The sequence below is a fragment of the Amycolatopsis silviterrae genome (genome assembly GCF_042684085.1).
GTDB classification, from domain to species: Bacteria; Actinomycetota; Actinomycetes; order Mycobacteriales; family Pseudonocardiaceae; genus Amycolatopsis; species Amycolatopsis silviterrae.
The window spans coordinates 671136-726796 of record NZ_JBHUKS010000004.1 but is presented as its reverse complement, the minus strand read 5'-3'; the positions used below and the strand labels follow the sequence as shown (position 1 = coordinate 726796).

General features: G+C 68.9%; 53 protein-coding genes (2 of these 53 cut by a window edge). 23 read left to right on the top strand and 30 right to left on the bottom strand.

Features of this window, described 5'->3' with window-relative positions:
• The 4 genes from ACFSVL_RS07175 to ACFSVL_RS07160 form a co-directional block, all read right to left on the bottom strand.
• On the bottom strand, window positions 1-876 hold the 5' portion of the coding sequence (locus tag ACFSVL_RS07175) for a hypothetical protein (protein WP_378301585.1). 357 nt of this gene lie to the left of the window's left edge; only the first 876 of its 1233 coding nucleotides appear in the window; its start codon is at window positions 874-876; its stop codon lies beyond the left edge, outside the window.
• 1 nt (window position 877) lies between these two features.
• Window positions 878-1477, bottom strand: coding sequence for a DUF3558 domain-containing protein (locus ACFSVL_RS07170; RefSeq protein WP_378301583.1), 600 nt, complete (start codon window positions 1475-1477; stop codon window positions 878-880).
• Window positions 1477-1884 carry a hypothetical protein gene (locus tag ACFSVL_RS07165; protein ID WP_378301581.1) on the bottom strand — a complete coding sequence of 136 codons (408 nt, stop codon included), beginning with the start codon at window positions 1882-1884 and terminating at the stop codon, window positions 1477-1479. Before ACFSVL_RS07165 ends, ACFSVL_RS07170 begins: the two co-directional genes overlap by 1 nt.
• 163 nt (window positions 1885-2047) lie before the next feature.
• Window positions 2048-2953: a LysR family transcriptional regulator gene (locus ACFSVL_RS07160; protein ID WP_378301579.1), complete on the bottom strand. Its 906-nt coding sequence runs from the start codon at window positions 2951-2953 to the stop codon at window positions 2048-2050.
• 90 nt (window positions 2954-3043) lie between these two features.
• Between ACFSVL_RS07160 and ACFSVL_RS07155 the strand changes: the two genes are divergently transcribed.
• Window positions 3044-3784 carry a glucose 1-dehydrogenase gene (locus tag ACFSVL_RS07155; protein ID WP_378301577.1) on the top strand — a complete coding sequence of 247 codons (741 nt, stop codon included), beginning with the start codon at window positions 3044-3046 and terminating at the stop codon, window positions 3782-3784.
• Here the strand turns inward: ACFSVL_RS07155 and ACFSVL_RS07150 are convergent.
• Window positions 3775-4374 (bottom strand): TetR/AcrR family transcriptional regulator, encoded by a 600-nt coding sequence (locus ACFSVL_RS07150; protein WP_378301575.1) that lies wholly within the window; start codon window positions 4372-4374, stop codon window positions 3775-3777. The genes ACFSVL_RS07155 and ACFSVL_RS07150 overlap by 10 nt on opposite strands.
• 79 nt (window positions 4375-4453) lie before the next feature.
• On the opposite strand from ACFSVL_RS07150, the gene ACFSVL_RS07145 reads away from it, so the two are divergent.
• On the top strand, window positions 4454-5194 hold the full coding sequence (locus ACFSVL_RS07145) for an alpha/beta fold hydrolase (protein ID WP_378301573.1): 741 nt from the start codon (window positions 4454-4456) through the stop codon (window positions 5192-5194).
• 12 nt (window positions 5195-5206) lie between these two features.
• Here ACFSVL_RS07145 and ACFSVL_RS07140 read toward each other — a convergent pair whose 3' ends face one another.
• Window positions 5207-5974 (bottom strand): methyltransferase, encoded by a 768-nt coding sequence (locus ACFSVL_RS07140; protein WP_378301571.1) that lies wholly within the window; start codon window positions 5972-5974, stop codon window positions 5207-5209.
• A gap of 117 nt (window positions 5975-6091) precedes the next feature.
• On the opposite strand from ACFSVL_RS07140, the gene ACFSVL_RS07135 reads away from it, so the two are divergent.
• The 7 genes from ACFSVL_RS07135 to ACFSVL_RS07105 are packed head-to-tail and all read left to right on the top strand — an operon-like array spanning window position 6092 to window position 13626.
• Window positions 6092-6463 (top strand): YciI family protein, encoded by a 372-nt coding sequence (locus tag ACFSVL_RS07135; RefSeq protein ID WP_378301569.1) that lies wholly within the window; start codon window positions 6092-6094, stop codon window positions 6461-6463.
• Entirely contained in the window at window positions 6460-7677 is a 1218-nt protein-coding gene (locus ACFSVL_RS07130) for an RNA polymerase sigma factor (protein WP_378301567.1), read from the top strand. The genes ACFSVL_RS07135 and ACFSVL_RS07130 overlap by 4 nt, the downstream gene beginning before the upstream one ends.
• Before the next feature lie 53 nt (window positions 7678-7730).
• Window positions 7731-9374 carry a fatty acyl-AMP ligase gene (locus ACFSVL_RS07125; protein WP_378301565.1) on the top strand — a complete coding sequence of 548 codons (1644 nt, stop codon included), beginning with the start codon at window positions 7731-7733 and terminating at the stop codon, window positions 9372-9374.
• Window positions 9367-9624: an acyl carrier protein gene (locus tag ACFSVL_RS07120; RefSeq protein WP_378301563.1), complete on the top strand. Its 258-nt coding sequence runs from the start codon at window positions 9367-9369 to the stop codon at window positions 9622-9624. The genes ACFSVL_RS07125 and ACFSVL_RS07120 overlap by 8 nt, the downstream gene beginning before the upstream one ends.
• 1 nt (window position 9625) lies before the next feature.
• Window positions 9626-9958: a hypothetical protein gene (locus ACFSVL_RS07115; protein ID WP_378301561.1), complete on the top strand. Its 333-nt coding sequence runs from the start codon at window positions 9626-9628 to the stop codon at window positions 9956-9958.
• Window positions 9958-13212, top strand: coding sequence for a hypothetical protein (locus ACFSVL_RS07110; RefSeq protein WP_378301559.1), 3255 nt, complete (start codon window positions 9958-9960; stop codon window positions 13210-13212). Before ACFSVL_RS07115 ends, ACFSVL_RS07110 begins: the two co-directional genes overlap by 1 nt.
• A 9-nt stretch (window positions 13213-13221) precedes the next feature.
• Window positions 13222-13626, top strand: coding sequence for a hypothetical protein (locus tag ACFSVL_RS07105; RefSeq protein WP_378301557.1), 405 nt, complete (start codon window positions 13222-13224; stop codon window positions 13624-13626).
• Window positions 13627-13960: 334 nt separating this feature from the next.
• Here the strand turns inward: ACFSVL_RS07105 and ACFSVL_RS07100 are convergent, their stop codons facing one another.
• Complete coding sequence (locus ACFSVL_RS07100; RefSeq protein WP_378301556.1) at window positions 13961-14950, bottom strand: NADP-dependent oxidoreductase; 990 nt, start codon at window positions 14948-14950, stop codon at window positions 13961-13963.
• Between the two features lie 126 nt (window positions 14951-15076).
• Between ACFSVL_RS07100 and ACFSVL_RS07095 the strand changes: the two genes are divergently transcribed.
• From ACFSVL_RS07095 to ACFSVL_RS07070, 6 genes are all read left to right on the top strand, one after another.
• On the top strand, window positions 15077-15964 hold the full coding sequence (locus ACFSVL_RS07095) for a LysR family transcriptional regulator (RefSeq protein ID WP_378301554.1): 888 nt from the start codon (window positions 15077-15079) through the stop codon (window positions 15962-15964).
• Between the two features lie 241 nt (window positions 15965-16205).
• Window positions 16206-17807 (top strand): carboxylesterase/lipase family protein, encoded by a 1602-nt coding sequence (locus ACFSVL_RS07090; protein WP_378301552.1) that lies wholly within the window; start codon window positions 16206-16208, stop codon window positions 17805-17807.
• A gap of 188 nt (window positions 17808-17995) precedes the next feature.
• Window positions 17996-19306 (top strand): GGDEF domain-containing protein, encoded by a 1311-nt coding sequence (locus ACFSVL_RS07085; protein ID WP_378301551.1) that lies wholly within the window; start codon window positions 17996-17998, stop codon window positions 19304-19306.
• Window positions 19307-19376: 70 nt separating this feature from the next.
• Window positions 19377-20309 (top strand): patatin-like phospholipase family protein, encoded by a 933-nt coding sequence (locus ACFSVL_RS07080; RefSeq protein ID WP_378301549.1) that lies wholly within the window; start codon window positions 19377-19379, stop codon window positions 20307-20309.
• The gene (locus tag ACFSVL_RS07075; protein WP_378301547.1) at window positions 20306-21145 is read left to right on the top strand and encodes an SDR family oxidoreductase; all 840 of its coding nucleotides are present in this window, start codon (window positions 20306-20308) and stop codon (window positions 21143-21145) included. The genes ACFSVL_RS07080 and ACFSVL_RS07075 overlap by 4 nt, the downstream gene beginning before the upstream one ends.
• Before the next feature lie 77 nt (window positions 21146-21222).
• Window positions 21223-21690, top strand: a complete 468-nt coding sequence (locus ACFSVL_RS07070; protein ID WP_378301545.1) for a hypothetical protein — start codon at window positions 21223-21225, stop codon at window positions 21688-21690.
• Here ACFSVL_RS07070 and ACFSVL_RS07065 read toward each other — a convergent pair.
• Window positions 21687-22352, bottom strand: a complete 666-nt coding sequence (locus ACFSVL_RS07065; RefSeq protein WP_378301543.1) for a response regulator — start codon at window positions 22350-22352, stop codon at window positions 21687-21689. The genes ACFSVL_RS07070 and ACFSVL_RS07065 overlap by 4 nt on opposite strands.
• Entirely contained in the window at window positions 22349-23524 is a 1176-nt protein-coding gene (locus ACFSVL_RS07060; protein WP_378301541.1) for a sensor histidine kinase, read from the bottom strand. Before ACFSVL_RS07060 ends, ACFSVL_RS07065 begins: the two co-directional genes overlap by 4 nt.
• A gap of 195 nt (window positions 23525-23719) precedes the next feature.
• On the opposite strand from ACFSVL_RS07060, the gene ACFSVL_RS07055 reads away from it, so the two are divergent.
• Complete coding sequence (locus tag ACFSVL_RS07055) at window positions 23720-24883, top strand: alpha/beta hydrolase (protein ID WP_378301539.1); 1164 nt, start codon at window positions 23720-23722, stop codon at window positions 24881-24883.
• Window position 24884: 1 nt separating this feature from the next.
• Here the strand turns inward: ACFSVL_RS07055 and ACFSVL_RS07050 are convergent, their stop codons facing one another.
• The 9 genes from ACFSVL_RS07050 to ACFSVL_RS07010 form a co-directional block, all read right to left on the bottom strand.
• A complete protein-coding gene (locus ACFSVL_RS07050) occupies window positions 24885-25589 on the bottom strand; it encodes a hypothetical protein (RefSeq protein WP_378301537.1) in 705 nt (234 codons plus the stop codon).
• Between the two features lie 364 nt (window positions 25590-25953).
• Window positions 25954-26829, bottom strand: coding sequence for an iron transporter (locus ACFSVL_RS07045; protein ID WP_378301535.1), 876 nt, complete (start codon window positions 26827-26829; stop codon window positions 25954-25956).
• A 53-nt stretch (window positions 26830-26882) separates the two neighbouring features.
• On the bottom strand, window positions 26883-27326 hold the full coding sequence (locus ACFSVL_RS07040) for a DoxX family protein (protein WP_378301534.1): 444 nt from the start codon (window positions 27324-27326) through the stop codon (window positions 26883-26885).
• A gap of 245 nt (window positions 27327-27571) precedes the next feature.
• On the bottom strand, window positions 27572-28564 hold the full coding sequence (locus tag ACFSVL_RS07035; protein ID WP_378301532.1) for a methyltransferase: 993 nt from the start codon (window positions 28562-28564) through the stop codon (window positions 27572-27574).
• A gap of 2 nt (window positions 28565-28566) precedes the next feature.
• Window positions 28567-29763 (bottom strand): cytochrome P450, encoded by a 1197-nt coding sequence (locus tag ACFSVL_RS07030; protein ID WP_378301530.1) that lies wholly within the window; start codon window positions 29761-29763, stop codon window positions 28567-28569.
• Window positions 29764-29784: 21 nt separating this feature from the next.
• Window positions 29785-30810: a polyprenyl synthetase family protein gene (locus tag ACFSVL_RS07025; protein WP_378301528.1), complete on the bottom strand. Its 1026-nt coding sequence runs from the start codon at window positions 30808-30810 to the stop codon at window positions 29785-29787.
• The gene (locus tag ACFSVL_RS07020) at window positions 30807-32768 is read right to left on the bottom strand and encodes a KedN5 family methylcobalamin-dependent radical SAM C-methyltransferase (protein ID WP_378301526.1); all 1962 of its coding nucleotides are present in this window, start codon (window positions 32766-32768) and stop codon (window positions 30807-30809) included. The genes ACFSVL_RS07025 and ACFSVL_RS07020 overlap by 4 nt, the downstream gene beginning before the upstream one ends.
• Window positions 32769-32804: 36 nt before the next feature.
• Window positions 32805-33569: a methyltransferase gene (locus tag ACFSVL_RS07015; protein ID WP_378301524.1), complete on the bottom strand. Its 765-nt coding sequence runs from the start codon at window positions 33567-33569 to the stop codon at window positions 32805-32807.
• 99 nt (window positions 33570-33668) lie between these two features.
• Complete coding sequence (locus ACFSVL_RS07010; RefSeq protein ID WP_378301522.1) at window positions 33669-34820, bottom strand: FAD-dependent monooxygenase; 1152 nt, start codon at window positions 34818-34820, stop codon at window positions 33669-33671.
• Window positions 34821-34871: 51 nt separating this feature from the next.
• Here ACFSVL_RS07010 and ACFSVL_RS07005 point away from each other — a divergent pair, with 51 nt between their 5' ends.
• Complete coding sequence (locus ACFSVL_RS07005) at window positions 34872-35837, top strand: UbiA family prenyltransferase (protein WP_378301520.1); 966 nt, start codon at window positions 34872-34874, stop codon at window positions 35835-35837.
• Window positions 35838-36039: 202 nt separating this feature from the next.
• Here ACFSVL_RS07005 and ACFSVL_RS07000 read toward each other — a convergent pair whose 3' ends face one another.
• The 10 genes from ACFSVL_RS07000 to ACFSVL_RS06955 form a co-directional block, all read right to left on the bottom strand.
• The gene (locus ACFSVL_RS07000) at window positions 36040-36867 is read right to left on the bottom strand and encodes a phytanoyl-CoA dioxygenase family protein (protein ID WP_378301519.1); all 828 of its coding nucleotides are present in this window, start codon (window positions 36865-36867) and stop codon (window positions 36040-36042) included.
• 48 nt (window positions 36868-36915) lie between these two features.
• The gene (locus ACFSVL_RS06995; protein WP_378301517.1) at window positions 36916-38121 is read right to left on the bottom strand and encodes a cytochrome P450; all 1206 of its coding nucleotides are present in this window, start codon (window positions 38119-38121) and stop codon (window positions 36916-36918) included.
• Window positions 38118-39284 (bottom strand): macrolide family glycosyltransferase, encoded by a 1167-nt coding sequence (locus ACFSVL_RS06990; protein WP_378301515.1) that lies wholly within the window; start codon window positions 39282-39284, stop codon window positions 38118-38120. The genes ACFSVL_RS06995 and ACFSVL_RS06990 overlap by 4 nt, the downstream gene beginning before the upstream one ends.
• Window positions 39284-40507, bottom strand: a complete 1224-nt coding sequence (locus ACFSVL_RS06985; RefSeq protein WP_378301513.1) for a cytochrome P450 — start codon at window positions 40505-40507, stop codon at window positions 39284-39286. The genes ACFSVL_RS06990 and ACFSVL_RS06985 overlap by 1 nt, the downstream gene beginning before the upstream one ends.
• A 5-nt stretch (window positions 40508-40512) precedes the next feature.
• The gene (locus ACFSVL_RS06980; protein WP_378301511.1) at window positions 40513-41691 is read right to left on the bottom strand and encodes a cytochrome P450; all 1179 of its coding nucleotides are present in this window, start codon (window positions 41689-41691) and stop codon (window positions 40513-40515) included.
• Complete coding sequence (locus tag ACFSVL_RS06975) at window positions 41688-42983, bottom strand: cytochrome P450 (protein WP_378301510.1); 1296 nt, start codon at window positions 42981-42983, stop codon at window positions 41688-41690. The genes ACFSVL_RS06980 and ACFSVL_RS06975 overlap by 4 nt, the downstream gene beginning before the upstream one ends.
• The gene (locus ACFSVL_RS06970; protein WP_378301508.1) at window positions 42980-44662 is read right to left on the bottom strand and encodes a prenyltransferase/squalene oxidase repeat-containing protein; all 1683 of its coding nucleotides are present in this window, start codon (window positions 44660-44662) and stop codon (window positions 42980-42982) included. The genes ACFSVL_RS06975 and ACFSVL_RS06970 overlap by 4 nt, the downstream gene beginning before the upstream one ends.
• Before the next feature lie 31 nt (window positions 44663-44693).
• A complete protein-coding gene (locus ACFSVL_RS06965; protein ID WP_378301506.1) occupies window positions 44694-45707 on the bottom strand; it encodes a class I SAM-dependent methyltransferase in 1014 nt (337 codons plus the stop codon).
• 76 nt (window positions 45708-45783) lie between these two features.
• Window positions 45784-46794, bottom strand: coding sequence for an NAD-dependent epimerase/dehydratase family protein (locus ACFSVL_RS06960; RefSeq protein ID WP_378301504.1), 1011 nt, complete (start codon window positions 46792-46794; stop codon window positions 45784-45786).
• Between the two features lie 11 nt (window positions 46795-46805).
• Complete coding sequence (locus ACFSVL_RS06955) at window positions 46806-47819, bottom strand: streptomycin biosynthesis protein (protein WP_378301502.1); 1014 nt, start codon at window positions 47817-47819, stop codon at window positions 46806-46808.
• Window positions 47820-48322: 503 nt separating this feature from the next.
• On the opposite strand from ACFSVL_RS06955, the gene ACFSVL_RS06950 reads away from it, so the two are divergent.
• Window positions 48323-49519, top strand: a complete 1197-nt coding sequence (locus ACFSVL_RS06950) for a cytochrome P450 (RefSeq protein WP_378302010.1) — start codon at window positions 48323-48325, stop codon at window positions 49517-49519.
• Between the two features lie 104 nt (window positions 49520-49623).
• Here the strand turns inward: ACFSVL_RS06950 and ACFSVL_RS06945 are convergent, their stop codons facing one another.
• Window positions 49624-50133 (bottom strand): EF-hand domain-containing protein, encoded by a 510-nt coding sequence (locus ACFSVL_RS06945; protein WP_378301501.1) that lies wholly within the window; start codon window positions 50131-50133, stop codon window positions 49624-49626.
• Window positions 50134-50365: 232 nt separating this feature from the next.
• Window positions 50366-51232 (bottom strand): helix-turn-helix domain-containing protein, encoded by an 867-nt coding sequence (locus ACFSVL_RS06940; protein ID WP_378301499.1) that lies wholly within the window; start codon window positions 51230-51232, stop codon window positions 50366-50368.
• A gap of 78 nt (window positions 51233-51310) precedes the next feature.
• On the opposite strand from ACFSVL_RS06940, the gene ACFSVL_RS06935 reads away from it, so the two are divergent.
• The 5 genes from ACFSVL_RS06935 to ACFSVL_RS06915 form a co-directional block, all read left to right on the top strand.
• Window positions 51311-52090: an alpha/beta fold hydrolase gene (locus ACFSVL_RS06935; RefSeq protein WP_378301497.1), complete on the top strand. Its 780-nt coding sequence runs from the start codon at window positions 51311-51313 to the stop codon at window positions 52088-52090.
• A gap of 17 nt (window positions 52091-52107) precedes the next feature.
• Entirely contained in the window at window positions 52108-53367 is a 1260-nt protein-coding gene (locus tag ACFSVL_RS06930; protein WP_378301495.1) for an FAD-dependent monooxygenase, read from the top strand.
• Between the two features lie 153 nt (window positions 53368-53520).
• Window positions 53521-54375, top strand: a complete 855-nt coding sequence (locus ACFSVL_RS06925) for a hypothetical protein (RefSeq protein WP_378301493.1) — start codon at window positions 53521-53523, stop codon at window positions 54373-54375.
• A 170-nt stretch (window positions 54376-54545) separates the two neighbouring features.
• Entirely contained in the window at window positions 54546-54851 is a 306-nt protein-coding gene (locus ACFSVL_RS06920) for a hypothetical protein (protein WP_378301491.1), read from the top strand.
• Between the two features lie 699 nt (window positions 54852-55550).
• Window positions 55551-55661 carry the 5' end (the start) of a LamG-like jellyroll fold domain-containing protein gene (locus ACFSVL_RS06915; protein WP_378301490.1) on the top strand. It continues 4101 nt past the right edge of the window, so the window shows 111 of its 4212 coding nt (coding positions 1-111); it begins with the start codon at window positions 55551-55553; its stop codon lies off the right edge, out of view.

The following is a 55661-nucleotide window of genomic DNA, read 5'->3' as shown; positions in this document are numbered from 1 at the left end:
CGAGATGCCGGATGCGCCAGGTCCGGCGATCGGGGTGATGCCGAAATCGTTCCCTGGGCCCGGTATTGCGGGAGCTTTCGTCCCACCGCGCCACGGGTTGTCCACAGTGGACCCAGAGGTCGGCGGTGGGGAGTATCCGGAGGCGCTCGTGTGGTCGTTCCCTGGCGCGGAGTGTCCCGGCCCGCTTGAGACGGGGGAGGTGAGCGGGGGAGAGCCGTGGTACGCAGTGCCCGAGCCGGACGTCGGGCCGGTTCCGGTCGGTGAGTGAAGGGAAGCCTCGGGGCTGGATTTCGTCGCGGTGGCGGGATGTTGCTGCTGGATGGTCAGGTCGCCGCCGTCGTAGACGCCGATTTTGCCGTAGTCGGCCTTCAGCTGCTGGGTGTTGCCCTGGCTTTCCGAGGTGAATTTCTCGTACGTCTCAAGGTTTTTCTGCTGTGCGCTGCCGTGCTCGGCGAGCTTGGAGAGGACGTCGACGTTCATCAGGCCCGCCGTGGGTGCCAGGTCGCCGGTGGGCGCGGGTGGGATCGACGTGATCTGGTTCCGCAGATTCTCGTGCAGGGCGATGCCGGTGGAGTGGGTGTTTTCGTTGGCGGAGAAGGCTTGATGCGCGTCGACCATCGAGGCGCGGACCTTGCGCAGCCGCTCGGCGACGAGATCTGCTCCTTCGCCGGTCCAGGACGATTCCAGCTTCGTCAACGTCCCGGACAGGTCCTGGCTCAGCGTTTCCTGCTCGGCGGCCAGTTCCCGCGCCGCGGCCGTTCCTTCGTGCCATCCGCTGGGGTCCGAGGCCTGTACCGCCTTGACGATGTCCTCGATCGGCACCGTCAGCTCTTGGTGCTGGTCGAGGTACTGCTTGATCGGCTCCCAGAATTTCATGTCACCGCCCGGCCTTCTGCTTCAGAGTGGTGACGACGTCATTGGCGACGTCGGCCGCGAGCGGGCACGGATCGGCCTTGTTCGCCTTGCTGTCGCGCGGTGCGACGTGCGCGAGGAAAGAGAGCCGGTCGGTGACGCCGACGTTGACGTCGCAGCTGCTCGAGAACGGGCCGGGGCTCGAACTGTAGGCGACCGCGGGGAAGCCTTGGATGGGCGGCAGCGCATCGAAGCGTTTCATGCGCGGCCGGACGTTGGCATAGGCGTTGCTGAGGCCGTCATTGTCGTTGCCGTAGAACGACACTCCGATGAATCCTCCGGACTCGGAGTTGGTCCACGTGCAACCGGGGACGGCGTCGTTGTCCGGTTTTCCGGGGATCTCGGAACCGAGTTGCTCTTTGATCTGTTCGGGGGTGAGAGCTTGGCACGGAGACAGGGAGAACACGTCGTCCGGGAGCGGGTTTTCGACCTTCGGCGCGCCGCCGTAGGGCAGGGTCCGGCCGGACGGCGAGGTGGTCGGCGTCGCGGTGCCGTCCGTGGGCGTGGAGCAGCCGGCCGCGAGGACAGCGAGGCCGAGCACCGCGATGATCGTGCGCAGATTCATCAGATTTTTCCTTGAGACCCGACTTCGGGATTCGTGCTCCGCATGGCCTTGGCCTGGTCCTGATCAGCCTGGCCGATCGCGCTCAGGGCCTTCTCGATCCGGTCGATCAATTCGGTGACGTAGGAAAGCTGCAGATCGATGTGCCCGCCTCCGTAGGAGAACGCGCCGAGCTTTCCGCTCCCGTCGCCGACCATGGCCACGTGCATCGCCATCGTCGACGGGTCTGTTGACGGAGGCTTCATTCCGCACAGCTTGGCCACCTTGTACTGCATCGCGTGCAACCTGTCCCGATACCCCTTCAGGTCGTGAAGGACCTGCTTCGCGAGGTCGACATCCAGGGAGAACCCGTCGCGCCGGGGCGCGGATTCCCACGGGTGAAAGATCGAGAACTCGACGTCCTCCCACACGCGAAGCCCTCCCCATGTTCGGTGTCGGCAAATGCAGACAGCTAACAAAGTAGCTGATCACTCACTGCCTGTGTGACGTTCTCCGAAATGCGGAAGTCGACTAGACATTAATGCTCTAGACGCAATTTCTATGGCAATCCGCGAACGGTGCGGAATGCCCAGTTCAGGAAGCCGACAAATGCCGTACCGCGGCTCGGTGGACGTCCGGGAGCAGGGGGTTCTCGTCGGCGCCTCGGCTGGCTACCACGATTTGGCACGGGTCGATTCCCTCGATCGCCACCGTGGCCAGGTCTGGGCGGGCGCGGATGCGGCAGTCGCTCAGCGGCAGTACCGCGACGGCCTGGCCTTCCGCGACCAGTTCCAGTTTGTCCTCGTAGCTGTCCGCGAGGGGAGGGGCGAGCGGTGCGGGGACACCGTTCGGGCGGGGTTCCAGGCGCCAGAACTCGCGCCAGGTCGTTGTGGGGCCGGTGCAGGGGACTACGGGTTCCTCGGCCAGGTCGGCTACGCCTACGGAATCCTTGGCGGACAAGGGGTGCTCGGTCGAGACCACCAGGACTCGTGGTTCGTCGCGGAGGACGGTGACGCGCAGGTCGTCCGCCGGGAAGGGGAACGGGAGGCGGGAGACCAGGGCGTCTACGCGGTGTTCGGGCAGCGCTGTCGTGTCGTTCCAGCGCAGGTGGCGGGTGCGGATCTCGGCGTCTGGGTGTTGGCGGCGCAGGTCGCGAATTACGGGGGTCACGATGAAGTCGTCGGTGTAACCCAGGGTGACGGTCTGCGGGGCCGCGGCGGCTTTCGCGGAGCGGCGGGCTACGTGGGCGGTGGCCAGTAGCTGCTGGGCGTGCGGGAGGAAGGCCTCGCCGGCCTCGGTGAGCTGGGTGCCGTGCCGGGTGCGTTTCAGCAGGTGGACGCCCAGTTGGTCCTCTAGGCGCTGGAGTTGCCTGCCCAAGGACGGCTGCGCGACGTGCAGTGCGGCGGCGGCTCGGCCGAGGTTGCGGTGTTCGGCGACGGCCAGGAAGTACCGCACCAGGCGCAGGTCGAAATCTGCGCTGGGGTCGAGCGGGCTGGTCACGAAATCCAGGCTACGCGTCCTGCGGTTCGGGCATCACGACCTGCGAAACGGGTCTTGGACGTCGGCGGGGAACGGTTCTTGACTGGAGTCATGAAGTACGAAGGCAAGCGGGTTGTAGTTATTGGCGGGACCAGTGGGTTTGGGTTCACGGTCGCGGAGCAGTTGGTGAATGAAGGCGCGCGGGTGATTGTCACCGGGCGTAAGCAGGAGCAGCTGGACAAGGCTGCGGTTGAGCTGGGCGAACGTGCCATCGCGGTACGTGGCGACGTTGCGTCGTTGGCGGATATCGACGCGCTGGCCGAGCGGGCGGAGAAAGAGTTAAAAACAGTGGACGCGCTGTTCGTGAATGCGGGGATCGCGAAGATGGCACCGGCGGCCGAGGTGAGTGAAGAGGATTACGACGAGTTGTTCGCGGTCAATGCCAAGGGGCCGTATTTCGCGGTCCAGAAGCTCGCGCCGCTGCTGAGCGAGGGCGGGGCGGTGGTGTTCACGACGTCGGTGGCGAACGTCCGCGGGCTGCCGATGATGAGCGGGTACGCCGCGACGAAGGCGGCGCTGCGTTCGATGACTCGCAGTTTCGCGACCGAGCTGCTGCCGCGGAGGATTCGGGTCAACGCGGTCAGTCCGGGGCCGATCGACACCGGGATCCTTGACCGTTCGCTGCCGCCGGAGGTCGCGGAGCCGACGAAAGCCCAGATGGCGGCGGAGAATCCGATGTCCCGCTTCGGGCTTCCGGAGGAGGTCGCGGCGGCGATGTTGTTCCTTGCCTTCGACGCCACCTACACCACTGGCGCGGAGTTGGCGGTCGACGGCGGCGCGTCTCAGCTCTGAAGCATCCGTCGCCATCCGTCGGCGGTGCAGTGGCACAGCTCGGCCGGGTTCACCGCGGCCGGGTCGAGCAGACACTGCAAGGCGATGCCACGAAGCTGTCCGGCGATGGCGACGGCGGTCTGCTCCGGATCGAGATCGGGACGGATGGTGCCGTCGGCGATGCCCGCGGAGATCTCTTCCCGCAGGTCAGCGCGGAAGGCGTGGTCGCGTTCGCGGAAGATCGGGGCCAGCTCCGGCGCGGTCATCGATTCCGCCCACAGCACCAGGAAAGCCCGGCTCAGCACGTCGGGTTCGCTGAGCTGTGCGAGGTAGCCGTCGATCAGCCGCAGCAGCCGGTCCAGGCCGGGCGGCAGCGTGTCCAGGCCGGGGACGAAGCCGGTCTGCGTGGTGCGGGCGAGTTGTTCCAGCAGCGCTTGTTTGCCGCCGAAATGGTGGGTGACCAGGCCGCGGCTGTACCCGGCACGCTCGCCGACGCGCGCCAGCGTCACGGCGCGCACGCCCTCCTCGACGACCAGCTCGGCCGCGGCTTCGAGCAGCGCGGCCGCGGCTTGGTCGCGACGTTCCTGCTGAGTGCGGCGCGGCGTGGTCACGGGAGCAGACTCTACAACATACTTGCCAGCTGACAAACAAGTATGGGTAGAGTGACGGTGACCAGAGGGAGGAAGTCCGATGACCGCAGTTTTCGTCCACGGCAACCCGGAGACTCCGGCGGTGTGGGAGCGCCTGCTCGCCGAGCTGGGCGACCGGCGCACCGTGTGCCTGTCCCCGCCCGGATTCGGCTCGCCGCTGCCCGCCGGGTTCGGCGCGACCGCCGTCGAGTACCGCGACTGGCTGATCGGCGAATTGGAGAAGTTCCCCGAGCCGGTCGACCTGGTCGGCCACGACTGGGGCGGCGCGCACGTGCTCAACGCCGTCATGGCCCGTCCGGAGCTGGTGCGCAGCTGGGCCAGCGACACGGCGGGGGCGTTCCATCCGGATTACGTCTGGCACGACCTCGCGCAGGGGTGGCAGAAGCCGGGCGTCGGCGAGGAATCCGTCGCGGCGATGTTCGGCGCGCCGGTGGAGGTGCGGGCTGAGCGGCTGGTCGGCGGCGGGATGCACGAGTCGGTGGCGGCCAAGGTCGCGGCGGGGATGAACGACGACATGGCCCGCGCGGTGCTGCCGCTCTACCGGTCCGCGGCGCAGCCGGTGATCGCGGAGTTCGGCCGGGATCTCGAACGCGCGGCGGAGCGTCCGGGGCTCGTGATCCTGGCGACTGAGGATCACTACGTCGGGACTGACGAGCAGCGGCGCGACTCGGCCGCGCGGGCCGGAGCGAAGCTCGCGGTGCTCGAGGGGCTCGGGCACTGGTGGATGACACAGGATCCGGTCCAGGGCGCGCGAATCCTCACGGAGTTCTGGGGATCCTGACCGCGGAACGGCTCAGGCACGCGCGACGAGGTGGAACACCCGGCTCAGCCGCCGGTACGGATCGCGTCGCGCGGCCTCCAGTTCCACCTCCGCGATCTCGGCGAGCTCGTTCTCGTCGGCGGCCAGGTCCATCCAGTCGGCGAACAGCCAAACCCCGTACCAGGCAAGGGGTTCCGCCCCTTGGCCGACGAGCAGCTGCGACAGGTCCGCCACGGTGTCCGCGCGCGTGTCCACGCCGAGGACGCCCCGCTCCCGGTGCGCGTCGAAGGCGACCAGTGCGTCGCTCCACCGTCCTTCCAGTGCGGGGAGGACGGCCAGCGTCTCGGCGTTGAGTGCCATCACCGACACGATCCCGCCCGGTGCCGCGCAAGCGCACAGGGCGTCGATCATCGGCACGGGATCGTCCACGTACATCAGCACGCCGTGGCACAGCACCGCGTCGAACTTCTGCCCGGCGACTGCCACGACGGCGTCCTCGCCGCGGCCGCGCACCAGCCGGACTCGCTCGCGCACCTCGGCTGGTTCGGCGGCGAGACGCTCCTCGGCCTTCGCGAGCATCGCCTTGGACGAATCCAGCAGGACGATGTCGTAACCCATACGTGCCAGCGGGAACGACTGATGTCCGGCCCCGCCGCCGACGTCGAGCACCGTGGCCGGCGGCGGGGGAAGGTGCGTCATGAGCTGCTGGTGCAGGACGTACGTGCGGACGCGGCCCTTGACGGACGCGTACGCGCCTTCCACGAAGGGACTCGCCAGCGCGGCCCAGGCGTCGGTCTCCATGCCGGTAATCTTCCGCCACGGCAGCTAGTGACGCGCGTCACATAAAGTCCATGTCCAGAATCCGCCCGCGCCTCCGACCACTCCCCGAAAGACCCCGAAACCACGAGGAGCAAGACGATGAAGTTCCTGATCAGCCTGCACATCAACCAGTCCGTCCTCGACGCGTTGACCGACGAGGAGAAGGAGGCGCTCGGCAACGGCGTCACCGCGTTCATGGAGTCGACGCGCAAGTCCGGCGAGCTGATCGCCGCACAGGCGCTGGCCGATCCGTCGCAGGCCGCGGTGGTGTCGGTCCGCAACGGGCAGCCGGTGGTGACCGACGGACCGTTCCTCGAGTCCAAGGAGTTCCTTGGCGGCTACTACCTGCTCGACGTCGAGAGCAAGGAGCGCGCGATCGAGCTGGCCGCGCAGGTCCCGGACGCCGCGATCGAGGGGCTCGGGGTCGAGGTGCGCCAGATCATGTTCTCGGAAGGACAATTGGACGCGTGACCGCTCCCGCTGTCGAGGACCTGCTGCGCGAACTCGTGCCGCAGGTCCTTGGCGTGCTGGTGCGCCGGTACGGCCAGTTCGAGGGGTGCGAGGACGCGGTGCAGGAGGCGGTACTCGCCGCTTCCCAGCAGTGGCCGGCAGAAGGCGTGCCGAACAATCCGCGCGGCTGGCTGGCGACGGTCGCGTCCCGGCGCTACGTCGACCAGCTGCGCAGCGATCAGGCGCGCCGCGAGCGGGAGCTGGCGAACGTCGTCGAGACCACGCCCGAGGTGCCGGACACCGACGACACGCTGCTCCTGCTGTTCCTGTGCTGTCATCCGGCGCTGACGCCGGCGTCGCAGACCGCGTTGACCCTGCGTGCGGTCGGCGGTCTGACCACGGCCGAGATCGCCGCCGCGTTTCTGGTGCCGGAGGGCACGATGGCTGCCCGGATCAGCCGCGCCAAACAGCGGATCAAGGCGGCGGGCAGTTCGTTCCCCGGTGCGGAAGGGCCGGAGCGGCTGGGGGTCGTGCTGCAGGTGCTGTACCTGATTTTCAACGAGGGCTACACCGCGTCCTCTGGCCGCGACCTGCACCGCGCCGACCTGGCGTACGAGGCGATCCGGCTGGCCAGGATGGTGCACGCGCAGCTGCCGGACGACAGCGAGGTGACCGGTCTGCTCGCGTTGATGCTGCTGACGCATGCCCGTCGTGCCGCTCGTACGACGTCGTCTGGCGATCTGGTGCCGCTGGCGGACCAGGACCGCACGACGTGGGATCGCGCCATGCTCGACGAAGGCACTGAACTGGCGAAAGCGTCCCTTGGCGGTTCGACGCTCGGCCCGTATCAGCTGCAGGCGGCCATCGCCGCGACGCACGCCGACGCGGAGACGGCGGAGGAGACGAACTGGCGGCAGGTGCACGCGCTTTACCTGATCCTGGAACGGATCGCGCCTAATCCGGTCGTGACGCTGAACCGCGCGATCGCGCTCGCCGAGACCGAAGGGCCGCGGGCCGGGCTCGCCCTGTTGTCTACATTGGACAGTGAGGAGCGGATGGCGCGGCACCACCGGCTGCTGTCGGTGCGGGCGCATTTGCTGGAGAAAGCCGGGGATCTGCCTGGCGCGTACGAGAACTACCGGCTGGCGGCCAAGGCGACGGCGAGTATCGCGGAAAAACGCTATCTGGAATCCCGGGCCGCAGCTGTCCGTGAGGGGAACCCTGAGGGAATCTGATTCCCTCAGGGTTCCCCTCACGGACTTCTGTCCGACCGGGTAGGTTTCGCTGGGTGTCCCGGACGTCCGCGAGCGTGCCTGACGAGGTCCTGCACGACTCGATCGTGGACCGGTTGTTCGCCCGCGCTGCCGACGAACGCCCGCTGTTCACCCACCAAGACCACACCCGCGGCGTCGAGCACACGCTGACGTGGGCCGAGTTCGCCGGAGGAGTCCGGGTGGTGGCCGGGGAATTGCGCCGGGTCGCGGAACCGGGCGAGCGCGTCGCGATCCTCGCCGGGCAGGAACTCGCTTATCCGCTGGCGTTTTTCGGCGCTCTCGCCGCCGGGATGGTCGCCGTTCCGCTGATGCTGGCCGGCAACCGCGCGCAGGCCGACCGGCTCGCCGGGGTCCTCGCCGACTCCGGCGCGCGAGTCTGGGCGACGTCGTCGGCGGTCGCGGCGAAGGTGCGCGAGTTCAGCGATCCCGGCGAACTCGTGGTGGTCGACGAGCTGTCCGGACCGGGTGTCGACCCGGTTCGGGTGGACCCGGAAAGCCCCGCCTACCTGCAGTACACGTCGGGTTCGACGCGCGAGCCGGCGGGCGCGGTGATCCCGCACCGGGCGATCGTCGCGGCCTGCTGGCAGGCGAGCCGTGCGTACGCCTCGGACGAGCGGACGACCTGTGCCGGCTGGATCCCGTTCTTCCACGACATGGGCCTGATCCAGCTGCTGTGCCTGCCCGTTTACGTCGGCGGCCGGTCGGTGTTCATGTCGCCGGCGGAGTTCGTGCACCGGCCGCAGCGGTGGCTGCGCCAGCTGTCGGACTATCCGGCCGTCTTCACCGCCGCCCCGAATTTCGCCTACGACCTGGCCGCCGACGTCGGCGCCGAGGACGATCTCGATCTCTCGGACGTCCGGGTCGCGCTCAACGGCGCCGAGCCTGTCCGGCCGCGCACGGTCGAGCGTTTCCACGAGGTCTTCGGCCCGCGCGGGTTCCGCGCGGAGGCGCACCGGCCGTCGTACGGGCTGGCTGAAGCCACTGTGTACGTCGCGAGCGCCGGAGAAGAAGGCCCGCGCGGCGCGGTGCTCGACCGGGAAGCGCTGGCGCAGGGCCGCGCCGTCGAAACCCCGGACGGCCAGCCGGTCATGTCGGTGGGACGGCCGGTCGGGCAGCTCGTCCGGATCGTCCACGACGGACACGAGCAGCCCGAGGACGAGGTCGGCGAGATCTGGGTGCACGGGCCGAACGTCGCGTCCGGCTACTGGGGCCGCGGCGACGCCGACTCGTTCGGCGGCGTCCTCGACGGGCTCGACGGCTGGCTGCGCACCGGCGACCTCGGCGTGTACCACCGCGGCGACCTCTACGTGACCGGCAGGCTCAAGGACCTCATCGTCGTCGACGGCCGCAACTTCCACCCGCAGGACCTCGAAGCCGCGGCGGGCGAGGCGCATCCGGCGATCCGGCGGGACCGGGTCGCCGCGTTCGGCGTCGCCGACGAGCAGGGCGAGGGCGCGATGGTGGTCGCGGAATGGGCGCGCGGGGCGGAAGCCGAGGTCAAAGACGTGACGCGGGCCGTGCTGCGAGCGGTGTCGAGGGCGCACGATCTTACCCTTCGCGCGGTACACCTGGTCCCTTCTGGCGGACTTCCGCGCACTTCCAGCGGAAAGGTCGCCCGGTCCGCCGCCAAAGCGCGTTACGGTGGCGTCCGTGGGTGATCACTGCGCCGAGGTCACGAAGGTCGTCAGCGACACCTTCCGGCTCGACCCGGCCCTCGTCGTGCCCGACGCTCCGCTGGAGGAGCTCGGCATCGACTCGAAGGGCCGGATCAAGCTCCTCGCGGCGCTGGAGATCTACTACGACGTGTCGATCGATCTGGACCAGCTCGATCGGTTCACCGACGTGGAATCCGTGGCGGACGTGCTGGCGGAGGCCCTGGCAACAAGCCGAGCTGAGGAGAAGCACTGAAATGAGCGGTGGGGGCGGGTACACCGCGACAACCGAAGCGTTGTCGAAGGCGTCGACCAAAATCGGTGACCTGGCGGAGAAACTGCTGGACGACAATCCGGACCTCGAGCAGTCCGAGCTGACCAAGGAGAAGTTCGGCCGGGTGCACCAGGCGCACGCCGACAAGTACCTCGAGGGCACCAAACAGCTGTGGGGAGCGGTCTCCGGCTACAGCAAGGCTCTCGAATCGTTCGGCACGAACATCAAGACCGCCGGGTCGGCCTACGGCCAGAACGAGGACAACCAGGCCGGGGCCATTAACCAGACCGGCAGCGGCGTGGACGGGATCCTCTGATGGCGGACGAAAACAAGCCCAAGACGTGGCCGGACGTCAAGAAGCTGCTCGACAACTCGGCGGTGCCGCCGGAGCTGAAGGACGGACTGCTCCGCGCGTGGGTGAACGAGCACCCGCATCCCGAGGGCGACGAGGGCAAGGACGTCGCGAAGTACATCAAGTCGTACGGGCGCACGTTCATTCCCATCCCGGACAATCCGTTCGCGATGCCGGGCGGTGCCCCGCCGCTCGACAAGGTCTACGAAGAGGCCCGGCAGAAGGGCCAGCAGAACAGCTACAACCAGGACGAGAAGAAAAAAGAAGTCGACAAGGGCAAGGGCGAACTCGACAAGAAGGCTCCGCCCGCCCCCGGCGAGGGCAAGGACGCCGGAGCCACCGGCACGAAGACGTCCGATGAACTCTTCGACCCCGCGGCGGCCGCGCTGCGGGTGTTCGAGACCTTCGGCGGGCTGCTCGAGAAGCTCCCCGACGACTGCAAGGGGAACACGCGCAAGCTCGACCTCGACAAGGACATCCGGGGACCCTTCGACGAGCAGCGCGGGATCAGCTTCGAGGGCTTCATCAACGACGCCATGCACTTCAAGCATGGTTCGGAAACCGTGAAGTCGACGCTGACCGAGACCGGGAAGGAACTGGGCACCCTGTTCCAGACCTGGACCGGGGCGGGAGCCGACGCGGCGTCGGACAAGTACAACGACAGCATCCAGAAGAAGGCCGCGAAGCTGGGGGACGACCTCAGCCACGCCAGCGAAGCGACGCTGGCCGCTACGAAGACGCTGTTCGACCTGTGCAAGGGGAAGGCCGACCAGGTCATCGCCCTGTACCGCGACCAGGTCGGCAAGGCCGACTACACGATGGCGCAGAAGGTCATCGCGGTCGCCAACGGCGAGCACGGCAGCGTCGACGACCTGGCCCAGATCGCCGGCTGGATGGACTACAACTTCGGCACCAACCTGGTCGACACCCTCAACGACCAGGGCTGCTGCAACGACGACGAGATCCAGAGCCACGGCAAGGACCTCGCCAAGCAGTGGATCATGAACCAGTTCAACCCCGACATGTGGGACACCATCTACAAGGGGTTCGAGAAGGCCTGCAAGGACGCCAAGGACCTGGTCGACAAGGCCTACGACGCCCTTGACAAGGAGATGGGCAAGCTCAAGAACAAGTTCGAGGGCGCCAAAGACGGCGGAGCCGGTGGGGCCGGCGGAGCCGGTGGCGGTCCGGGCGGGCCTGGTGGGCCTGGTGGCGGTGGTCCTGGCGGGGGTGGCCAGGGCGGCGGTCAGGGTGGCGGTCAAGGTGGCGGCCAGGGTGGCGGCGGCTACGGCGGTGGCACCGGTGGCGGTACTGGCGGTGGCACCGGCGGCGGTACTGGTGGGGGCACCGGGGGCGGGTCCGGTTCGGACAAGCCGCAGGGCGACCATCCCGGTGGCACTGGCGGCGGCATCGGTGGCGGTACTGGCGGCGGGTCTGGTTCGGGCGGCGGGAAGGTTCCCGACCTCGACGTTCCGTCCGGTTCGCCGGGCGGCGACAGCCTCGGCGGGGGCTCGGGCGGCGGTCCCGGCGGCGGTACTGGCGGCGGCGGGCCGGTGGACGGTCCGCCGATCAAGACCGATTCCGGCGGCGGGTCCGGTTCCGGCTCGGGCGGTTCAGGTCCGGGCGGGTCTGGCTCCGGTGGCGGAGGGGACAACGGCCAGTCCGAGGAAGAGGCCAAGCAGAAGGCCGAGCAGGAAGCCAAGCAAAAGGCTCAGGAAGAGGCCAAGCAAAAGGCGCAGGCCGCGATGGACGCGCTGAAGAAGGACTCGCAGGGCAGCCACGGCGGGGGCAGCCTCGGCGGTCCGGGCGAGCCCGGCGGCGGGGACAAAGGCCCTGGTGACAAGGGTCCCGACGGCAAGGGGCCGGACGACAAGGGCCCGGGCGACAAGGCTCCTGGCGACAAGGGCGGCGGCGGTTCCGGCGGCGGTGGGCCGGTGGACGGCCCGCCGATCAAGACCGACCCCGGCGGCGAAGACGGCAAGCCGGGCGACGGCAAGCCGGGTGACGACGACGGCAAGGGCCATGACGGCAAGCCCGGCGACGATGGCAAGGGCCACGACGGGAAGCCGGGCGACGACGACGGCAAGGGGCACGACGGCAAGCCCGGCGACGAGGACGGCAAGGGCCACGACGGCAAGCCGGGCGACGACGACCGGGATGTCCTGAAGGTCAAGCAGGGCGACAAGACCTTCGAAATGTCCGAGCCGGACCACGACGGCAAGATGGACATCAAGATCGGCGAGGGTGCCGGGCACGTCAAGGACTTCAAGATCGACTGGTCCGCCGACGACAAATCCGCGGCTGCGCACGGCGGCGAGGACGGGCACGGCAACCAGGTCCACCACCCCGGCGCGGACGGCAAGATCCACCTCCGCGACGGCGACACGAAGATCACCGCCGAGCGTCCGGACGGGCCGAACGGGCCGACTGTCGTCACGGTCGACGACGGCAAGGGCAACCCGACGACCTACACGCTCGGCGAGGAAGACAAGCCGCAGGACAGCACCGGCAAGCACCACGCGGGTGACGGTCCTGGCCAGCACGACGACGGTCCCAGCAAGCCCGCTGGTGATCACAAGGGACCCGACGGCCCCGGGCACGGCGGTGCCTCGCCCGGCAGCAGCCACCCCTCGCCGACGCATCCGATCGAGGGCGGACCCGGCCCGGAGATGTCGCACACCGGCGATCCGTTCGGCGGGCATCCCGCGGGTGCTCCGGGACATCCGATCGAAGGTGGCCCCGGTCCGGAGATCTCGCATTCCGGCGGTCCAGCGGGCGGTGGTCCGGGGGTGCCGCATCCGGGCGAACCGGCCCAGCCGCTGCACCACGGCGTTCCGGCCGGTGGCCCGGGTCCGGAGATCTCGCACAGCGGTGGTCCGGGCATCCCCGCTGGTGCCCCGAGCGCTCCGCTGCACGGCGGGCCCGTGGTCGGGGTCGACCACACGCCGATCGCCGGCACCAACACCGGCGGGTTCTCGCAGCCGGCGGGCGATCACCCAGGCGGCCCCGGCCAGCCAGGCCAGCAGGGGTCCGGCGGGATGCCCGGCATGGGCGCGATGGGCGGCGGCCACGGCGGTGGCGGCGGCGGTGGCGAGACCGAGCGGCGTGCGGCGTACCGGGTCGAGGGCGCGGTCTTCGACAACCTCGGCGAGCCGGCCAGCCGGATCACTGGTTCACTCGACGATGACGACGACGCGCCGATCATCCGGACCAGGTAGGAGCGACGCATGAGCGAAACCGCCGCGATGAAGGCCGAACTGGACGCGCTCGTCCGGGAGCAGGCCGACCGCAGGGCGCTGCGCGAGCAGAAGGCCGAAGAGGTCAAGGCGCAGTCCCAGGAGTACATGACCAAGCAGGTGCAGGCGGCCGAACGGTACGTCCAGCACCGGCGGGAGCTGGGCAAGCGCAAGACCAAGTCCGGGTGGAGCACGGACCGGCCGAGCACCGAACCGCCCTCGGCGTTCGATTCCGACGAGTTCGGCAACGAGCCGGGTTCGGCGTCGCCGTTCGCGGTGACGCCGGAGCAGCGTCCGCCGCGAGCCGAGGCTCCGCGCCGGCCGAGCCGTCGTCCGCGTCCGGTGGAAGACGACGAGGACGACGACGCCTTCCTCAACAACCGTTGGCGCGATTGAGGTGCTGACCTAGGGAGGGGGCCGCGTGCCCCCTCCCGGCGGTCAGATCCAATGCCAAGGACTTAAGGCGGCGTTATGGCGGCAGCCGAGGCGTGTTCGCCCAGGCCGAAGCCACTGGCGGACCGTTGGCATGCGCCGGGGCCGACGCGGACAGCGGGAGCCGAGCGTGTCGGCCGTGAGGGGGCCCCTGAGGGAATCAGATTCCCTCAGGGGCCCCTCACGGACTTAAAGAAACGGGCATTCTGGCATTGATCAGGCATTTCGCTGACTTGATCGTCCTTTGTGGACAGTCAGTAGGCTGAGGCCACCCGGCTTAGGTCCCCGGCATTGCGGGTCAGATCCGGACCAGCATCTTCCCGACGTTCTCCCCGCGCAGCATTCCGATGAACGCGTCCACCACCTGCGAGAACCCGTCGGCGACGGTCTCGTTCACGAGCACCTGGCCGCTGCGGACGCGCGGGATCAGGAATTCCTCGAACTCCTCGCGCGCGTCGAGGTGATTGCGCACCAGAAACCCTTCGATCCGAAGGCTTTTCCCGACCACGTCGAACAGATTGTGCGGCGCGCTCGGCGGCGTGCGCAGGCTGTTGTACTGCGCGACCGAACCGCACCAGGCGACTCGGCCGTGGTCGCGCAGGACGTCGATCGCCGCGGCCAGATGGTCGCCGCCGACGTTGTCGAAGTACACGTCGATGCCGTCCGGCGCGGCTTTCGCGAGCAGGTCGGCGACTGGGCCGTCGTGGTAGTCGAAGGCGGCGTCGAAACCGAGGTCGCGGGTCAGGTGTTCGACCTTCGCCGCGGATCCGGCGCTGCCGACGATCCGCCCCGCGCCCAGCAGCCGGGCGATCTGCCCGGCCGCGCTGCCCACCGCACCGGCAGCCGCGGAGATGAACACGTCGTCGCCGGGGCTGATCCGCGCGATCCGGGTCAGGCCGACGTACGCGGTGAGCCCGGTTCCGCCGAGAATGCCGAGGTAGGCGCTCAGCGGAACGCCGTCCGCCGGGGTGATCGCGCGGGCGTCGGCGGTGGTGAGGACGGCGTGGGTGGCCCAGCCGTGCCGGTGAAACACCGTCGTGCCGACCGGCAGCGTCGGCTCTTTCGACTCGACGACCTCGCCGATTGTGCGGCCCTCCAGACCCGCGCCCAGCTCCCAGCCGCCCCACTCCATCAGCTCGCGCATATACGGATCGACTGACAGGTAACGGTTTTCGACCAGCACCTGGCCGTCGGCGAGGTCCGGCAGCGGCTGGGTGACGAACTCGAAATCGGCGGCGCTCGGCGCGCCCTCGGGGCGGCGGACCTGGCGGACGGCGGTCAGTGACACGGGATCTCCTTAGCGAAGGGCTCTGACCTGCAACGTAGGCGTGCGGAAGGCGCTTGGGCAGCCGTCGGGATCGATGGACGTGGCGGATCCATGAATCTCGCTCATGGATCCGGTTAGGCTGGCCGGATGGATGCTGTCGACCTCACCCCGGGCGAGCTGCGCCTGCTGCTCGCGGTGGAGCGCACCGGCAGCTTCACCGCCGCTGCCGCCGAGCTGAGCCTGACCCAGTCCGCGGTCTCGCACGCGGTCCGGACCTGCGAACGCAAGGTCGGCGCCGTCCTGTTCGACCGCGGCCGGACCGGCGCCCGCCCCACCGCGGCCGGTGCCCGCGCGCTCGTGCACGCCCGGCTGATTCTGCGTCAGCTCGACGTTCTCCGCGCCGAAGCCCGGGGCGCGGCCGCCGGAACCCTCACCGGCCCGCTGCGGATCGCCGCTTTCCGCAGTGCCGCCGCACAACTCCTGCCGCCGGCGCTGGAACGCTTGACCGCCAAGCATTCCGGTCTGCGTCCGCAGGTCCTGATCGTCCAGGAACTGGGCCGCGGCACCGCGGGCGAGGTGGCCGACGGCCGCGCGGACGTCGCCATCGCCACCCTCGGCGAGGACGAAACGCCGCCGTCCGGCCTGGTCGCCGGGGAACTGCTGCGCGAGCCGTACTTCCTCGTCAACCCGGCCAGCCGCCCCGACCCGCGCGGTCTGCCGCTGCTCGACTGGCCGGAGAACTGCTCGTCCTACACCCGATCCTGGTGGGCCAGACAGGACTGGCTGCCGTCGGCGAAAATCGACGTCGCCGACGACGGGGTGGTCCTTTCCATGGTGGCGCAAGGGATCGGCATGGCGATCCTGCCGAAGCTCAGCCTCGCCGCCGCTCCGCCGGGCGTCGACGTCACGCCGATCGCCGACCCGCCCACCCGGCGGATCGGGTATGTCGCCACCTATGCCGGGGCGCAGTCCCTCGCGGTGCGCGAGCTGGTGCGGGAACTGCGGGAAGTGGCGGCCCGGGAAACCGTGCATTAGCGCTACGGCCTTGATCCCGGACAAAGACCATCGTGCCCGGGAATTTGCCAGTTCCCGCGCGCCCGAACGGAGGTTGTGCCGCCGCGCGCGGCGGTCAGACTGGAGGCTCGCGGGATGAGGTCCCGCGGCGATGACCCTGACCTGGTCGTCGGTCGAGCCCATGCCGGTAAACCGCCTGTTCGGTGCGTGGATGCTGCTCGTCGTTCGTCCTCCCCGGGCAGGCGGGACCGAAGGAGGACGGATGAGATTCGCCGGAAAGGCACCCGCCGCGCTGGCGGCCGTCGTGGCGGTGGTGCTGTCGTTGCCCGCGTCGGCGTCGCTGGCCACCGGTCTGCGTGCGCCAGCCTGTTCGCCAGACACTACCGTGACCACCGACGACGGCCCGGTGTGCGGGATCGCGGGCGCGGAAGTCAAGTCGTGGCAAGGAATTCGCTACGCTGCACCGCCAGTCGGCGAGCTGCGCTGGGAAGCGCCGCGGCGGCCACAGCCCTGGACTGAACCGTTCGCCGCGACCGAGGAGGGCAACCAGTGTCCGCAGCCGGCTGGCACCGGTCCTGGTTCGGACAACGAGGATTGCCTCAACCTGACCGTGCGCGTTCCGGCGAAAGCGGGTCTTGGTCCGCTTCCGGTGATGGTGCAGATCCACGGCGGCGGGTTCCTGTTCTGGAAGCCGCAGGACGCGAGCCGTCTCGTGACCGGCGGGAACGTCATCAGCGTGGAAGTCAATTACCGGCTCGGGATTTTCGGTTTCCTGGCCCATGAATCGTTCGGGGAGCACGCTGGCGACTACGGCCTCCAAGACCAGCAGGCCGCCCTCCGCTGGGTGCAACGCAACATCGCCAAGTTCGGCGGCGATCCGCACAATGTCACGATTTATGGTGATTCCGCGGGTGGTTCGAGCGTCTGCGCGCACACCGCTTCGCCAGACTCGGCCGGGCTGTTCCAGCGCGGGATCAGTCAAAGCGGGGAGTACAACTCGCTGCTCGGCATCGACACGGTGTGGCAAACGCAGGACTGCAAAGCACAGCTGCCCACTGAGAAAGAAGCGCAGCTCGCCGGTGCACGATTCGCCACCGCCCTCCGGTGCAGCACTGCCGCGTGCCTGCGTCGCCTGCCGGCGCGGGACGTGCTCAACCAGGCGGGACGCGGGATGGGGCCGGACAGCGGCACCATCGCGCCGATCGTCAACGGAACGACCCTGCCGATGTCGCCCGCCGAGGCCTTCGCCACAGGGCACGTCAATCGCGTGACGCTGATGCACGGCGTCGACCGCGACGAAACCCAGCTTCCCTCCGCCACGACCGCTGCCGACTACGACAATTTGGTGAAGCAGCAGTACGGCAAGCACGCGCGCGAGGTCCGTGCGACATACCCGATGAACCGTTTCCCCAAGCCCGCCCCATTCCTGGCCTTCCGCACCATCGTCGCCGACTCCAACTCGGTCTGTCCCGCGCTGCTCAACGACGAGCGGTTGTCCCGGCATATTCCAGTTTTCGCCTACCAGGTCGACGACACCGATGTCCCGGCGCAATTCTTCGTCGACCCCACTAAGCCGAACGGCGCCTATCACATCGCCGAATGGCTGTTGCTGTTCCCGAACGGCGTCCAGCTCACGCCCAATCAGCAGGTGCTCTCCGACCAGCTCGTGACCCAGTGGACGGGTTTCGCCCGCACCGGAAATCCGACCGTGGACGGCGCGCCGCGCTGGGATCCGTACACAAAGGACGATCCGGTGGTGATGGTGCTCAACGCCGCCGGGGACAGCCAGATCTCCACGGAAATCCCGCGTCAGCACCACTGTGCGGAACTCTGGGACCCGTTGACCCCGTTCAACCGGCACTGATCGCGAACGGGTGCGCTGGATTGTCCAGCGCACCCCGTTTTCCGGTGCGGAATTCGAGAACCTCCCGCCCTGGCCCGGATTTTTCCGAACTCTGCTGACAGTGCGCACGCCGGCGGCTACTGTTGATGGTCCGTCGGGGGACACGCTGGTCAGGCAGGGTGGGCGGGCATGGGGGCATCGAATCGAGCATGGCTGACACCGATATCGCAGACAGAACCACGCGTTCTTTCCGTACCGCGATATCGCCGGCGCAGTGGAAACAGTGGAATCTGTGGACCCAGCGCCCCGGCCTGATCGCCTACTGCCTCCTGATCGAGACCGCCGCCGTGGTCACGACCGCGATCGCCGCCGGTACCGCGCACGTCGGCGGCTGGGATCTCCTGGTCTTCGGCATCCTGGGCGGATTCGGCCTGCTGCAAGCCGAACTGGGCCGCGAGGTCGAACGGCTCCGGCTCATGGCTGGCACCCCGCACATCAACCTGACGTCGGTGTGGAGCTTCGCCGGGGTGCTCGTGCTGCCCTCGGTCCTGGTCACCGGACTCGTCGCGATCCTCTACTTGTATTTGGCCCTGCGCCGCCCTTATCGCCTCCGTCGCGGCGCGCCGTTCCGCGTGGTGTTCAACGCGGCGCTGGTGGTCGTGACCTGCCAGGCGACGGCGGCCGTCCTCTCCCAGACTGCGGCCCCGCGCCTCGACGCGGCCCTGCACTCCGGGTGGGCTGGGTCCGGCAGTCTCGCCCTCGCGACCGTCACCTACTTCGTCATCGCCGCCCTGATCACGATCCCCGGCCTCAGTGCGCCGGACCGGTCACTCCGCACTTTGTTCGGCGGATGGGGCGACAACCTGCTCGAGGTCGCGACGCTCTGCCTCGGCATCCTGACCGCGCTCGCCGTGACCACCATGGTCGAGCTGGCCCTGTGCGTCCTTCCGCCGTTGCTGGTCATCCACCGCGCGGTGCTGGTGAAGCAGCTGGAAATCGCCGCTACCACCGACGAGAAGACCGGCCTGTTCAACACCACCGGCTGGCACGCCCTCGCCACCCGCGAACTCGACCGGGCAGAGCGAACCGCCGACGCCAGCTTCGGCGTGCTGATGGTGGATCTCGACCGCTTCAAGCGGATCAACGACCAGCACGGGCACCTCAGCGGCGACGCGGTCTTGCGCGCCGTCGCCACCGCGATCACCGGTGCCGTACGCGATTACGGCTCGGTCGGCCGTTTCGGCGGCGAAGAGTTCGTGGTGCTGGTGCCCGACGCTCGCCCGGCAGAGGTCCGCGTCGCCGCTGAACGCGTCCGCGTAGCCGTCGCTCGGCTCGCCGTGGAGGTGCCCGCCGCCAGCGGCCGGAAGACGATCGACGGGCTCTCCGCGTCGATCGGCATCGCGACCTATCCAGACTCCGGCTCCGGCATCGACAGCCTGGTCCACGCGGCCGACCAGGCCCTCTATCGCGCGAAGAACACCGGCCGCAACAAGGTCGTCAGCATCGCCGACCTCGGCTGACCGGCCTTGCCCCGGCACCTGAAATGACATACCGTTCCGACACTGACACGCGATTCCGTAGAGGTGGTCGATGACCAAACGCGCACTGGTGCTCGGGTGTGGCGGCACGCTCGGCTTCGCCTGGACGACGGCGGCCCTCGCCGCGGTCGAGGCCGAGCTGGGCTGGGACGCTCGCGAGGCCGACGTCCTGGTCGGCACGTCGGCGGGCGCGGAGATGGCCGCGTTTCTCGGCTCCGGCATCGGAGTCGGCGAGGTCATGGCCGCGCTGCTCGGCGAGCCTGCCGACGAGCGCGTCGCGCACCACCTCGCCCAGCACCCGGGCATGCTGCCGCCGTGGCCCGCGCCCGCATTGCCAGGTCTCGGCTTGACCGTCGCCGCGTTGCGCGGCCGGGCCGACCTGCTGGCCGGACTGGCCGGGGTGCTGCCGAGAGGGCGCGGCGACGCCGGCTGGCTGCGCGATCTCGGTACCGCGCTGGCCAACGCCGACGGCTGGGTGGACCATCCGCGGACCTGGCTTGTCGGGGCCGATATCCGCACTGGGGAGCGGGTCGCGTTCGGGAATTCGCACCGGACTCAGCTCGGTACCGCGATCGCCGCATCCTGGGCCATTCCCGGGTGGTTCCCGCCGGTCGCCATCGGCGGGCGCAGGTACGTCGATGGCGGCACTGTCTCGCCGACGTCGGCTGACCTTGTCCTCCCAGCTGGCGTCGAGGAGGTCGTGCTCATTCCGCCGATGTCCACCTCGGGCGGCGCGCGCGGCCGCGGTTTCGCCCGGATCGAGCGGCTGGCCCGGCACGCGATGACGCGGCGCGTCGACGCCGAGGTCAAGCAGCTTCGCGCCGCCGGCATCCGGGTGCTCCGGATCGAGCCTGGGCAGGCCGAACTGGACGTCATGGGTCCCAACTTCATGGACCTGCGCCGCCGTCCGGACGTGCTTCGCGCCTGCCGGACCCTGACCCCGGCGCGGGTGCGCGCCGCCATCGAGCAAGGAGCGACCTCATGAGCTACCCCAGGATCGACCTCGCCGGCGCGTCCGTCGCGATCACCGGCGGGGGTGCCGGAATCGGCCGCGCCGTCGCCGAATTGTTCGCGCGCAAGGGAGCGCGGGTCGCGATCGGCGACCTCAACCTGCCAGCCGCTGAGGAGACCGCCGAGATGATCGGCGGCACCGCACACCACCTCGATGTCGCCGACCGCGATTCGTTCACCGCCTTCGTCGCGGCGGCCGAGAAAGCGCACGGACCGTTGCAGGTGCTGGTGAACAACGCCGGTCTCATGCCGAACGGCGGCTTCCTCGAACTCGCCGACGCTACTGACCGGCTGCAGATCGACGTCAATCTCGGCGGGGTCCTCAACGGGATGAAGGAGGTGCTGCCCGGCATGGTCGAACGCGGTTCCGGCCACGTCGTCAACGTCGCTTCGCTCGCGGGCAAGTTCCCCGTCAAAGGTCTCGCCGTCTACAACGCCACCAAGTTCGCCGTCGTCGGCCTGACCGCCGCGACGCGCCTGGAGTTCGCGGACGCGGGGATCAGCATCAGCGCCGTGCTCCCGTCGGCCGTCGACACCGCGCTCGCCTCGGGACTGGACATGCGGCCGATCCCGAAGGTGCAGCCGGAAGACGTCGCCAAGGCGGTCGTCGATTCGGTGCGCACCCGCCGCGCCGAGATCGCCGTCCCCGGCTACGTCGGCCTGCTCGCCACCGCCGCGGGCATCACTCCGGAACCGGTCCTCAAGCGCATCCGCCGTCTGGTCCGTGACGACCGCGCGCTGCACGCGGACCGTCCGGAACGCTCGGCGTACCGGACGAATCTCGAGGCACAGGAAACCCGGCGGGCCTGACCTCAGGGGATTCCCGGATCGCGATCTGGGTGGTCTGCCCGGATGTTCCGCGGCGCGAACGGGACCAGGCTGGTCTCATGTCTCAAGCACCGGCGACCGCGTGGACTCGGCCGCTGCAAATCGCCACTGTGGTCTGTTCGCTGGTCTTCACGGCCGGCACGATTCTGCAGAACTTTCTCATCATCGACCTGGAGATGCTTGACCGCGCGCTGCGGCTGGCGGGTGCCGACCCGGCCGGGGCGCCGGGGTTTCTGACCGGGCTTCGCGTGGTCGGGTGCGTCTACCTCGCCGGCAACGCGGTCGGCCTGCTCGCGTTGCGGGGAAAGGCGTGGACGTTCTGGGTTGTCTTGGCGGTGAACGTCACCCAGGCCGCTGGCGTCGTGGTGATCCCGCCGGCGGTGTTCGATGCCTCGGCTTCCCTTTACGGGCCGGCCGGGCTCCTGCCGTCGCTGATCACCGATGGCGGCGCGGCCCTGCTCAGCCTGGTCTTGCTCGGCACTCTCGTCGTCTTCCGGAGGCCATGGGCGATGGCGAAGCGGGGCTAGCTCGACCCCGGCGTGGCGAGCCCGGTTTCGTAGGCGAAAACCGCGGCTTGGGTGCGGTCGCGCAGCCCCAGTTTGCGGAGGATGCGGCCGACGTGGGTCTTGACGGTTTCTTCGGCGACGACGAGCACGGCGGCGATCTCGGTGTTCGACAGTCCTTGCGCGATGTGGGCGAGGACTTCGGTTTCCCGGCTGGTCAGTGCGTCGATCCGGACCTCGGCCGGTGGCTGGCGCGCGGGGCTGAGCCGGGCGAATTCGGTGATGAGCCGTTTGGTGATCTCCGGGGACAGCAGCGCTTCGCCGTGGGCGACGACGCGGACGGCTTCGGCGAGCTGCGTGCCGGACGCGTCCTTGAGCAGGAAGCCGCTGGCTCCCGCGCGAAGTGCCTCGTAGACGTATTCGTCGAGGTCGAAGGTGGTCAGCACGAGGATTTTGCTGGCCGAGCCGCTTCGCGTGATGCGCCGGGTGGCTTCGATGCCGTTGAGGACGGGCATCCGGATGTCCATCACGATCACGTCCGGCGCGAGGTCCTGGTCGGCGGCGACCGCGGCCGCACCGTCTTCGACCGTGCCGATGACCTCGATGCCGGGCTGGGCACCGAGCAGGACGGAAAAGGCTTCCCGGATCATGGCCTGGTCGTCGGCGATGAGTACGCGGATCGTCATGACGGGGTGTCCTTTGTGGAGTCTGGAAGGGGCAGGGCCGCGGCGACCTCGTAGCCGCCCTCGGGAGTCGGCCCGGTGGCGAGATCGCCACCCAGCATGGCGGTGCGTTCGCGCATGCCGATCAGGCCGTGTCCGGTGCCCGGCGAGCTGGGTGCCGATGAGGTGGCGGGGCCGTTGCTGATCCGCAGTCGCAACAGCGTTTCTTGGTAGGTGACGGCCACCGTGGTCTCGGCGCCCGGGGCGTGCCGGAGTGCGTTGCTCAGCGCTTCCTGCACGATGCGGTACGCCGACAGCTCCACTCCGGCGGGCACCGGCCGGGGCGTGCCGTCGATGCGCGCGACGACCGGAAGCCCGGCGGCGCGGACGTTTTCGGCCAGCGTTTCGAGCTGGTCCAGCGACGGTTGCGGTGCGGTCGCCGGTTCCGTGCCGGACCGCAGCACGCCGACCAGCCGCCGGAGTTCGGCCAGCCCGTCGACTGCGCTGGCGCGGATCGCGGCGAATTCGGCGACGAGTTCCGGAGGCGGGTCTTGGACGCGGTACGGCGCGGCCTCGGCCTTGACCGAGATGACCGACATGTGGTGCGCCACCACGTCGTGCAGCTCGCGAGCGATCCGGGTCCGCTCCTCCAGGACCGTCCGCTCGGCTCGTTCGTGCGCCGTGGCCGCCATCTGAGCGGTGAGCCGGTCCCGGCTTTCGCGGCGCATCCGAGCCAGCGATCCGGCCAGCAGCGCGACCCCGAAGAACACGACTGTGCTCACCACGAGTCGCCAGGACCCGGCGAGGCACCCGGTCGCCACCAGCATGCTGACGCCGGTGGCCACCACCGCTGGCACCGGCCGGATTCGCAAGGTGAGCAGGAAAAGCGCTTCCGCGTGTACCAGCCAAGCCCATAGCTCGTTGTCGGCGGTGGGCGGATGGCCGAGTGCGATGCCGAGGACGAATCCCAGCGACAGCCACCACGCCGGAACCGGCCAGCGCAGCGCCACGAGGAGCATCGCCGCGTGGCTGATGGCGAGGACCTTGGCGGCGAGGTCGGCACCGGTGAGCGAGAGGGCCACCGCGCTGAGCAGGACAAGGACGTGCGGAAGCCAGCGCAGGCCGCGCGGCCACGACAGCGGCGGCAGCGGGCGTGGCTGCATGGTGAGGAGGTCTTTCGTTACCGCGCGTAGCACCACCTGAAGCTAACAGGCGGGGCCCGGGCCGGCGTCCCGCTGAGGTCGTGGCTTGTCCGTAGCTCCGCAGGGGGATCTGCCCCTGGAGAGCCACCCGGAAATCTGGTTCCGCACGGTGACGACAAGCGGGGCCGGGCGGAGCGAAAGTGGGAGCTGTCCGACGAGCCCCCCGTTCATCCGCAGGAGAACCCGCCCATGTCCACATTGCTCAAGAAGACGGGGCTGGCCAGTCTCGCCGTGGTCGCTTCCGTACTGGCCTTCCTCACCGGCGCGATCATGCTCGGCGCCTACTTCCCGGCCATTCCGAAGATCGGGGTGCTCGGCCCGGTACTCGGCGGTCAATTCCCCGTGCACCTTGCGCTGCTGGCGTTTCTCGGCCTTGCACTGTCCATTGTGGCCTGGCACGGAGGCCTCCGGCGCTGGGGTGCGACGACGACTGCGATCACCGCGCTGGCCACCGTCGCGGCGTTGGTCATCACCGGCGTTCAATTCACCGCGGCGCGCAAGGCGAATGCTGATGTCTCCTTTGGACAGATCTTCAGCGAACTAGGTTATCCCGACGTCACGCCAGACCGGACCGAGACTTACGCGACCCGCGACGGCGAGCCGTTGCAAGCGGACGTGTACCTCCCCAAGGGACAGGCCAACGCGCCTTCGGTAATCCTCGCGCATGCTGGCGGTTTCCACGTCTTCGACAAGAGCGACCTCCGCGGTACCGGCCGTTGGCTCGCTGAGCACGGGGTGGCCGTCTTCGCCGTCGACTATCGCCTCGCCCGGCCGGATCGGCCGACCTGGGAACAGGCTCCGCAAGACCTGGTCGCCGCCCTGCGCTGGGTCGAAACCCACGCTGGCCACTACGGCCTCGACCCGGCGCGGATCTCGATGGGCGGTATGTCGGCGGGCGGCACGTTGGCGATGAACACGGCCTACCGGCTGCGGAACGGCACCCTCCACGCGACCGACGGCCCGACCCCGAAGCCCCCGGCGTCCGTGGTCGGCTTCTACCCGGGCACCGACGTGACCGACATGTGGCAACGCGACGTCGGCGGCAGCCGCGAGGCCGCGGAACTGTTCACCGGCGGCACCCCGCAGCAGTTCCCGGAGCGCTACCGCGAGGTGTCGCCGACCGCGCAAGTCCGTGCGGGTCTGCAACGGACCTTGCTCGTCGTGGGCGACCGGGACCGCAGTGCTACGCCGCAGAGCGTGACCGCGCTCGCCGACAGCCTGCGCGCACACGGAGTCGATACGACGATGGAGGAACTTCCTTTCGCGGAACACGCTTTCGACGACGCCTACGGCAGCCTCACTTCGCAGACCAGCCGCCAAATCCTGCTCGAGTTCCTTACCGGCGGCCGGTGAATCAAGTCTCGCTGTTGAGGAAGCCGATCACCATGGCACCCCACCAGCCGACCTGCGAGATCAGCGCGGTGGCCGCTCCCCAAGCCAGTATCCGGGGCGGGAGGTCGGCGGGAAGGTGCTGGCGCATCCGGTCGGCGAGCAGGCTCGCTTGCGCGCCGTTGACGGTGAGCACCGCGACCAGGCCGAGTTTGAGCTGGGTGAGCGGGGACGTCAGGTCCGGGCGCAGCAGGGTGCCGCTGACGATCAGCCCGGCCAGTCCGATCCAGATCGGCAGGTGCAGGCGGGCGGTGCTGGTCACGACCTCGGCGAGCGTGCAGCGGCGGATCGCCCACAGCAGGCCGTGGTAGTCGGCGACCAGCACCGCGCCGAAGCCGAGGACGAGAAAAGCCAGGTGCGCGAACAGCGCCGCGGTGCGCAGCGCGGGAGGTGCCTGCACGTGTGCGGAACTCCAGACGCAGGCGGCGAGGAACGCGCTCGCGGCGAGACTGGCCGCCGCGACGGTCCACCACGAGTCGCGCGCGGTGAGCCAAAGGGCCACCAGGAAAAGCGCGATGACGAACAGCGCGATCCCGGCGAGCACGGGATGGGACGGAGCCCGGTCTGGTGCCGCGATGAGCGCCAGCGCCGCGATCGTGAGGAAGGCGGCGGAGGCGATCGCGCCGCCGGTCAGGATCCGGGCTGGCGACGCTGGGGCTTGGTCAGCCATGGTGATGTCCCTTGCCGTGGCCCCGGTTGCCCCGGTGGTGGACGCGCTTGTGTTTCTTGTGCGAGGGGGACGCCGCCGAACTGGTGCTGGGCGGCGGCGTCCCCTTGACGACGTGTGGCAAACCGCGGTCCACTGATACGGGGATGGGCGGCTTTCCCGTTTCGCTTGGCGCGGCCGGTGGCGGGACAGTTCGGGTCTTGGTCTCCGTGGCCACCGGCTGACGCGCCGCAGCGGGTCCGTCGTCGAGGAGCCCGAGAACCGCGCCCACGGCCAGTGCCCCGGACAGTGCGGTGGCCGAGGTGGCACCCGCCCAAGCCAATGTTCGCTTGCGATCCACTGCGGCTCCTTCGCGGTCGTCGGGAACTCAGCCTTCCGGCTTCAGCTCGACGTGCTCGAAGGTGGCCTGTGCGCCCTCGGCGAGCGTAGGCGGCTCGTTTTCCTCGCCGTGGCGCAGGAAAGTCGGCGAGTCCAGTTTGGCGCGCAGGGTGTAGGTACCGGCCTGCGGGATGGAGAAGTTGTTGGCGTAGTGGAAGAACTCCGAGTAGTAGAAGTTCAGCTTCTTGCTGTCCGCCACTTTCCCGGTGCTGTCGACGACCTCGACGGAAATCGGCACGTCCGGGACGATCCGTCCGGTGGCGGCCTCGATCGGGATGATTTCGATGTGGTGCGTTTCGCCATTGGCTGGCTTGCGGAAGTGCTGATGCCCGCCGTCGGCGGCGTACCAGGGTTCGGCGGCTTCGACGATGTAGGCGATCCGCCACGGGCCGACCTTGGTCTGGCCGCCCGCGTCCTTGATTTCCTGTTCCAGCACGGTGTATTGCGAGGCGACGCCCTGCGGGACGGCGGGTGCCACGGCGGCGGCTCCGGCGGCGGTGACGGTGAAGTCGCCCCGGATGCCGTCGCCCTTCATCCCGGGTTTGCAGGCGGTGGTGTACTTGCCGGGTTCGGTGACCTGCGCGGTCATCGAGCGGCTGGTGCCGGGGGCGATGTTCTCCACCTCGCTGATGATCCGGCCGTCGGCGCCGTAGAGGTAGAACTCGGTGACCTGGTCGCCTTTGTTGGCGATCTCGAAGGCGATCGGCCCCGCCGCCGCGGTGGTGCTCGCCAGGGTGCAGGCGGCGTCGGTGGCCTCGACGTGCACGGAGCCCGCCTGCGACTGGGCCGGCGCGCCGCCGCACGCAGCGAGCAACAGGCCCGCGCTCCCGATTCCGAGCAGGCTGAAGACAGGCTTGCGGTGCATGGGTTCTCCGATCGACGGTGATCTGGTTAGGACAGTCCTTAGTGGAATATCGGCTATCCGGCCGCGGGGACCGGCGCGCTTCCGGGGCGGCGGACGACGGAACCGAGCGCGAGGGCACCAGGGCCGGTGAAGGCGAGCAGCAGGAACGTCCAGCAGAACAGCGCCGAGGATTCGCCGTGGTTCTGCAGCGGGAGGAGCCCGTCGGGCTGGTGGACGACGAAGTAGGCGTAGGCCATCGAACCGGAGGCCAGGATCGCCGCGACGCGGGTGAATACCCCGGCCATGACCAGCAGCCCGCAGACGAGCTGGATCACCGCCGCGTACCAGGACGGCCAGGCTCCGGTCGCGACAGTGCCGCCGTGGGTGCCGACCGCGCCGCCGAAGATTCCGAAGAGGGAAGCCGCGCCGTGGGAGGCGAAAAGCAGGCCGATGACGATGCGGAACACGCCGATCGCGACCGGGGAGGCCTTGTCGAAGGTCGAACTGCGCAGGGGCATGTCTGCTCCTCAGGGAGGGGAGTTAGGCAAGGCTCGCCTACCGTAAGGAGGGGATGCGGCATCGTCTAGAGGCTGTGATGTGGGTCAAGGCGGACAAGCCGGGCACTGGATCTTGGTCCGCCCGGAGTCGACGGCCGATTCGGATGTGCTGGCCTGCGGGAACTTCCGGCCACGGAAGTCCGGAGTGGAGGGTGAAAGTTTTCTGGCGCGGGCCACGGAAAAGCGCGGCCCGGGCAAGCGGAAGGTTAACCTTTGGCCACGCGAAGGATGCTCGTGCCGGTTCCGGTCCGGTGCTCGCTGATCTCCGCCAACCGCAGGCCTGCCGCGGCGGCGAGGTCGCCGAACTCCCGCTCGGTCCGGATCGCGCCACCGCAGGCGAGCGTGCACAGGTCGCTCATCTGCGCCACCGGGCCGGGCGTGCCGTTTTCCGCCAGGACCAGGTCGATGACGAACAAAACACTGTCCGGACGCATCGCCTGGCCGCACGCCTGGAGGATGCGGACGACATCGTTGTCGCCCCAGTCGCAGAGCACGTTCTTGAGCACGTAGGCGTCATATCCGGGCGGCAATGGATCGGTGCGGAAGTCTCCGGCGGTCAGCGCGCATCGGTCGGCGACCCCGGCGGCTTCCAGCACTGCCGGGGTGAGGGCTGCCTGCTGATCGAAGAGCACGCCGCGAAGCCCGGGGTTCGCGGCGAGCAGCCCGGCCATGAGCGTGCCGGTGCCTCCGCCAAGGTCGACGAGGTCGCGGACGCCCGACAGATCGAGGTCCTCGACCAGCTCCGGCACGTCCTGCCGCGCCACCCCCGCACAGGATTCGTAGAACTCGGCCTGCGCGGCGGGGTCTTCGGCAAGCCAGTCGTAACCCGACACTGCGGGTTGCCCGGTGCGCACGGTGTGCGCGAGGCTTCCGCAAGCGCTCCACGTGGGTTCCCCGGTCAGGTACACCGCCAGCTGCTTCACCGAACCCGGCACGTCCGCGCGAAGCAGATGCCCGTCCGGGGTGAGTTCGTAGGTGCCGTCGTCGTTCAGGGCGAGTAGGCCCAGGAAAGCGGCACCACGGAGCAGGCGGCGCAGCGACGGCTCATGGCAGTCGGTCAGCTTCGCCAGTTCTTGCGGCGAGGCGGGGCCCTCGGCGAGCCGATCGGCCAGGTCGAGGGTTGCCATGGTGCGCACGATCTGCGTCGGGATGAAACCGAACACCAGGTCCATCACCCGGGCCGGGTTCTGCTCCGCCATCGTCACCACTCCACCGGCAACTCGCGCAGCCCGCCGACGATCGGATTGTCGTTGGGCCGCAACTGATCCACCGGCACCGCGAGGCGCAACGCCGGGAACCTCGCGAAGAGCGAGCCGAACACCGCCCGCAGTTCGCCGCGCGCCAGATTCCGGCCGACGCAAAGGTGCCTGCCGTGTCCGAAAGCCAGGTGCTGATTGGGATTCCGGGCGATGTCGAATCGCTCCGGCCAGGGGAACGCACGCGGATCGTGGTTGGCCCCGACGAAATTGATCACCACGGCGTCGCCGGTTTTGATGGTCACGCCGCCGATTTCGATGTCCGAGTCCGCGTAGTGCGCCAAGGTGTCCCCGCCGGTCATCCGGCGGCGGAGGATTTCCTCGACCGCGGACGCGAGCAACGCGGGATCCTGCCGGAGCGCTTCGACTTGGTCCGGATTGGCGAGCAGGTGCAGGACTCCCCACTGGATGACGTCGCCAGTGGTCGAGTTCCCGGCGAACAGCAGGCCGCCCGCGGTCGTGCTCGCCTCGGCCATCGTGAGTGCACCGGACTCGCAGGCGGCAGCGAGGTCGGACAGCACGTCCTCCGCCGGTTCGGCTCGCTTGCGCGCCAGCAGGTCGCCCATCCCGGCGAAGAGGTTTTCCATCGCGGCACGAGAAGTCTGCGCGTCCGTCGCGTCGGCGCTTTGCCGTGACCACTTCAGGAAGCGCTCGTGGTCGGCTCGCGGGACGCCGAGCAATTCGAAGATGACCAACGCCGGCAGCGGTCCGGCCAGCGACTCGATCAGGTCTGCCGGCGGGCCGTGTCCGGCCATCGCCGCGAGCAGCCGGTCCACCTGCCCTTCGATCCACGGCTGCAGCGCGGCCATGCGCTTGGCGGAGAACGCTTTGGACAGCAGCGCGTGCATCGCGGCCTCATTGTCCAATTCGGACTGACTGTCTTCGTACTCCCAGCCGGAGCCGTCGACCAGCGCGGAGTACGTGAGCTTCGGGGCGTTCTCCGGATCAGGATGGGACCGGGTCAGCCGGGCGTCGGTGAAAAGCTGCTTCGCCTCGTCGAATCCGGTGACCATCCACGCCTCGTCGCCGACCATGGTCCGGAACCGCGACACCGGGCACCGGTCCTGCATCTCGCGCACGGCCGGGGCGAGGGCGAGCAGGTCCGGCCGGGGGAACGGACCGGTCGGCAGGGGCTGGTTCATGGGGTCTCCCATGGGGATGAGTCACCGGTCCCGTTCGACGGCCGCCCGCGCGTAGCCGCACAGCCGGGCGCGGCTGGCGGTGACCGGCAGCCCGCTCGCCATGGCGATGGCGTTCTCCGAGTACTTCCTGGCCAGGCGGCCCGCGGTGGTCAGCGCGCCGGTGCGGTCCATGATGCTCACGAGCAGGTCCCGGCGGACGGCCGGATCCCCGTCGCTGACCAGGATGTCCGTGATCGCCGCGCGGTCGACGGGGGTCGCGGCCTGGTAGGCGAGGATCACCGGAAGCGTCAGCCTGCTGTTGCGGATGTCGCTGGTGTCGGGCTTGCCCATCACGTCGGTCTCCCGTGTGTAGGACATCAGGTCGTCGTGGATCTGGAAGGCGCAACCGAGGTTTTCCGCGTAGCCGCCCAGCGTCCGCACCATTCGCTCGTCCCCTCCGGCCAGCAGCGCACCGCATTCGCACGCGCTCTTGAACAGCGTGGCGGTCTTCAGCCGCACCACGGTCAGGTAAGCGTCGAGGTCGAAGTCCATCCGCTCGCCCAGCTCCGCCTCAAGGCTCTGGCCTCGGCACAGGTCGATGCCGCACCGGGACACCACCTCGAGCGCCGCCACGATCCGGTCCGCCCGCGCTCCGGTGCGGCGGCATTCGGCCAGCGCGGAGAACAGGTCGAAGATCAGCGCGTCCCCGGCGAGGATCGCGTTGTCCGCCCCGAATTTGTGCTGCACCGACGGCTTTCCCCGGCGCAGGTCGTCCTTGTCGATGATGTCGTCGTGCACCAGGCTCGCCACGTGCCCGCACTCCGCGCCGATCGCCGCGGGCAGCACGACCTCGGGGTCGCCGCCGACCGCCAGCGCCGATTCCAGCAGCAGGATCGGCCGGAACAGCTTGCCGGACGGCACGAGCGCCTCCGTGCACATCGTGCCGAGCAGGCTCGTCTCCTCCCGCCAGCGTTCGGCCAGCCGGTCGCGGACCTTCCCGGCCAGCCCGCCGGGGACGCCGGTACCGGGCAACCGTTCCGCCGTCTCCATCGCTACCTGACCAGTCATCGTCGTCCTTCCCGCTGGGCGAGTTCGCGCCGCGGCCGCGCCAGCTGCGTCTCAAGCCTGCCCATGTAGTAGATGATTTCCTCGTGGTTGGTCGACGGCAGGAAACGGTCGGCGCCTACCTTGTAATAGACGGTGCGGACGGTGTCGGCGAGCAGGTGCTCCCACGGCTCCTCGCGCCGCAGCGCCAGCGTGAACGCGGGCACGTCGAAGCCTCTCCAGATGTCGTGGCGCACGTAGTAGCGCTCGCCGTCGATTTCGACCTTGGGCAGGGCCTCGCCGGGGCGGCGGGGTGCGGGGATCCGGCCGGGAAGGGTGTAGGCGGGCAGGGTGACGAGATCGAACTCGAACACCGTGTCCACAATGGACCGGATCTTCTCCGGCACCAGCGGCAGCACGGATTCGCGCCACCAGCGGCGGAGCATGTCCTTGGCCTCCTCGCTGCCGTAGAGCAGGGCGACCACCGGGGCCAGCACGTCCGAATCGGTGAACGAGTTGACCATGCCGGTGCGGAACGGCTCGGTGCCCGGATGCGGATCGTTCTCGAAGAAGTCCATCAGCGACCGGATCAGCTGGGACTGGGTGATGCCGCCGAGCGTGCGCATCGGGCCCCAGACGTAGCGGAAGACCGGGTTTTCGGCGACCAGCCGCGACACGAAGATGAACCGGTGCAGGTACTGGTTGTCGCGCGGAGACATGGTGTCGTGCGACAGCAGGTACTCGAAGTCGTCGGTATTGCCGCGCACGGTGACGAGGCCGAAGCGTTCCCGTTCGTCGTGGTAGGTCGTGTTCGGCAGGATCAGCATCGGGTACACCGCGACCCGGGACACGTGGCCGGCCAGCCGGTCGTAGCCCTTCATGAAGGTCTCGACCGTCTCGCCGGGCGCGCCCCAGATCAGCTCGGCGTAACAGTCGAGGCCCTCTTTGCCCAGCCACGCGGCCAGGCTTTCCCAGTCGTTGACCTTCATGTTGCGCCGGTTCATCAGGTCCAGCGTGTCCTCGTCCAGCGTCTGCAGTGCGAGGGTGAACGAGCTGTGCAGGCCCGCGTCCTTCATCGCCTTGACGATTTTGTAGAACACCGCGGACTTGTTCTTCGCCCAGGAGGTCTCGATGCTTTTCGGATACCCGTATCTGGCACGGATTTCGATGACGTCCTCGACGAATTCCAGGTCGATCGGCAGCATCCCGAAGTTCGCGTCGCACAGCACCAGCGTGTGCACCTGGTGCTGGGCGAAGATCTCGATCTCCCGGCGCAGCCGCTCGCGGGAGAACGCGCGGACCCGCTGTCCGACAGCACCGCCCCAGTAACAGAACGAGCATTTGTACGGACAGCCGCGGTTGGTCTCCAGCAGCGCGACGTCGTAGCGGAACTGGCCGTCCTTGCCGGTCAACGGAATCGCGCCGGTGAGGAACGGGGAGGCGATCTCGTCGAGGTTCTCGATCCGCGGCCGGTCCTTTGTGGTCGTCACCGCGCCGCTTTCGTCGCGGAACGAGATGCCGTCGACGTGGTGCAGCGACCGCGGCGAGTCCCGGTCGAGGCGGGCCAGCAGCAGGTCGCGGAAGGTGAACTCGCCCTCGCCGTTGACCACTACGTCGACGTACGGGTGCATGCCGAAGACCCGCTCGGCCTGGCCGGAGACGTGGTTGCCGCCGAAGACCGCCCAGCCGTCCGGGTTGAGCTGCTTGAACGTCTCGGCCAGCGCGGCGAATTCCCGGTAGTTCCAGCCGAGTACGGAGAACGCCAGCACGTCCGGCGCGCCCTCGGCGAACAGTTCGTTGGCCATGCCGAAGAGCGTGGCTCCGCCGTCGAAATTGCGGATCTCGATTTCCATGGCGGCCGCGACGCGCTCGTCCGCCAGCGCGGTCGCCTTCAGATAGCCCGACGCCAGTGGCATCGATTCGAGTGACATCGCCCAGATGCCCTGCTGCACGAGCCAGACCCGAAGCGGCCGATCCGACATTTGCTGATTCCCCTCGTGGTGGACGGTTTTCGCGGTTCAGGCTTGCCGTGGGCGCAGTTCCAGCAGGTGCAGATGCCAGGCGGCGTCTTCCCCGTCCTCGCTGTCCCCGCCCACCAGGTCCGCCGGGAACGCGTCGGCCAGTGCCTCGGGGATCTCCGCCATTTCGGTTTTGGCGAGCACACCGAGGTCATAGCCGGTCTCCTCGGCCAGGTCGGCGACCAGCGCCGGATTGCCCAGCGCCTCGCCGAACCACAGGTATGCCTTGCCCCGTGGGGTAAGCAGTTCGCGGCCTTCGGCGAGGAACCGGCGCAGTTTGGCGTACTCCGGGTCGAACATGGTCTCGTCCCAGATCGACGTGTCCACGCTGTCCTCGGGCGCGTTCAGGAACGGCGGATTCCAGTAGATTCCGTCGAAGCGCTCGTCCGGCCCGACCGCCGAGTAGAGGTCGCTTTCCCGTGCGGTGACCCGGTCGGCGACCGCGTGCCGCCGCGCGTTCAGCTCGGTGTTGCGCACCGCCGCCGGGTTGATGTCGAGCCCGAGCACCCGCTCGACCCCCGCCCGCGCCGCGAGCACCGACATGATGCCGGTTCCGCAGCCCATCTCCAGAAACGAGGACATCCGGTCGAACGGAATCCGGCCCGCGAACAGTTCCCCGCCCGGCGAGTAGGTCGGCGGCCACACCTCGTCGAGCAGATCCCATTCCAGCCCGGCCAATGCGAACACGGCGGGCCGGTGCCGGTCCGCGCGGTATTTCTCGATGATGTTCCGGCCGATGAGAAGTTCGAAATCTCGCGTTTCCATGCTGTCCCGTCTCCGCTTCGGAATTTCGGATCGGCGCGGCGATAAAACGAAGTCAAACAGCTCCGTTGGCACCGCGCAATATCGCGCGGCGAACGCCGGTCAGCCGAATGGCGGCGCCCACCGGACCATGGCGTCCATCGACCGCCGGGAAACCGCTTCGGGAAGGAATCCGCCGAGCCACACGCCGCTGTTGCGGACGGCGATCGCCGGGGGCGAGGACAGTTCGGCGAACCGGCCCATCCACCGCGACATCCGGCTCAGCCGGGACGTGCGCGGCCGTCTGCTCGCGTCGTAACGGGCGAGGCCGGCTCGCAGTTCGTCCCACGACCGGGCCGGGCCGAGGGCGTGCGCGAGTTCCACCGCGTCCTCCAGCGCGAGGTTCGCCGAGCCGACGTTGGGCGTCATCGGATGGGCCGCGTCGCCGGTCAACACCATGCGACCGGCGAAAAACCGGTCCACCGGACGCGCGAGTTCCTCGATCCGGTCGAAGAACAGCACCTCCCGCGCCGAGCGCTCCAGCAGCCGGGGGATCGGCTCGTGCCAGTGTCCGAAGAGCGGCACCGGACCGTCCTCGACGTTTGCCCGGTGTGTCCTGGCCAGCGCGGAGAAGTGCACCCGTCCGCCGGGCAGCGGCAGGATCGACAACCGCAGGCCCGCGCCCCAGGTCTCCGCCGCGTCGAGGGCGAGCCCGTCGGCAGGCACCACGCAGCGCCAGCTCACCGAACCGGTGCGGCGCAACCCGGGATGCTCGGGGTACAGCTCGCGCCGGGCCGCCGAACGGATGCCGTCGGCGGCGACCACCAGGTCTGCTTCGAGTTCGGCGCTGTCCACCCGGATCGTGCCAGGCGTATGCGCGTCGCCGACTCCGGCCGGCTCGACCCGCGCACCAAACTGGATAGTGCCGGGAGGCAGAGCGTCCGCCAACGCGGTGATCAGGTCGGTCCGGGGCAGCGCGCGGATCGGCTCGCCGTACCGCTCCTCCACGAAACCCAGGCTGCTGCGGGCGATCCACCGGCCGCTGGGCGCTCGCACCCCGCCCTCCCGCTGGACGACGGATCGGGCCTGCACCGCGTCGCCGACGCCGATCGCGTCGAGGGCGAGCATGCCGTTGGGGGTGATGCCGATGCCGCCGCCGGTGGTGCGCAGATCCGGCCCGCGCTCGAAGACGCGCACCGTCCACCCGCGACGGTCCAGCGCCGCCGCGGCGGCCAGTCCCGCTATTCCGGCTCCGATGACATTCGCGGAAAGCATCCTTTATCTCCATTCGCCGAAACAGCAGCTATTCTTGCTACCTTCCGGAACATGCATTCCTTCAAGGTCCGGCTGCTCGCCCACGTCGAGGCCTGCCGGCCGGACACCGTCTTCTACGCTGGTGCCATCGGATTGAGCGGCGCGATTCTCACCCGGCCGGACGCGGGGTTCGCGGTACTGTTTCCAGCCTGGTTCGTCCCGACGCTCGCGTGGATCGCGTCGCTGTACGGCGGTGACTATTTCGATCGTGACCTCGACGGTCTCACGAAACCGCATCGGCCGATACCGTCTGGCCGAATCCAGCCGGTCACCGCGCGCAACGCGATGGTGTTCCTGATTGGCGCGGGAGCGTTATTCGCGGTGACGGTCAATCCGCTGACGGTGCTGCTGTCGATCCCGGCCGCGGTCTTCGGCATCGCGTATGCGCGGTGTCTGAAGGGAAAAGGCTTGTGGGGCAACGCCAGCCGCGGCCTGCCCAGTGCGCTGACAGTGCTCTACGGCTCGATGACCGTGCAGCCGCTGCCGGTGCCGGAGCTGGTGGTCCTGTCGCTGATGTTCTGGGTGCACGACTCCGGATCGAACCTCCTCGGCGCGCTGTGCGATCGCGACGGGGACCGCCGGGGCGGCTACCTGACCTACCCGGTCCAACGCGGCGACGAGGCGACCGTTCGCGGCCTGACTGGGTTTTACGTCGGCTGGGTCGCTTTGGCGCTGGCTGCTCCGGCGGTGCTCGGCGGCCGGGTCGATCCGGTGGCTTACTACCTGCCCCTTTCCGTCGCGATCGCGCTGGGCTGGGTTTCGCTGCGCAGCGTGCTTCGCGCGCCACGGCCGATCTCGCGGGCGGTGAGTGTGCGGGCGCACGAGATCGTGGTGGTCGAGCGGATCGTGCTCGGCACCTTCCTGATCGCGGCGGCCGGCCGGGCCGGACTGGCACTGACGGTCGGGGTGCCGTCGCTGCTGCTGACCGTCCTGGCCCGGCGGCTGATGCGCCGTCGATACGAACCCGCCGGTTCCTGACGGCGGCGCCGCTGGTTTGGTCGTCCGTGAGGGGAACCCTGAGGGACTCTGATTCCCTCAGGGTTCCCCTCGCGGACGTTTGCTCCCATGCCAGTGGCTGAAACTGCGTGACAGCCAGGCGACAGTCCACAAAGGACACAATCGCCGCCGAAATGTCCGATTGGTGCTCACCTGACCGCGTCCTCAGGTCCTTCACGGACCATCAGGCCTTTAGGGCGTTCCGCGGATCGCCGCCCTTGTAAAGCCCGAGCACCAGTTCATGCGAGTAGCCCAGCAGCTCCTGCAGTTCCGGCGGCAGCTCCGCGATGGTCTCCGGCGGGACGCTCAGCAGGCTGTTCTCCACCGGCCGCAGCCAGCCGACCTGGAAGCCGAACGAGAGGATGTGCCGCTCGTCGGACTCGGTCGTGTTCGCGCCGCCCGCGTGGAACAGGTCCTGGCGGAACAGCAACGCGTCGCCCTTCGCCATCTCCACCTGAGCCGCTTCGCTCCAGTCCGGCGGCGGGTCGATCGGCGAACCGCTGTGCGCGCCCGGCACGACCCAGGTCGCCCCGTTCTCGGCGGTGAAATCGCTCATCGCGCACATCACCGAGAGCGCGATCGGATTCTCCCCGTACGGGGCGTGCCGCCACGAGAACGTGTCACGGTGCAGTTCCTGGCGAGGCGCGCCGGGCTTGCGGCCCATGTACTCGGCGATGATCAACAGGATCGTGTCCGACAGCGGCTTCAGCAACCGGCGGGCGGCGCTGACGATGTCGCGGTGCAGCACCATGTCCGTCGCGCTGGGGATGGCTCCGATCAGCTGGTGCAGCGTGACCGACGTGTCGCCCTGGAACTGGGCGAGCAGTGACTTAGCCGCGTACTCCGCCTCCTCCGGGTTCTCGGCGAGGTACTTCTGGACCTGGGTGACGTAGGTGTCGCACTCCTCGCCCGAATACGCCCCCGAAAGGACGACCGCGCCCTCCTCCCGGAACGCGGCGTCCATCGCCGCGACGTCGTAGGGCTGAGCCAGCCGCGGGACAATGCTGCCCATGTGGTGAACCACCTTTCGATTCGGTCTTGCCGGGGTAACGCGAGCGGTTCACCAGGTGACGGGAAGCCGCTCGATGCTGACGTCCATGCCCTCGGCCCGCCAGCGCACCTCGTGCGGCGGACCGGCCAGCCGGAGGCCCGGGATCCGGGCGAACAGGGTGCTCAGCGCGACGGTCAGCTCCATCCGGGCGAGCGCGGCGCCGAGGCAGTGGTGGATGCCGTGGCCGAACGCTAGATGCGGGCTGCGCCGGGCGTCCGGGACGATCGCGTCGGCGTCGGCGAATTCCGCCGGGTCGCGGTTGGCTCCGACGCGGGACGCGATGACCGTTTCCCCTGAGGCGATACGAATGCCGCAAATGTCCACATCGGACTGCGCGATCCGCTGGATGCCCACCTCCTCGTCCTGCAGCCGCAACAGCTCCTCGACCACGTCGTCGATCGGTACCGCCCCGGTCCGGACCGCGCGCAGTACCGGCGGGTTCTCGAAGAGCCGGAGCAGGCCGTGCGCGATGGCCGACGCGGTCGTGACGTAACCGGCCATCAGCAGGCCCATCGCCATCGAGGAGATCTCCAGCCGGCTCAGCCCACCTGGTTCGTGGGATTGCCGGGCCAGGTCGCTGAGCAGATCCCCGCCGTCCGGCTTCGCCGCGACCAGCTCGACCACAAACCGTTGCAGGTCACCGAAAGCCGTCCCGATGTCCCCGGTCGAACGCAGCACGACGTCCGCCCAGCCGCGAAACCGCGTGCGGTCCGCAGCCGGGATGCCCAGCAGTTCGCTGACGATCGCGATCGGCAACGGGTAGGCGAACGCCTCCTGCACGTCGACCACTCCGCCCTCGGCCAGCATCGCGGTTACCAGGCGGTCGGCGACTTCCGTCGCGCGTTCGCGCAGTTCGGCGATCCGGCGGACGGTGAACGCCCGGCTCACGCTGCGCCGCAACCGGGTGTGCTCGGGCGGGTCCTTGAGGAACATGAACCCGGCCGCGAGGTTGTTCTCGTCGGCGGCCGGAAGCACTCCCGGATACTGCGTGCCGAACGCCGGATGGTTCAGCACCTCGCGCACGTCCTGGTATCGCGTGACGAGCCACGCTTCTGCTCCGCCGGCCATCCGGACTTTCCGGATCGGTGCGGCCTCGCGCAGCCGGGCCAGCGCCGGGGCCGGGTCGATGATCGAGTCGCGCGCGAACGGATAGTCCGTCAGCGGTTCGGCCAGTTGTTCCTGCCGCACATCCGTCACCTCCTTCGCTTCGGTCATGCCGGGAACGCCGCTTCGACGGCGTCGGCGAACTCGTCGGGGCCGCGTCCGTTCCGCAGCCGTTGGGAGAACCGGGCCAGCCGTTCGGCCATGGCGGTGTCGTCGGCGACCTGTTTGAGCACGTCCGCCAGCTGATCCGGGGTGAACGGCTCGTGCAGCCGGACGCCGAGACCGAGTGCTTCGACGCGATCCGCGACGCCGCGCTGTTCGCCGATCTGCGGCGCGATCAGCACCGGAACCCCTTGTGCCAGCGCCTCCAACGTGCTGGTCAGCCCGCCGTGGGTGATCGCGGCCGACGCGTGCCGCAAGGTGTCGATCATCGGCAGCTTCGCCCGCAGCAGCACCCGGTCGGAGACCGGTCCGACGTCGGCGGGGGAGATCTTGGCGCCCAGCGCGGCGGCGGTGTGCCAGCCGAGTCGGTCGGCCCCTTCGACGCAGGTGCGGAAGAAATCGAGGTTGTCGGTGAAGACCGTGCCGAGCGAAACCACCGCGAGCGGCTTGGCTTCGCGCAGCCACGCCAGTTCCGGCGACTGCTCAGCGGGCCGGACGCACGGCGTGATGAAGGTGAACCGCGAGCCGAACGTCTCCCCGCGCGGCTGGATCTCGCGCGGGAACAACGCGATGTTGCGTTCGGCCTCGTTGTCGAAGAATTCCTCCGGCGACACCTCGGACTCCAGGCCGATCTCCCGGAGGAACGAGGCCACCGCACCGAAAAACGCGGACATCGACTCGTCGGTGTCCTTACGCGACTGATAGTCCTGGTGCAGCGAAAACTCGGAGTTCGACGCGAAAACCGGCCACGTGCGGACCACCGGGATGCCGCGCGCCCGGCCGAGTAGCCACCCCGACGTCGCCAGCACGTCCGACACGAGCACGTCCGGCCGTCGCTCGCCGACAGCGCGTTCGAGCTCCGCGTAGGACGCCCGCGTTTCCTCCAGCAGCAACGGCAGCACCTTGCCCATGTCGGCCAGTTCCGCCCGCGCGGAGTCCATTGGGGACTCGTACGGCACCACCTCAACGACCTTGCCGACCTCGGCCGCGAAGCTCCCGGACGCGAGACAGCGCACGCGATGACCCCGCCGGACCAGCTCGGCGAGACCCGCCAGCACCGGGTAGACGTGCCCCCACGCCGGGACGGACGCGAACAGCACCTGCCGCCCCATCAGACGCCCCTGCCGCGTGCCTCGACCAGCATCCGTTCCGGAAACCGGTCACCGAGCATGTTGACCCGCCACGGCACCGCTTTCCACGCCTCCAGCATCCGGAAGTCCAGGCCGCATTCGGTCAGCGCGTCGACCGCGACCTGCAGTTCGAGCCGGGCGAGGTTGGCACCGAGACAGCGGTGGATGCCGAAGCCGAACGCGAGGTGCTTGACCAGCCCCGGTCGCTGCGGGTCGAACACGTCCGGGTCGGCGAACAGGTCTTCGTCCCGGTTGGCCGCCACGAGCGGGGCCACCACCATGTCTCCCTTGTGGACGGTGACGTCGCCGATCCGGACGTCCTCGGCGGCGAACCGCGGCATCGACTCGCCGTTGTCGCCGGACTGGACGCGCAGCACCTCCTCGACAAACCTCGCGCGCAGGTCCGGCGCGGTCCGCAGCTGAGCCAGCCACCCGAACTCCAGCAGATAGCGCACCGCCACCGAGATCGCGTTGGCCGTGCTGACATACCCGGCGACTGGCAGGCCGAGCACCATCGTCGCGAGTTCGACATCGTCAACCGCGTCCTGGTCCCGCTGGGCCCGGATGAGGTGCGCGAGCAGGTCGGTGCCGTCCGCCCCGCGCGTGCGGCGCCGGTGTGCGATCAACTCGCGCACGTAGTCGTTGAGCTGCTTCCAGCCTTCGAGTGCCACCACGCCCTGCGCCTCCGACAGCGGCACGAGCAACTGGTCGGACAGCCGCTGGAACATCGCCCGGTCCGGCTCCGGCACGCCGACCACCTCGGCGATGACGTTCATCGTGAGCGGCTTGGCGAAGTCCGCCATCACGTCGGCCCGTCCGGACACCGCGGCGAGCAGCTGGTCGGCCTTGGCCTGGATGGCGTCCCGGTAACGCCCGACGCAGCCGATCGCGAACGGGCCCGCCACCAGGCCGCGCAGCCGGGTGTGTTCCGGCGGGTCCTGGAAAATCGACTCGTTGGCCTCGGCCGTACCCGCCCCGCGCTCCGGGTCGATCGGCGACACGCTGAACGCCGGGCCGCCCAGCACCTTCCGGATGTCCGGATAACGGCTGACCAGCCAGACCCGCGCGCCGTCCGGCCCCTCCGCCGGCGACACGGGACAGGCGGCGCGCAGCTTTCGCCAGTCGATGCCATCGAGGTCGGCGGGCCGGAACCGTTCGACCGGCGGCGGCCGGCGGGAGGTGGTTTCCGCGGTGCGGTCGGACATCGTGCTCAAGTCCTCTCGGTCAGCGCGAGCCGCGAGGGGCCGCGCACGAGCATCCCGGTCTTCCAGTCGATTCCCGCCTCCCCGCGCGCCAGCCGCAGACCCGGCGCGGTGGCGGTCAGCACTTCCAGCGCCACCTGCAGTTCCAGCCGGGCCAACGGCGCGCCGAGGCAGAAGTGCGCGCCGACGCCGAAGCCGAGGTGCGGATTGGGTGTGCGGGCGAAGTCGAGACGGTCGGGATCGGCGAAGACCTCCGGGTCCCGATTGGCCGCTGCGGAAGCGGGTACGACCGGCGAACCTGCCTCGATCAGCGTCCCGCTCAGCACCATGTCTTCGACGGCGTAACGCGGGGTGGTGCCGTTGGCCTCCAGCGGCACGTAGCGCATCAGCTCCTCGACCGCGGACGGGATCAACGACCGGTCTTCTGTCAGCGTCTGGAACCGGGAACGGTCCGTCAGCAGCAAGTACAGGAAGTTCGGCAGCTGAGTCGACGTGGTCTCGTAGCCGGCCACGAGAATCGTCATCACCACGATCACCAGCTCGTAGTCGGTGACGTCGCCGGTCTCCGTCTGTGCCGCGAGCATCGCCGAGATCAGGTCGTTCCTCGGCCGTTCTCGCCGCTGCGCCACCAGTTCGACGACGAAATCCCACATCTTCCCGGTGGCGGCCAGCCGTTCATCTTCGGTGATCGAGGTGGTCGCCAGTCCCGCTTCGGCCCACTCCCGGAAGCTCGCGCGCTGGTCGTAGGGCACGCCGAGCAGCTCGCAGATCATCTTCAAAGTGAACGGAAGCGCGAATTCCTCGACACCGTCGAATTCGTCGTCGGTTTCGGTGATCAGCTCGGTGGCGATCGCCGTGGCGCGCTCGCGCAGCCGCGCCACGGTCCGTGGGGTGAACGCCTGCCGGCAGACCGAGCGGAGCCGGGTGTGTTCCGGCGGGTCCATCGCGACGATGCCGCCGGAGAAGTTCTCCCTGGTGACCCGGGGGACGTCGCGCTCCAGCGAGGCGGCGCGGGAGAACCGGGGATCGGTCAGCACCGTGCGGACGTCGGCGTACCGGGTGACGAGCCAGGCCGGTTCGCCGTACGGGAACTTGACCCGGCTGACCGGCTCGAAGCGTTGCCGGAAAAGGTATTCCGGCTCCAGGTCCAGTCCGGACGCACGCGGGAACGGGAACAAGGTCCTCATGCCCGGCCCGCCAGCAGCCGGTTCTCCGTCACGACCGCCTCCGCGCCCCGGCGCGGGACGAGCATCGGCCCCTTCGGCGCGACCGCCTCCGGCGCGGTGCGGACGAGGTCCAGCCGGACGTGCCGCAGGATCGCGCCGATGATCGTGCGCATCTCGACCATCGCCAGCGACGCGCCGAGGCAGCGATGCGTGCCGCCGCCGAACGGCAGGAAGTGCGCACTCGGCGGCTCGGCGGGGAAGAACCGGCCGATCGAGTAGGTCTCCGGCCCGGGGTACAGGTCCGCGGACAGGTGCAGCAGGCCGAGCGACACCGCGAACATCGTCCCGGCCGGGAACGTCCATCCGTCGTACGTCCAGGGCTGGGTCGCGATCCGGCCAACGTCCAAAGTGGCCGGACGCGTGCGGATCGCCTCGTGAATGGCCGCGTCGAGCACCTTCGGGCCCGCGCCGCTGACCTGGTCGAGCGCGCCGGGAGCCCGCAGTACGCGTTCGAAGAACCACGCCAGCTGGGTCGCCGTTGTCTCCTGGCCCACCGCGAGCAGCGTGACGAGGTGGTCGCGCAACTCCTCATCGTTCTGTTGGCGGGCAAGCAGAATCGAGAGCACGTCGCGGCCGTTGTCGACTGGATTGGCCCGCCGGTCGGCGATCTCCGCGTAAATGATCCCGTCGACCTCGCGCAGCAGCCGCTGAAACCTCGCCCACGGCCCGAATCCGCCGAATTGCCTGCGCACGGCGGGCAGCAGGATGATCAATGGGTTGATGTCGAGCAAACGCGGCACCAGCACCCGCAGCCGGTCCAACCGGGACGAGTCGGTGATGCCGAAGACCGCGCGGATCATCACTTCCAGCGTGACGCGCTGGAAACAGTCGAGCAGCCGGACGGTGTGCCCAGCGGGCCATTGCCGGATCTCTTGCTCCACAATGGACACCATCACCTCGACGTACGCGGCGACGTTGTCCCCGTGCAACGGCGGCATCAGCTCCTTGCGACGGCTGGTGTGCTGGGCTCCGTCGGACATCAGCAGCGAATGGCGGCCGACCACGAACTTGATCGGTTCGTTCGCCGCGGCCGCGCCGAACGAACCGGCATCGTCGCGCAGGATCCGGCGGATGCCGTCCGGCGCGCAGACGTAGACGACGTCGCCGAACCCGAGGATGCGCGCGGTGAACAGGGGACCGTAACGCCGGAGACAGGACTTGCCGAACCGCACCGGAGCCGCCGCCCACATCAGGGTCTGTACGAGTGCGGGCAGCCTTGGCCCTGGTGGCAGGGAACGGCGCAGCTCGGTCACCGGTCGGCCATCGTCTTGAGCCACCGGCCGAGACCGCGCAGCGCGAACGTGTGCGCGATCAGGTCGTCGGTGTAGCAGAGGTCGTCGAAGTACAGCCCGACGTTGCTCGGCCGCCACGTGCCCTGGTCGTCCTGGTGGTTCACCAGCCACTCCACGGCCCGCAGCACGGCGGCGCTGCTCGGGTCTTCGCCGCCGGCCAGCAGCGCGAACAACGCCCAGGCCGTCTCCTCCGCGGTACTGCCCTTCGGCGGAAGCTCGTGCCGCAGCGGCCAGCCGCCGTCGGCCGCTTGGTTGGCCAGCAGCCACTTCCGGGCCGCGTCGGCGGCGGGGGAGCCGTCCGCGAACGCCTCCAGCAGCCTGCTGGTGCCGTGGGTGTTGTCGCGGAACCACACCGACGCGATCGAACCGTCGCGGCACTGGTGGCCGCGCAGGTACTCGCGGGCCCGCGCGAGAGCCGAGCCGGGGGACTCCGACAGCCCGAAACGGCGCAGCGCCAGCACCACGTGCGCAGTGACGCCAGGACACGGCCGGTCGTTCATGATGTGCGTGTCGCGCACCCACTCCGACCACGAGCCGTCGCGGTTCTGCATCTTCAGCAGCCACTGGATGCCGAGCTGCACCGCCGGGTGGGTGCGGGGCACGCCGAGGTCGGCCAGCGCGCCGAGCACGACGGCGGTGTCCTCGGACTCCGGCCAGCCCGACGGATTGGCCCAGCCCCAGCCGCCCGGCGGAATGTCGAACTGGCGGAACGGCTTGTTCCACTGGTTGCGCAGCAGCCACTCCCGGGTCCGGCGCAGCAGCGGATGATCCGCCGGGTCCCGGAATTCGCTGAGCGCCATGACCGCGTAGGCGGTGACCGAGATTTCCAGGTCCCGGTCGATGGCCCACGAGCCGTCCTCACGCTGGGTCTGCAGCAGGTAGTGCAGCGACGTCAGCTGCAGATCGATGCCGACGCCCGCCTGCCGCAGGCCGAGATAGACGAAGCCGGCGATCATCGGGCACTCCTCGATGCCGCCGTTGGTGCCGGAGATCTCCCGCAGCCAGTCCAGTGCCTTCGGCTCGGCGATCCGGCCGAACAGCTTGCGGGGGAGGCCGCGTTTCATCGTCCGGCTCTGCATGATTCCGAGGCCGAGCACGGCGGGCAGCGCGATGGACACTTTGTTGCGCCACCGGCGCGGCACCAGCACGGTCTCGACCGGCAGGTCCGGCTGTTGCTCGAAGTCGCGCAGGCCGGTCAGGGCCCAGATGGTCGGCAGCGCGGCGGGCCACGTCTTCGGTGCTTCGCCGGACAGGCCGGGGACGACGTTCACCGCGTCGTTGTCGTCAAGGAATACGCGCGCCCGCTCGATGGCATCGTGTGCGCCGTCCCGGTCGATCTCGTGCAACGCTGCCAGGCCGAACGCGGTCATCCCCGGGCTGCTCGGCCATTCGGCGTCGGCCATCGCCCAGCCGCCGTCGCCGCGCTGGTAGGCGCGCAGCCACCGGACCGCCGAGTCGATGCGGTCGCGGTAACCGACCGGATCGGCGCGGTTGAGCGAAAGCGCGCCGAGCGCGGTGGCGATCGTGGAGGACGACAGCCGGTCTACCCAGGAACCGTCCTCCCGTTGCCGGTCGTACAGGTTCGTGATCGCGCGTTCCGCGGCCTTTTCCGCTCGTGCCTGAAGCTGTTGGACGTCCAAACCCGCTCCGCCTTCCCGTGTGATGAAGCTGTCAGCGCGCCACGGCGACGATCCGATAGGTGTTGCCGCCCTGGCCGCGGGAGATCACCGCCTGCAACAGCAAGTCCAATGCCAGCGCGAATCCCAGCGCGGGCATGGCGAAAGTCAGCGCCACCTTCCGGAAAAGCCTGGCGGGCAGCCGTACCGGACGGCTCAGCCACGGCCAGGACTTGGCTGGCGGCAGGTGATAGTTGAGCGCGGTGAGCAGCGCGGCCATGGTGTCGAACGGCTTGTTCGCCGCGCCGAGTTCCACCCGGGACACGGCGAACCCGCGTTCCTCCAGCAAGAGGCACAGGTTTCGCCACGGCATGAGGTGCAGGTTCTGCGGTGCCATCCAGCAGTACCAGTACTTCCCGTACAGCCGGGCGAACCGGCTCTGCGGGTTGACCAGTTCGATGAGCGCCACCCCGCCGGTGCGGAGAACCTCGCGCACCGAGTCCAGCTCGCGCTGCGGCGAGGTGGTGCGCTCCAGGTAGTGAATGACGCTGACCACGTCGAACTCCGCCCGATGCGCCTCGGCGAACTCGACCAGCGGAGTGCGGGACGCGGAGTCGACCCAGCCGCGCTCGGCCGCCGCCAGGATTTCCGGGCTCGGGTCCAGCGCCCAGAACTCGGTGCCGGGCAGCATCATGCGGGCTTCGTGGCAGAAATGTCCTTGCCGGGCACCGACATCCAGCCAGCGCTTCGGGGAAGTCGCCTGAGCGGCCCGGACTCGCTTGCGGTGCGCGGCACGGGATCGCCGAGCCATCGCGGCGTAGTGCTCGCGGCCCAGCCCGTCATAGACGTCGCGGCAGTAATACGCGAGCCCGGGCTCGGTCAGCTGCGGATTCTGGAAGAGATGGCCGCATCCAGTGCATTCGTCCATGCCGAATGCGCCGGGTTTGCCTTGCCGCGTGTCGACAACCGTGATTCGGTGCCGGATTTCCCGCGAACCGCACCACGGGCACGAATCGCTTCGCGGCCGGAAGAACGCGCCGGAAACCGATCGTCGGCCGAGTACCGCCATCGCTGCGATCCTCCGATACGAGGGCTCGTGGTCCGTGTTCCTGAACGTAGACACGCCTGCGGGGCACAGCAAGCGATCAGCGTGTTCGACGACCGACCAGCCGCCGGCGCAGGAACGAGCCGATGGTGCGGCGCAGTCCTTCGGTCATCGTGACCTGAGTGGAAAAGCCCAGTGCGCCAAGCTTCCGCGCGTCGCAATGCTGCCTTTCCAACGCGCTGGGCAGCCCGGTTCCGGGGACCACCTCGTAGCCGTTCTTGCGAATGGCGTCCGCCCAATCCCGGTCGTGCAATTCACACGCTTTCCCGGACTGGTCGATCATTTCCGCCACCAGATCGAGCGTGGTGCGATGCGCGGCCGGAACCATGTTGAACCCCTCGCCACAGGCGCGGGGATCGAAAGCGACCGTCGTGAGCGCCCGGACCACGTCCGTCACGTAGACGTAGTCGCGGCCGTGCGCCATCGATCCCTCGTAGATCACCGGCGGCAGCGGCCCCGCGGCGTCGAAAATCCGGCTCAGCGTCCGTGGCACGATCCGCGAGGCGGTATTCGGATCGCCGGGGCCGAAGACGTTGCACAGCCGGAGAATCGCGACCGGCAGACCGAATTCCTCGCTGTAGAGCCGCACCAGGTTGTCGGCGGCCATCTTGCCGACGTCGTAGACCCCGCGCGCGTCGAGCCGCGACGTCTCCACGTACGCGTCGCCGACCAGTTCTCCGTAGACCTTGTCCGTCGAGGCCAGCACGAACCTGCCCAGGCCGCGGACCGAGCGGGCTGCCTCAAGCATGTTCATCGTCCCGCCGACGTTGGTGGCCAGCGAGGCGTGCGGATCGCTGAACGCCGCGTCGACCGTCGAGAACGCGGCCAGGTGGAACACCACGTGCGGCTGCACCGCGCGGACGAGATCGAGGCATTCGGCGTACGACGTGACGTCGAGGCGGGCGGACTCGACCCGGTCGTCCAGCCAGGCGATCCGATCGGCCGCGACCACGTGAAATCCCTGCCGCGCCAGGCCGACGGCCAGGTGCGTGCCGATGAAGCCGCGGCCGCCGGTGATCAGTGCCACGCGAGCGGAGTCGGTGCGCTGCATACGGTTTCCGGTCAGGCCCGCTCGACCTGACGGCCGCTGTGGCGCAGCTCGTCGACCTGATCGCCGAACGCGGCCCAGAACCGGGCGTTGTGCCGGGCCAGGTCCGCGACCGTGCCGAGGCAATGCCGCGGGATGCCGTCCGGCGGCGGCGCGGTGGCCTGGCCGGCGAGGACGTGCGCGTCCAGCCAGCGCAGCAACGTCCGGCCCGCCTCGCTGAACCGCAGCGACGGATCCCGGCGCAGGGTCTGCATGATCACCGCCGGGTCCAGCTCCGGCGCGGCCTCCACCGGGGCCGGCCGCCGGGCGGGCCGGGAGCCGCTCGTCCGCTGGACGGGCACCAGGGCCTGGCCAAGATCGAGCCGGTTGCGCACGTCGAGCACCGTGGACGGAGCGATGCCCGCGGCACGGGCGATGTCGCGCAGCGACCGGTTCGGGTCGGCCCGCATGAGTTCGCCGGCCAGCTGCCTTCCCGCCGAACTGTCGAGCGGGCGCAGCCTGCCGTCCCGGCCGACCCGCGCGTTCGACCGTGCGTCCGCCGCACTCGAACACTTGCGGATCGCGCCGACCGTGGTCGCGGCCAGCCCGGTGACCTGCGCGATCCACCGGTCCGACCGCGTCGGGTGGGTGAGGATGATGCGTCCGGCCGCCGCCTTGCGGTCGGTCAGCGAGAGCGGCAGGCCGTTCGCGGTGTTCGCCTCCACCGCGAGCACGAAAGCGTCGTGCTCGTCGCCGTCGAAGAACCGGGCCTCGATGAGCTGGCGCGAGCCGAGTTCGGCGGCGCGCACCCGGTGGGCGCCGTCGATCACCCGCATGGTCGCCCGGTGCACGATGATCGGCGGCAGCCGGATGTCGAGCTTCGCCAGCACGCCCGCGTGCTCGTCGTCCATCCCCGACACGCGCGGCGAATCGCCGCGCCGCAGCATGCTCACCGCCACCAGTTCGGAGGACGCTCCGTCCGCGTTGTATCCGCGCCAGATCGACGGCGGGTCGGGGTGCGCGGTTTCCTCGTGAGGTTCGCCGTCCATCCGAGGCCACCCTTCCGTCCGCAGTCGCTTGCCGCCCGACCCCAACAATTGATCACGCGACCGACAAACAACAACCCCTCGGGGGAAGTTTCCCGAGATCGGGTGTTCTGTCCGGCGCGTCTGGCCGAACCGGGGAAAGTCGCTGTGGGTACGGCTGAATTCCACGAAAGGGCTATTCCGGCTGAGTGTCGTGCCTGCGCTCCGAACAGGAGGAAGTCGTGCGCACTCCGCCTGATCTCTATCCGTGCGGGTTGTCTTCCCTGCGTGGCGGATCGAGCTGCTGGCGGGCCATTTCTGTGGTGTAACAGCAAGTTTTTCGCCGCGCGGGGACTCGGACAGGTGACACCAGGTCGCTCCCTGTCAGCGGAATTGCCAGCCAGTCAATTTCGGACTGGAATATTCTTCACCGAGTCCGATGCCGCCATTCGGGAATCTTTCCTCCGTGCGGGTAATGCGGTTATCGTCGTACCGGGATATCGAGCCGAGTCGATTTTCGGGAGCCAATCGTGAGCAATGACGTGTCCCCGTACCCGTTCTGCCTGCCCGACGCGCTGAGCCCGCCGCCGGAATGGGCGGCGCTGCGCGACGGCGAGCCGGTGGCGGAGGTGCGGTTGCCCAGCGGGGACCAGGCCCTGCTGCTCACCCGGTACGAGGACGTCCGGCGAGTGCTGTCCGACCCGCGGTTCACCCGGCACCCCGGCGCCGAGGACGCCGCGCGGGTCACCGTGAACGAGGGCGGCGGAGTCTTCGGCGAGAAGCTGACCGAGGACGAACTGCACCAGCGCTGGCGGCAGGTCGTCAGCCGGGCGTTCACACCGAAACGCGTGCGGGCGCTGCAGCCGGGAATCGAGAAGATGGCCGAGTCACTCGTCACCGCGATGCTCGAACGAGGAGCCCCCGCCGACCTGCTGCAGGAGGTGGGTTTTCCGCTGCCGCGCTGGGTGATCTGCGACCAGCTCGGGGTGCCCGAGGCCGACCGGGACCGGTTCGCGCACTGGTCGGACACCATGCTCGCGATGACCCGGTTCACCCAGGCCGAGATCGACGCCGCGCAAACGGAGTTCACCGCGTATTTCGCCGCGCACATCGCCGCCAAACGGGCCGCCCTCGGCGACGACCTGATCAGCGAGTTCATCCGGTTCACCGACGAGTTCGGCGGCAGGTTGCCCGAGGAGATCCTGATCGGCACCAGTCAGGGTTTGCTGGTCGCCGGGTACGAGACGACGGCGGGCATGATAGGCAAGATGATCGCGCTGCTGCTCGCCGAGCCGCACCGCTGGGCGCAGCTGCGCGCCGACCCAGGCCTGGTCCGCACCACGGTCGAGGAGGCGCTGCGCTACGACGCCAACCCGGGCTTCGGGGTGCCGCGCTACCTCTCCGCCGACATCGAGGTCGCGGGCCGCACCTTGCCCGCGGGCACCATGGTCGTGTGCAGCCTAGGCGCGGCCAACCGGGACGAACGCGCCTTCGCCGACGCCGGCCGCATGGATCTGCACCGCGCTCCGAACTCGCATCTCACCTTCGGTATCGGACCGCACGTCTGCATTGGCCAGGCGCTCGCCCGGGTCGAACTGCACGCCGTGCTGCGGGTGCTGCTGCGCAGGCTGCCCACCCTGGAACTGGCCGAGCCGCCGGAGAACCTGGCGATCCGGGAGGGTCTGGTGGTCGGCGGACTGGAGCGGGTGCTCGTGCGGTGGTGAGACGCTAAAACGCACTGTCGGCACGTACGCCATTTCCGGACGGAAGGCGTACGTGCCGACTCGGCAATACCAGTGGAACTCGTGACTTCGGGACAACGGCAGTGCTAGGCGTGCAGAACTTCCTGAATGCCGGTGACGAACTCGTCCCGGGAGATTACGCCGTCCTTGTTGGTGTCCAGCGCGTCAAAATCGTACCGGGGGTCGGACTGGTCGATTTGCCAGACGCCCTGCAGATAACGGCCGAGTTCGTCCCTGCTGATGCTGCCGTCGCCGTCGGCGTCGACCAGGTCGAAGATCACGTGCCCGCCGACCTTGGCCGCGTCCAGCCGGTTCGTGTCGCCCGTAGTCCGCCGGGTGGCCTCGACGAACTCGTTCCGCGACAAGCTGTCCCCGGCGGCCCCGGAGTGCCGCAGCAGTTCCAGCCAATGCAATTGGTAAAACGCACGAAGCTCCTGGATCCGCCGGTCGTCCTCGTTCACCCCCGCCGTTTTCCGGTAGCGGTCGATGAGGATCTCGTAGTCCGCCCAGTCGAGGCGGCCGTCGTGGTTGAGGTCGAGTTTGTCGAATTCCGCTTCGATCAACGCGTCGACGGAATCCGCGGGTGCGCTAGTCATCGGATAGTTCCCCTAGGGTAGTTGGCGGTCGATGGATTGCCGAATAACAGAATGCGAGTGTTCGAGCACGAGCACAATGGGATTCAGTCGGCAGGACCGGGCCTCTACCTGATGGAGTGGGCACGATGGAACATGGGGTGAGTTTCCTCGCCCGCGACTGCGCTGCTCGGGTTGCGTGATCGCCCACACGCTGAGAAGTCGTTGCGGTAATTAGTCTTTCGGTGCGGGCGGATCAGTCCACAAAGGAATATTCTGTCCGGCCGCGAGAATTGCGCGGTCCCGGCCAGCCCCACGCGAGGTCGTCGACCGCGAGAAAAGGTTCGTCGACCACGGTCGCGGGGGTCAGCCCGGTGAACGCCGCGACGTCCCGGTGCAGGTGGGGCTGGTCGGCGTAGCCGCCGTCGGCCGCGACTCCGGCCGCGTCCTGCCCCGCGACCAGCCGGTGGACCGCGTGGTCGAAGCGGACCAGCCGCGCGGCCCGCTTGGGCGGCAAGCCGAGCTGTGCCTGGAACCGGGACCACAGCTGTTTGCGGCTCCAGCCGAGTTCGGCCGCCAGCTGCTCGACCCGGACCTTCCCGCGAGTGGCGGCGATCCGGTGCCAGGCCCAGGCCACCTCCGGGGCGACCGGCGGCGCCGCCGCATAACGTCGGGCGAGCCACGCGCTTGTCCACGCGAAGCGGTCTTCCCACGAGGCTAGTTCGCTCAGCCGCTCGCTGATCCGCGCCGCCTCCCGGCCGCACAGCTCGTCGAGCGTCACCACAGCGTCGCCAAGGTCGGTAGTGCCCAGAACCGCCTGGGCGACCACCGGCGACAGCCGTACCTGCAGCACCTCGAAGGCGTCCGCCCGCAGCGTTTGGACGACGTCACCGAACCCGAGCCCGGTAGCGAAACTGCCGTGCCGCCGCCGTCCAGCCGCGTCTTCCACCGCGAGCGTGCCGCCGAACACCAGAATCAGGGTCACGCTTGGGTGCGGAATCAACCGGAGCCCAGGCGGGGTGATGCCCCGGTCGCGGAACCCGGCCATGGCGGTGCCAGGCAGCAGGCCGGACCGGCTCGGGCAGGTGATGTCCCACAACACCGCGTCGTCCCCGGACCCCATTCCGCCATGCTACGCACGCCGGCCCGCGGGAACATTTGTTCAAGCCACCAGCACACACCGGCGGCGACAGTGTCACGCATGACTGTTTCCCGCGACGACATCGACATCCACGTGCGCCAGGACGGCCCGGGCGATGCCCCGGCGCTCCTGCTCATCCACGGAACCGCCATGTCGGGCCGCTCTTGGGACCCGATGGTCCCGCTCTTGACCGGATCCCATCACGTCATCCGGCTCGACCTGCCCGGATGCGGCCAGTCAGCCGCTCCCGACGGCGCGAGCTACGCAGTCCCGGACCAAGCGCGCCGAGTCGGCGCGGCGCTGGACAGGCTGGACGTCGAACACCTCACCGCCGTCGGCCACTCCAGCGGCGGAGTCTTCGCCACAGCCCTCGCCGAACAACGCCCCGACCTGGTAACCGCCCTCGCACTCATCAACACCGGCCCCGGCATGGCCGCCTACATCGCTACGGACGCGCCCCTCCAGGCGGCGTCATGGGCGGAGCTGACCGACGACCAGATCCGCCACGCCATCAGCGACGGATTCCGCCCCGGCTACGAGATCCCGTCATGGATCGTGGACCAGGCCCGGGACGTCGACCTAGCCGTGTTCGGGGCGATATCGGAAGCGATCCGCGCCTACCTGAACGAACGAACCCTCCCCGCCCGGCTGGCCCCGCTAGGCAAGCCGCTGCTGGTGCTCTTCGGCGACGAAGACCGCAGGTGGCGCCCTTCTTCCGCCAGCGACTACCTAGCCGTCCCCGACGCGTCCGTCGAGATGCTGCCCGGAGCCGGGCATTCCCCCAACATCGAAGATCCACCCCGCACCGCCACGTCCCTCTTGGCCTTCACCGCGTTTTAGTCAGGAGGAACGTTTCGTTGCGAATTCTCATCTCCGGCTCCAGCGTCGCCGGCCCGGTGCTGGCGTACTGGCTCACCAGACACGGATTCTCCGTCACCGTCGTCGAACGCGCGCCGGCTCCACGCAAGACCGGCGGCCACGCCGTCGACCTGTACCGACCCGCGGTGGACATCTCGGCGAAAATGGGCGTACTCCCGCGGATCGAGGAGCGAGCCACCGGCACGACCCGCATGACCGTCCACCGGGAAGGCACACGGCGTCCCGTCCGGGTAGACCTAGCCAAGATCTTCCGCGCCACCTCCGACCGGCATGTCGAGATCATGCGCGACGACCTGAGCGAGATCTACTACGACGCCACCCGCGACGACGCCGAGTACATTTTCGGCGACTCGATCACCGAGATCTCCCCCGACGGCGAGGTACGGTTCGAAAACGCGGCACCACGCCGTTTCGACCTAGTCGTCGGCGCGGACGGCCTGCACTCCAACGTGCGCCGCCTAACCTTCGGCGACGAGTCCCGCTTCAGCTCCTTCATCGGGGCCTACCTCGGGGTGCTGACCCTGCCCAACACCGTTGGCCTAGAAGGAGAACTCCGCATCCACGTCGGCATCGGCCGCACCGCCGGCATCTACGGCGCCCGACATCTAGCCGAGGCACGGGCGTTGTTCCTGTTCCGAAGCGAGCGCGAACTCGACTACCACCACCGCGACGTCCCGCGTCAGAAGGATCTGCTGCGCGGCGCGTTCGCCGGCCTGCACCCCGACGTGGACCGCTGGCTGGACCACCTCGACGGCTCCCCGGCGTTCTATTTCGACTCGATCACCCAGCTCCGGATGGACACCTGGTCGCGCGGAAGGGTGACCCTGGTCGGCGACGCGGGCTACTGCCCAGGCCCGGCTGTCGGCGGCAGCACCACCCTGGCCGTTGTCGGCGCATACGTCCTCGCCGGAGAACTGGCGCGAGCCGGGGGCGACCACTCGCGCGCGTTCCCGGCCTATGAGCGCGCTATGGCGGAGCATGTGCGCGGCAGCCGCGCGTCCGCGCTTAGTGCGGCGAAGACTCTGATCCCCACGTCTCGTCTTGGCGTGCAGGGGCTGGCGTATGGAGCCCGCCTCGTCTCCGCCTTGCCTGCGGGGCTTGGCCGCGGTCTGCTTCGCCTCACTACCAAGACCGCACGTGTCCACAACTCCATGACCGTCGACGACTACCCGCTGCCTGCGGCGGGCGACCGGACCGGGCGCGCGGGCGACCTTGGGGGCGGTCTCGGGGTGGACTGAGGAGTACTCGCCACCCAGTACCAGAGCGGCTTATGGTCGCGAGGGAACTGGTGCGGCCGACGAGTCGGTCGTGACGGTCGTGCCCGCGCGACGCGAGCGAGTGCTGCGCTATTTCGCGCATTCGCTCGCCAACCCGGGCGAGGAGGTGGCGCGGTGAACCGGCTGGGACCGATCCTGCTGGCAGTGCTGCTGCTCGTGGGCGGATGTGTCGACCTGCCTGGCGAAGCGGGTCCGCCACCGGCATCGCGGCTGCTCGCGGGCACATTCCAGCTCGCCCGTGATCCGGAGAGCCCCGCCGCGATATGGACGCGCCAGAACGTAGGCGGCAAGTCGCCCGCTTTCGAACCGATCGAGCGCGAAGTCGCCTACACCCCGGTCGCGCACCGGTTCACCGTTGCTGAGCCGGACCTCACCCAGCATGTCCACGACTACCTGGCCCAAGCGGCGAAACAACGTTGGATGCCGATGCTCGTGGCGGCGTTCACCGAATCTGGTGCTTGTCCCTCCGAGCGTTCGCCCGCCGTCGGCGACCTCGCGCGCGGCCTTGGCGACGGCAAAGCGATCGTGGTGCTCGAACCCCGCCTGCTTGGCGGAAAATGCGCGGACACCGCGAGGGTCACCCGCTACCTGAACGCGTCGGTGCGGCAGCTCCGAGCTGAGGCGCCCAACGCGTTCGTGTTCCTGGACGTGTCGGCTGGCGGAACAGTCGACGAGCAGCACGCGCGGTTGATTTCCGCCGGGGTAGCGCAGGCCGCCGGCGTCACCTTCGGCGTCGGTGGCTATACGCCGGCCGCACAGCTGGCCGGGCCCGCTCGGAAGCTCTACGACGCGCTTGCCGCCGCTACCGGCCGAAGCGACTATTTCCTGCTGGCTGACAGCTCCCGCAATGCTGCCGTCGTCACCGGGACCTGCAATCCCCGCCGGTGCCAGGATCGGACCGGACTCGGTGCTGTCCGACCAACCGGGCGCACTTCAGCAAGCCTGGCTCACCGTCCCAGGGGTCTCTGACGGCCCCTGCGGAGTCGCGCCTGCCTCGCGAACGGGCGAATTCGTCCCGGACCTGGCTCGCCAGCTGACCGGGTAGTCCACCCGCACCACGAATTGGGGGTGACGATCAGGAAACGCACCACGAAGAGACCGCCGCTGGCCGGAATGGTCAACGGCAAGACGTCCTACAGTTGGCCGACCTGACCGGTGACTACTTCAAGGACATCCTCATCACGATGTCCGACGGAACCCCGTGGATGCTCGACCTCTTCGCCGACGTCGACTCGAGCGGCAAACCCGTCGCCAAATGGTTCAAGATCGCCGGGTCGGGCATGAACACGGCCGGCCACATCCTGTTCCCCGACTTCAACCACGACGACTACCCCGACTTCGCCGCCCGGCTGACCGCGTCCGGCGAGTTGCGGGGAGTCCTCCCTGCGGAGTGTGGAACCCGGCGAAGCCCGAAACGGTGCTCAACGACGTCACCGGCCAGCTGATCAAATCCGGTTGGTCGAACTACGACTGGGTGTTCTGACGCAATGCCGTGGTGCGCCCAGCCGTGCGCATCACGGCGGCCCGGGTCAGCAGGTGAGGTTATTGAGTGGGCCGCCTGGGGCTCGAACCCAGAACCTACGGATTAAAAGTCCCAAGGTATTGAGTTTCAGCGAATGTTGGGCAGTTTCTGCTCGTGTCAGTTTGTGCAGGTGTCGGTCAATTTTTGTGGTGACTGACTGACGCTTTGTGTTGTGCCGTGTCGGGCTCTGCGTCGACTCCGGAGCGCATTCTGGGTACATCGGCCGTGTTGCTTCGCGATGCAGAAGCCGCCGCGGGGGCGTTGTGAAGTACTGCTGGCAGGCCTGTGGCGGTTCGCGGGTTGGTTCAGGCTGGACGCGCGTTCGAGTACATACTGGAGACTTTCCAACAATGAGCCCATGTGGCGAGAGATCTCCGCCTGTGTCGGTTTTATTCGAATTGCCTTATAGGTTCCCTTATTCCAGTTAAAGCTGCCGCGGTCACGATTTGTCGAATACCCCACTTGGTCTATTTCTTTGGTTAACGCTGTTTGGCAAAGTCATCTCGGGTTCGTCGGGGGCCCAGCAGATTGGCTGGCTGTTCTTGACGTGGGGGATCTCGTGCGTTCATTTGGTGTGCGCTGGCGCGCTGTTCTTGTCGCGACCGCAGTGGCAGCGAGTACCGTGGCCGTGGTTCAGCCGGTTCTCGCCGCTCCGGTCGCGAACGTCCCGGATTCCGCTCCGGACGAGGCGACAGCGACGGCCTATGCCCGGGCAGGCGGCAAACAGGTCGAA

What these genes read in the sequence shown, in the direction of transcription:
- ACFSVL_RS07170 (WP_378301583.1), bottom strand. Translation starts at nt 1,477, where the DNA reads ATGAATCTGCGCACGATCATCGCGGTGCTCGGCCTCGCTGTCCTCGCG.
- ACFSVL_RS07155 (WP_378301577.1), top strand. Translation starts at nt 3,044, where the DNA reads ATGAAGTACGAAGGCAAGCGGGTTGTAGTTATTGGCGGGACCAGTGGG.
- ACFSVL_RS07145 (WP_378301573.1), top strand. Translation starts at nt 4,454, where the DNA reads ATGACCGCAGTTTTCGTCCACGGCAACCCGGAGACTCCGGCGGTGTGG.
- ACFSVL_RS07140 (WP_378301571.1), bottom strand. Translation starts at nt 5,974, where the DNA reads ATGGAGACCGACGCCTGGGCCGCGCTGGCGAGTCCCTTCGTGGAAGGC.
- ACFSVL_RS07135 (WP_378301569.1), top strand. Translation starts at nt 6,092, where the DNA reads ATGAAGTTCCTGATCAGCCTGCACATCAACCAGTCCGTCCTCGACGCG.
- ACFSVL_RS07115 (WP_378301561.1), top strand. Translation starts at nt 9,626, where the DNA reads ATGAGCGGTGGGGGCGGGTACACCGCGACAACCGAAGCGTTGTCGAAG.
- ACFSVL_RS07110 (WP_378301559.1), top strand. Translation starts at nt 9,958, where the DNA reads ATGGCGGACGAAAACAAGCCCAAGACGTGGCCGGACGTCAAGAAGCTG.
- ACFSVL_RS07105 (WP_378301557.1), top strand. Translation starts at nt 13,222, where the DNA reads ATGAGCGAAACCGCCGCGATGAAGGCCGAACTGGACGCGCTCGTCCGG.
- ACFSVL_RS07095 (WP_378301554.1), top strand. Translation starts at nt 15,077, where the DNA reads ATGGATGCTGTCGACCTCACCCCGGGCGAGCTGCGCCTGCTGCTCGCG.
- ACFSVL_RS07090 (WP_378301552.1), top strand. Translation starts at nt 16,206, where the DNA reads ATGAGATTCGCCGGAAAGGCACCCGCCGCGCTGGCGGCCGTCGTGGCG.
- ACFSVL_RS07085 (WP_378301551.1), top strand. Translation starts at nt 17,996, where the DNA reads ATGGCTGACACCGATATCGCAGACAGAACCACGCGTTCTTTCCGTACC.
- ACFSVL_RS07080 (WP_378301549.1), top strand. Translation starts at nt 19,377, where the DNA reads ATGACCAAACGCGCACTGGTGCTCGGGTGTGGCGGCACGCTCGGCTTC.
- ACFSVL_RS07075 (WP_378301547.1), top strand. Translation starts at nt 20,306, where the DNA reads ATGAGCTACCCCAGGATCGACCTCGCCGGCGCGTCCGTCGCGATCACC.
- ACFSVL_RS07070 (WP_378301545.1), top strand. Translation starts at nt 21,223, where the DNA reads ATGTCTCAAGCACCGGCGACCGCGTGGACTCGGCCGCTGCAAATCGCC.
- ACFSVL_RS07065 (WP_378301543.1), bottom strand. Translation starts at nt 22,352, where the DNA reads ATGACGATCCGCGTACTCATCGCCGACGACCAGGCCATGATCCGGGAA.
- ACFSVL_RS07055 (WP_378301539.1), top strand. Translation starts at nt 23,720, where the DNA reads ATGTCCACATTGCTCAAGAAGACGGGGCTGGCCAGTCTCGCCGTGGTC.
- ACFSVL_RS07050 (WP_378301537.1), bottom strand. Translation starts at nt 25,589, where the DNA reads ATGGCTGACCAAGCCCCAGCGTCGCCAGCCCGGATCCTGACCGGCGGC.
- ACFSVL_RS07045 (WP_378301535.1), bottom strand. Translation starts at nt 26,829, where the DNA reads ATGCACCGCAAGCCTGTCTTCAGCCTGCTCGGAATCGGGAGCGCGGGC.
- ACFSVL_RS07040 (WP_378301534.1), bottom strand. Translation starts at nt 27,326, where the DNA reads ATGCCCCTGCGCAGTTCGACCTTCGACAAGGCCTCCCCGGTCGCGATC.
- ACFSVL_RS07035 (WP_378301532.1), bottom strand. Translation starts at nt 28,564, where the DNA reads ATGGCGGAGCAGAACCCGGCCCGGGTGATGGACCTGGTGTTCGGTTTC.
- ACFSVL_RS07030 (WP_378301530.1), bottom strand. Translation starts at nt 29,763, where the DNA reads ATGAACCAGCCCCTGCCGACCGGTCCGTTCCCCCGGCCGGACCTGCTC.
- ACFSVL_RS07025 (WP_378301528.1), bottom strand. Translation starts at nt 30,810, where the DNA reads ATGACTGGTCAGGTAGCGATGGAGACGGCGGAACGGTTGCCCGGTACC.
- ACFSVL_RS07020 (WP_378301526.1), bottom strand. Translation starts at nt 32,768, where the DNA reads ATGTCGGATCGGCCGCTTCGGGTCTGGCTCGTGCAGCAGGGCATCTGG.
- ACFSVL_RS07015 (WP_378301524.1), bottom strand. Translation starts at nt 33,569, where the DNA reads ATGGAAACGCGAGATTTCGAACTTCTCATCGGCCGGAACATCATCGAG.
- ACFSVL_RS07010 (WP_378301522.1), bottom strand. Translation starts at nt 34,820, where the DNA reads ATGCTTTCCGCGAATGTCATCGGAGCCGGAATAGCGGGACTGGCCGCC.
- ACFSVL_RS07005 (WP_378301520.1), top strand. Translation starts at nt 34,872, where the DNA reads ATGCATTCCTTCAAGGTCCGGCTGCTCGCCCACGTCGAGGCCTGCCGG.
- ACFSVL_RS07000 (WP_378301519.1), bottom strand. Translation starts at nt 36,867, where the DNA reads ATGGGCAGCATTGTCCCGCGGCTGGCTCAGCCCTACGACGTCGCGGCG.
- ACFSVL_RS06995 (WP_378301517.1), bottom strand. Translation starts at nt 38,121, where the DNA reads ATGACCGAAGCGAAGGAGGTGACGGATGTGCGGCAGGAACAACTGGCC.
- ACFSVL_RS06990 (WP_378301515.1), bottom strand. Translation starts at nt 39,284, where the DNA reads ATGGGGCGGCAGGTGCTGTTCGCGTCCGTCCCGGCGTGGGGGCACGTC.
- ACFSVL_RS06985 (WP_378301513.1), bottom strand. Translation starts at nt 40,507, where the DNA reads ATGTCCGACCGCACCGCGGAAACCACCTCCCGCCGGCCGCCGCCGGTC.
- ACFSVL_RS06980 (WP_378301511.1), bottom strand. Translation starts at nt 41,691, where the DNA reads ATGAGGACCTTGTTCCCGTTCCCGCGTGCGTCCGGACTGGACCTGGAG.
- ACFSVL_RS06965 (WP_378301506.1), bottom strand. Translation starts at nt 45,707, where the DNA reads ATGGCGGTACTCGGCCGACGATCGGTTTCCGGCGCGTTCTTCCGGCCG.
- ACFSVL_RS06960 (WP_378301504.1), bottom strand. Translation starts at nt 46,794, where the DNA reads ATGCAGCGCACCGACTCCGCTCGCGTGGCACTGATCACCGGCGGCCGC.
- ACFSVL_RS06955 (WP_378301502.1), bottom strand. Translation starts at nt 47,819, where the DNA reads ATGGACGGCGAACCTCACGAGGAAACCGCGCACCCCGACCCGCCGTCG.
- ACFSVL_RS06945 (WP_378301501.1), bottom strand. Translation starts at nt 50,133, where the DNA reads ATGACTAGCGCACCCGCGGATTCCGTCGACGCGTTGATCGAAGCGGAA.
- ACFSVL_RS06940 (WP_378301499.1), bottom strand. Translation starts at nt 51,232, where the DNA reads ATGGGGTCCGGGGACGACGCGGTGTTGTGGGACATCACCTGCCCGAGC.
- ACFSVL_RS06935 (WP_378301497.1), top strand. Translation starts at nt 51,311, where the DNA reads ATGACTGTTTCCCGCGACGACATCGACATCCACGTGCGCCAGGACGGC.